The organism is Paracoccus nototheniae (assembly GCF_004335005.1).
GTDB lineage: Bacteria > Pseudomonadota > Alphaproteobacteria > Rhodobacterales > Rhodobacteraceae > Paracoccus > Paracoccus nototheniae.
In genome coordinates this window covers 1-51,806 of sequence record NZ_RQRT01000025.1, presented here as the reverse complement: position 1 = coordinate 51,806, position 51,806 = coordinate 1, and the positions used below count along the sequence as shown (strand labels likewise).

At 66.1% G+C, this 51,806-nt stretch carries 49 protein-coding genes and 3 tRNA genes; 27 read left to right on the top strand and 25 right to left on the bottom strand.

From position 1 onward, the window contains the following. A partial coding sequence (locus EG885_RS11085) for a M1 family aminopeptidase (RefSeq protein ID WP_278248479.1) occupies positions 1-1,071 on the bottom strand: 1,071 nt, incomplete at its 3' end. A gap of 185 nt (positions 1,072-1,256) precedes the next feature. Between EG885_RS11085 and EG885_RS11080 the strand changes: the two genes are divergently transcribed. From EG885_RS11080 to EG885_RS11060, 5 genes are all read left to right on the top strand, one after another. Further along, positions 1,257-1,898 carry a hypothetical protein gene (locus tag EG885_RS11080; protein ID WP_207392261.1) on the top strand — a complete coding sequence of 214 codons (642 nt, stop codon included), beginning with the start codon at positions 1,257-1,259 and terminating at the stop codon, positions 1,896-1,898. 199 nt (positions 1,899-2,097) lie between these two features. After that, positions 2,098-3,672 (top strand): Re/Si-specific NAD(P)(+) transhydrogenase subunit alpha, encoded by a 1,575-nt coding sequence (locus EG885_RS11075; protein ID WP_131574539.1) that lies wholly within the window; start codon positions 2,098-2,100, stop codon positions 3,670-3,672. Positions 3,673-3,684: 12 nt separating this feature from the next. Then, a complete protein-coding gene (locus EG885_RS11070; protein WP_131574538.1) occupies positions 3,685-5,127 on the top strand; it encodes an NAD(P)(+) transhydrogenase (Re/Si-specific) subunit beta in 1,443 nt (480 codons plus the stop codon). Between the two features lie 139 nt (positions 5,128-5,266). Then, positions 5,267-6,568 (top strand): DUF3422 family protein, encoded by a 1,302-nt coding sequence (locus tag EG885_RS11065; RefSeq protein WP_131574537.1) that lies wholly within the window; start codon positions 5,267-5,269, stop codon positions 6,566-6,568. 178 nt (positions 6,569-6,746) lie between these two features. After that, on the top strand, positions 6,747-7,091 hold the full coding sequence (locus EG885_RS11060) for an arsenate reductase family protein (protein ID WP_242679614.1): 345 nt from the start codon (positions 6,747-6,749) through the stop codon (positions 7,089-7,091). A gap of 41 nt (positions 7,092-7,132) precedes the next feature. Here EG885_RS11060 and EG885_RS11055 read toward each other — a convergent pair whose 3' ends face one another. The 3 genes from EG885_RS11055 to EG885_RS11045 all read right to left on the bottom strand — a co-directional run bounded on the left by EG885_RS11055 (position 7,133) and on the right by EG885_RS11045 (position 8,886). After that, positions 7,133-7,561 (bottom strand): protein tyrosine phosphatase family protein, encoded by a 429-nt coding sequence (locus tag EG885_RS11055; protein ID WP_131574536.1) that lies wholly within the window; start codon positions 7,559-7,561, stop codon positions 7,133-7,135. A 78-nt stretch (positions 7,562-7,639) separates the two neighbouring features. Continuing rightward, complete coding sequence (gene gph, locus EG885_RS11050) at positions 7,640-8,329, bottom strand: phosphoglycolate phosphatase (RefSeq protein ID WP_131574535.1); 690 nt, start codon at positions 8,327-8,329, stop codon at positions 7,640-7,642. A gap of 2 nt (positions 8,330-8,331) precedes the next feature. Continuing rightward, positions 8,332-8,886, bottom strand: a complete 555-nt coding sequence (locus tag EG885_RS11045) for a thioredoxin family protein (RefSeq protein ID WP_131574534.1) — start codon at positions 8,884-8,886, stop codon at positions 8,332-8,334. A gap of 268 nt (positions 8,887-9,154) precedes the next feature. On the opposite strand from EG885_RS11045, the gene EG885_RS22710 reads away from it, so the two are divergent. The 3 genes from EG885_RS22710 to grxD all read left to right on the top strand — a co-directional run bounded on the left by EG885_RS22710 (position 9,155) and on the right by grxD (position 10,117). Continuing rightward, positions 9,155-9,322: a hypothetical protein gene (locus EG885_RS22710; RefSeq protein ID WP_165571112.1), complete on the top strand. Its 168-nt coding sequence runs from the start codon at positions 9,155-9,157 to the stop codon at positions 9,320-9,322. Positions 9,323-9,441: 119 nt separating this feature from the next. Continuing rightward, entirely contained in the window at positions 9,442-9,684 is a 243-nt protein-coding gene (locus EG885_RS11040; protein WP_131574533.1) for a BolA/IbaG family iron-sulfur metabolism protein, read from the top strand. A gap of 70 nt (positions 9,685-9,754) precedes the next feature. Further along, positions 9,755-10,117 carry a Grx4 family monothiol glutaredoxin gene (gene grxD, locus EG885_RS11035; RefSeq protein WP_131574544.1) on the top strand — a complete coding sequence of 121 codons (363 nt, stop codon included), beginning with the start codon at positions 9,755-9,757 and terminating at the stop codon, positions 10,115-10,117. An 88-nt stretch (positions 10,118-10,205) separates the two neighbouring features. On the opposite strand, the gene EG885_RS11030 is transcribed toward grxD, so the two are convergent. From EG885_RS11030 to lipA, 4 genes are all read right to left on the bottom strand, one after another. Then, positions 10,206-10,871 (bottom strand): phage holin family protein, encoded by a 666-nt coding sequence (locus tag EG885_RS11030; protein ID WP_131574532.1) that lies wholly within the window; start codon positions 10,869-10,871, stop codon positions 10,206-10,208. Positions 10,872-10,881: 10 nt separating this feature from the next. Next, positions 10,882-11,313, bottom strand: coding sequence for an ElaB/YgaM/YqjD family protein (locus tag EG885_RS11025; protein ID WP_131574531.1), 432 nt, complete (start codon positions 11,311-11,313; stop codon positions 10,882-10,884). 110 nt (positions 11,314-11,423) lie between these two features. Continuing rightward, positions 11,424-11,507 (bottom strand) — tRNA-Leu (locus tag EG885_RS11020). A 121-nt stretch (positions 11,508-11,628) separates the two neighbouring features. Further along, a complete protein-coding gene (lipA, locus tag EG885_RS11015; protein ID WP_131574530.1) occupies positions 11,629-12,585 on the bottom strand; it encodes a lipoyl synthase in 957 nt (318 codons plus the stop codon). A gap of 215 nt (positions 12,586-12,800) precedes the next feature. Between lipA and EG885_RS11010 the strand changes: the two genes are divergently transcribed. After that, positions 12,801-13,349 carry a peroxiredoxin gene (locus EG885_RS11010; protein WP_131574529.1) on the top strand — a complete coding sequence of 183 codons (549 nt, stop codon included), beginning with the start codon at positions 12,801-12,803 and terminating at the stop codon, positions 13,347-13,349. A 48-nt stretch (positions 13,350-13,397) separates the two neighbouring features. Here the strand turns inward: EG885_RS11010 and EG885_RS11005 are convergent, their stop codons facing one another. Continuing rightward, positions 13,398-14,330: a hydrogen peroxide-inducible genes activator gene (locus EG885_RS11005; RefSeq protein ID WP_131574528.1), complete on the bottom strand. Its 933-nt coding sequence runs from the start codon at positions 14,328-14,330 to the stop codon at positions 13,398-13,400. 95 nt (positions 14,331-14,425) lie between these two features. On the opposite strand from EG885_RS11005, the gene EG885_RS11000 reads away from it, so the two are divergent. Continuing rightward, positions 14,426-15,919, top strand: a complete 1,494-nt coding sequence (locus tag EG885_RS11000) for a catalase (protein ID WP_131574527.1) — start codon at positions 14,426-14,428, stop codon at positions 15,917-15,919. Between the two features lie 51 nt (positions 15,920-15,970). On the opposite strand, the gene EG885_RS10995 is transcribed toward EG885_RS11000, so the two are convergent. After that, positions 15,971-17,107, bottom strand: a complete 1,137-nt coding sequence (locus tag EG885_RS10995; RefSeq protein WP_379106905.1) for a DUF6456 domain-containing protein — start codon at positions 17,105-17,107, stop codon at positions 15,971-15,973. Between the two features lie 215 nt (positions 17,108-17,322). Between EG885_RS10995 and EG885_RS10990 the strand changes: the two genes are divergently transcribed. Then, positions 17,323-17,658 carry a DUF6477 family protein gene (locus EG885_RS10990; protein WP_131574526.1) on the top strand — a complete coding sequence of 112 codons (336 nt, stop codon included), beginning with the start codon at positions 17,323-17,325 and terminating at the stop codon, positions 17,656-17,658. A gap of 1 nt (position 17,659) precedes the next feature. Here the strand turns inward: EG885_RS10990 and EG885_RS10985 are convergent, their stop codons facing one another. Further along, the gene (locus tag EG885_RS10985; protein WP_131574525.1) at positions 17,660-19,240 is read right to left on the bottom strand and encodes a helicase HerA-like domain-containing protein; all 1,581 of its coding nucleotides are present in this window, start codon (positions 19,238-19,240) and stop codon (positions 17,660-17,662) included. Positions 19,241-19,719: 479 nt separating this feature from the next. Between EG885_RS10985 and EG885_RS10980 the strand changes: the two genes are divergently transcribed. Next, on the top strand, positions 19,720-20,547 hold the full coding sequence (locus tag EG885_RS10980) for an invasion associated locus B family protein (RefSeq protein ID WP_242679613.1): 828 nt from the start codon (positions 19,720-19,722) through the stop codon (positions 20,545-20,547). Positions 20,548-20,657: 110 nt separating this feature from the next. Here EG885_RS10980 and EG885_RS10975 read toward each other — a convergent pair whose 3' ends face one another. The 4 genes from EG885_RS10975 to EG885_RS10960 all read right to left on the bottom strand — a co-directional run bounded on the left by EG885_RS10975 (position 20,658) and on the right by EG885_RS10960 (position 25,046). Continuing rightward, on the bottom strand, positions 20,658-21,866 hold the full coding sequence (locus tag EG885_RS10975; RefSeq protein ID WP_131574542.1) for a beta-ketoacyl-[acyl-carrier-protein] synthase family protein: 1,209 nt from the start codon (positions 21,864-21,866) through the stop codon (positions 20,658-20,660). Positions 21,867-21,967: 101 nt separating this feature from the next. Continuing rightward, positions 21,968-22,234, bottom strand: coding sequence for an acyl carrier protein (locus EG885_RS10970; protein WP_131574523.1), 267 nt, complete (start codon positions 22,232-22,234; stop codon positions 21,968-21,970). A 12-nt stretch (positions 22,235-22,246) separates the two neighbouring features. Then, complete coding sequence (lpxD, locus tag EG885_RS10965; RefSeq protein ID WP_131574522.1) at positions 22,247-23,347, bottom strand: UDP-3-O-(3-hydroxymyristoyl)glucosamine N-acyltransferase; 1,101 nt, start codon at positions 23,345-23,347, stop codon at positions 22,247-22,249. A 73-nt stretch (positions 23,348-23,420) separates the two neighbouring features. Beyond that, entirely contained in the window at positions 23,421-25,046 is a 1,626-nt protein-coding gene (locus tag EG885_RS10960) for a L,D-transpeptidase family protein (RefSeq protein WP_131574521.1), read from the bottom strand. Positions 25,047-25,348: 302 nt separating this feature from the next. Here EG885_RS10960 and mepK point away from each other — a divergent pair, with 302 nt between their 5' ends. Both mepK and EG885_RS10950 read left to right on the top strand, forming a co-directional pair. After that, positions 25,349-25,912 (top strand): peptidoglycan L,D-endopeptidase MepK, encoded by a 564-nt coding sequence (mepK, locus tag EG885_RS10955; RefSeq protein WP_131574520.1) that lies wholly within the window; start codon positions 25,349-25,351, stop codon positions 25,910-25,912. A 148-nt stretch (positions 25,913-26,060) separates the two neighbouring features. Beyond that, on the top strand, positions 26,061-26,645 hold the full coding sequence (locus tag EG885_RS10950; RefSeq protein ID WP_131574519.1) for a TetR/AcrR family transcriptional regulator: 585 nt from the start codon (positions 26,061-26,063) through the stop codon (positions 26,643-26,645). Here the strand turns inward: EG885_RS10950 and EG885_RS10945 are convergent. Further along, positions 26,642-27,259, bottom strand: a complete 618-nt coding sequence (locus tag EG885_RS10945) for a TetR family transcriptional regulator C-terminal domain-containing protein (RefSeq protein ID WP_131574518.1) — start codon at positions 27,257-27,259, stop codon at positions 26,642-26,644. The genes EG885_RS10950 and EG885_RS10945 overlap by 4 nt on opposite strands. Before the next feature lie 141 nt (positions 27,260-27,400). Between EG885_RS10945 and aptA the strand changes: the two genes are divergently transcribed. From aptA to EG885_RS10910, 7 genes are all read left to right on the top strand, one after another. After that, complete coding sequence (gene aptA / locus EG885_RS10940) at positions 27,401-28,723, top strand: omega-aminotransferase AptA (protein ID WP_131574517.1); 1,323 nt, start codon at positions 27,401-27,403, stop codon at positions 28,721-28,723. A gap of 67 nt (positions 28,724-28,790) precedes the next feature. Beyond that, the gene (locus tag EG885_RS10935; RefSeq protein WP_278248478.1) at positions 28,791-30,056 is read left to right on the top strand and encodes a Zn-dependent hydrolase; all 1,266 of its coding nucleotides are present in this window, start codon (positions 28,791-28,793) and stop codon (positions 30,054-30,056) included. A gap of 104 nt (positions 30,057-30,160) precedes the next feature. Continuing rightward, positions 30,161-31,612 (top strand): dihydropyrimidinase, encoded by a 1,452-nt coding sequence (hydA, locus tag EG885_RS10930; RefSeq protein WP_131574516.1) that lies wholly within the window; start codon positions 30,161-30,163, stop codon positions 31,610-31,612. A 1-nt stretch (position 31,613) separates the two neighbouring features. Continuing rightward, the gene (locus EG885_RS10925) at positions 31,614-32,387 is read left to right on the top strand and encodes an ABC transporter ATP-binding protein (protein ID WP_131574515.1); all 774 of its coding nucleotides are present in this window, start codon (positions 31,614-31,616) and stop codon (positions 32,385-32,387) included. Beyond that, entirely contained in the window at positions 32,380-33,252 is an 873-nt protein-coding gene (locus tag EG885_RS10920; RefSeq protein WP_131574514.1) for an ABC transporter permease, read from the top strand. The genes EG885_RS10925 and EG885_RS10920 overlap by 8 nt, the downstream gene beginning before the upstream one ends. Next, positions 33,249-34,082, top strand: a complete 834-nt coding sequence (locus tag EG885_RS10915) for an ABC transporter permease (protein ID WP_131574513.1) — start codon at positions 33,249-33,251, stop codon at positions 34,080-34,082. The genes EG885_RS10920 and EG885_RS10915 overlap by 4 nt, the downstream gene beginning before the upstream one ends. Before the next feature lie 41 nt (positions 34,083-34,123). Next, on the top strand, positions 34,124-35,119 hold the full coding sequence (locus tag EG885_RS10910; RefSeq protein WP_131574512.1) for an ABC transporter substrate-binding protein: 996 nt from the start codon (positions 34,124-34,126) through the stop codon (positions 35,117-35,119). Positions 35,120-35,184: 65 nt separating this feature from the next. On the opposite strand, the gene EG885_RS10905 is transcribed toward EG885_RS10910, so the two are convergent. The 4 genes from EG885_RS10905 to EG885_RS10890 all read right to left on the bottom strand — a co-directional run bounded on the left by EG885_RS10905 (position 35,185) and on the right by EG885_RS10890 (position 40,305). After that, entirely contained in the window at positions 35,185-38,325 is a 3,141-nt protein-coding gene (locus EG885_RS10905) for an efflux RND transporter permease subunit (RefSeq protein WP_131574511.1), read from the bottom strand. Continuing rightward, positions 38,322-39,479, bottom strand: a complete 1,158-nt coding sequence (locus tag EG885_RS10900; protein ID WP_165571111.1) for an efflux RND transporter periplasmic adaptor subunit — start codon at positions 39,477-39,479, stop codon at positions 38,322-38,324. The genes EG885_RS10905 and EG885_RS10900 overlap by 4 nt, the downstream gene beginning before the upstream one ends. A gap of 123 nt (positions 39,480-39,602) precedes the next feature. Beyond that, positions 39,603-39,677: transfer RNA gene (locus tag EG885_RS10895), tRNA-Val, on the bottom strand. A 61-nt stretch (positions 39,678-39,738) separates the two neighbouring features. Next, the gene (locus EG885_RS10890; RefSeq protein ID WP_131574509.1) at positions 39,739-40,305 is read right to left on the bottom strand and encodes a histidine phosphatase family protein; all 567 of its coding nucleotides are present in this window, start codon (positions 40,303-40,305) and stop codon (positions 39,739-39,741) included. A 281-nt stretch (positions 40,306-40,586) separates the two neighbouring features. Here EG885_RS10890 and EG885_RS10885 point away from each other — a divergent pair, with 281 nt between their 5' ends. Both EG885_RS10885 and EG885_RS10880 read left to right on the top strand, forming a co-directional pair. Next, positions 40,587-41,261: a P-loop NTPase family protein gene (locus EG885_RS10885; RefSeq protein WP_131574508.1), complete on the top strand. Its 675-nt coding sequence runs from the start codon at positions 40,587-40,589 to the stop codon at positions 41,259-41,261. A gap of 93 nt (positions 41,262-41,354) precedes the next feature. Further along, positions 41,355-42,272, top strand: coding sequence for a phosphotransferase (locus tag EG885_RS10880; protein ID WP_207392260.1), 918 nt, complete (start codon positions 41,355-41,357; stop codon positions 42,270-42,272). Between the two features lie 85 nt (positions 42,273-42,357). Here the strand turns inward: EG885_RS10880 and EG885_RS10875 are convergent. The 4 genes from EG885_RS10875 to obgE form a co-directional block, all read right to left on the bottom strand. Continuing rightward, positions 42,358-42,431: transfer RNA gene (locus EG885_RS10875), tRNA-Gly, on the bottom strand. A 42-nt stretch (positions 42,432-42,473) separates the two neighbouring features. Beyond that, the gene (locus EG885_RS10870) at positions 42,474-42,884 is read right to left on the bottom strand and encodes a DUF1489 family protein (RefSeq protein WP_131574506.1); all 411 of its coding nucleotides are present in this window, start codon (positions 42,882-42,884) and stop codon (positions 42,474-42,476) included. 120 nt (positions 42,885-43,004) lie between these two features. After that, positions 43,005-44,159 (bottom strand): glutamate 5-kinase, encoded by a 1,155-nt coding sequence (gene proB / locus EG885_RS10865; protein WP_131574505.1) that lies wholly within the window; start codon positions 44,157-44,159, stop codon positions 43,005-43,007. Next, the gene (obgE, locus tag EG885_RS10860; protein ID WP_131574504.1) at positions 44,147-45,178 is read right to left on the bottom strand and encodes a GTPase ObgE; all 1,032 of its coding nucleotides are present in this window, start codon (positions 45,176-45,178) and stop codon (positions 44,147-44,149) included. The genes proB and obgE overlap by 13 nt, the downstream gene beginning before the upstream one ends. A 110-nt stretch (positions 45,179-45,288) precedes the next feature. Between obgE and EG885_RS10855 the strand changes: the two genes are divergently transcribed. From EG885_RS10855 to eno, 3 genes are all read left to right on the top strand, one after another. Beyond that, a complete protein-coding gene (locus EG885_RS10855) occupies positions 45,289-46,677 on the top strand; it encodes a protein adenylyltransferase SelO (RefSeq protein ID WP_131574503.1) in 1,389 nt (462 codons plus the stop codon). Positions 46,678-46,755: 78 nt separating this feature from the next. Further along, the gene (locus tag EG885_RS10850; protein WP_242679612.1) at positions 46,756-47,436 is read left to right on the top strand and encodes an endonuclease/exonuclease/phosphatase family protein; all 681 of its coding nucleotides are present in this window, start codon (positions 46,756-46,758) and stop codon (positions 47,434-47,436) included. 59 nt (positions 47,437-47,495) lie between these two features. Next, positions 47,496-48,770, top strand: a complete 1,275-nt coding sequence (eno, locus tag EG885_RS10845) for a phosphopyruvate hydratase (protein ID WP_131574501.1) — start codon at positions 47,496-47,498, stop codon at positions 48,768-48,770. A 93-nt stretch (positions 48,771-48,863) separates the two neighbouring features. Here eno and EG885_RS10840 read toward each other — a convergent pair whose 3' ends face one another. Then, on the bottom strand, positions 48,864-50,282 hold the full coding sequence (locus EG885_RS10840) for an aminotransferase-like domain-containing protein (RefSeq protein WP_131574500.1): 1,419 nt from the start codon (positions 50,280-50,282) through the stop codon (positions 48,864-48,866). A gap of 245 nt (positions 50,283-50,527) precedes the next feature. On the opposite strand from EG885_RS10840, the gene EG885_RS10835 reads away from it, so the two are divergent. Beyond that, complete coding sequence (locus EG885_RS10835) at positions 50,528-51,646, top strand: TRAP transporter substrate-binding protein (protein ID WP_131574540.1); 1,119 nt, start codon at positions 50,528-50,530, stop codon at positions 51,644-51,646. Positions 51,647-51,806 lie beyond the last annotated feature (160 nt).

Below are 51,806 nucleotides of genomic sequence, written 5' to 3'. Positions count from 1 at the left end.
ATCCTCGCGGAACTGGCGGGCGCGCAGGGTCTGCACATCCTCGATCCGCTTGACCGCCGCGGATCGCATGTCGGAGGTGAACTGCTGGTCGCGAAAGACGGTCAGCCCTTCCTTGAGGCACAGCTGGAACCAGTCGCGGCAGGTGATCCGGTTGCCGGTCCAGTTGTGGAAATATTCATGCGCGATCACCGCCTCGATCCGTTCATAATCCGTATCGGTGGCGGTTTCGGGCGAGGCCAGCACCAGTTTCGAGTTGAAGATGTTCAACCCCTTGTTTTCCATGGCCCCCATGTTGAAATCATCGACGGCGACGATGTTGAACACGTCCAGATCATATTCGCGGCCATAGACGTCCTCGTCCCACCGCATGGATTTGATCAGGCTTTCCATCGCGAAACCGGCGCGGTCCTGATCGCCGGGCCGGACCCACACATTCAGTGCCACATCGCGGCCCGACCGGGTGGTGAACCGGTCGCTGACCGCGACCAGATCGCCCGCGACCAGCGCGAACAGATAGGCGGGTTTCGGCCAGGGATCGTGCCATTCGGCCACGCCATCCGCATCGCCGACCGGATTGCCGTTCGACAGCCGCACCGGCAAAGCACTGCGCAGGGTCACGCGAAAGGTGGTCATCACGTCCGGACGGTCGGGATAGAAGGTGATGTGGCGAAAACCTTCGGCCTCGCATTGGGTGCAGAACATGCCGCCGGACAGATACAACCCCTCGAACGCGGTGTTGTCGGCGGGATCGATCGCCACCTCGGTTTCCAGCGTGAAGGGCGCGTGGGGCAGGGCGGCGGCGGCGATGATCAGCTGTTCGTCGGTCCGCGTGACATGGACCGGATCGGGGGCCTGCCCATCGATGCGCAGCGCCTGCAGGCGCAGGCCCGCGCCACCGTCCAGCACCAGATCCTGCGGGTCCGACGCGTCGCGCGGCGCAAGGTCCAGCGCCGCCCGCACGATCGTGTCGCGCGGGGCCAGCGTCAGGTCCAGCCGGGTTTCGGTCAGCCCGAACGGCCAGGGCCGGTAATCGGCAAGATGCTGGACGGGCTGGGGATTCGTGGCGGACATGGGCGGCGGCCTCTTGTGAATTATGGGGCCTGGGCGGAACCCTGACCTGCCCATGGTGTTAATCGCCTGAACACCGGCTCGCAAGCTGCGGCGTGTGTCCTTGGCGGTTGACAGCCCATGGGGCACGCGGCACAGGTTCGCGCGACCTGAACCGGTCCACGATACAGTCTGCAATGGAGGCCAGCATGAGCTTTGATCCCAACGATCCGAACCGCCCGAAACCCGGTGTTGATCACAAGGAAACCTATGTCGAGCCGGTCGAGCGCAAGTCGTCCGCCCTGCCGCTGATCATCGGCGTTCTGCTGGCATTGGCGCTGGCCTATTTCGTTCTGCAGCGGTTCATGGCCGATGACACGACGGTTGTCGAAGGCGACACCACCACCGTGACGACGACCGAAGAGGCGCCGACCACCCCCGACACGCCCGCCGTCGTCGCCGAGCCTGACGCGGAACCCGATGCTGCCGCTGCCGAAGCCGAGGCCGCCGCCGACAATGCGGCAGCCGATGCCGAAGCCGCAGCCGACAGCGCCGCCGAAGCTGCCAGCGATGCCGCCGACGCCACCGGATCGGCAGTCGAGGGCGCAAGCGAAGCGGCATCGGACGCGGCTGACGCCGCATCCGATGCAGCCAGCAGCGCCGCCGATGCCGCATCCGACGCCGCCAGCAGCGCCTCTGACGCAGTCGATGACGCGGTCAGCGTCGAAGAGCCCGCAGCCACGACGCCCGCCCCGGCCCCGGTCACCCCGGAACCCGCTCCGGCGACTGACGCGCCCGCGACGGATGCAACCGACGCGCCTGCGACGACGACGCCCGCACCGGCGAACTGATCGTCCCGATCACCTGACCGACCCGGCCCGGATGCACCCGCATCCGGGCCGTTTTCGTTTGCGCGCGAAAGATGTGACGGCTGTGGCGGGCATGCGGCTTTCCTGCGCGAATGCGGCAGGCGAACCTTGTGAAACAATCTTTCGCGATGCTATGTGTCTGGCCATTACGGGGTTAACAAGCCGGGGGGCAGGAATTGCCATGAAGATTGGCGCATTGAAGGAAAGCTTTGCGGGCGAGGCGCGGGTGGCGATCACCCCGGCCTCGGCAGGGCATCTGGGCAAGCTGGGCCACGAGGTGCTGCTGGAAAGCGGCGCGGGCGTCCGGGCGGGCTTTTCGGACGAGGATTACCGCAAGGCCGGCGTCACCATCTGCACCACCGCAGCCGAGCTGGTCGGTGCGGTCGATGTGCTGGCCAAGGTGCGCCAGCCGACACCCGCCGAGATGGGGCAGATGCGCAGCGGGCAGACGCTGATCTCGTTCCTTTATCCGGCGCAGAATCCCGAACTGCTGGCGCAGGCTCAGGGTCAGGGCATCACCGCCATCGCGATGGACATGGTGCCCCGCATCAGCCGCGCGCAAAAGATGGACGCGCTGTCGTCGATGGCCAATATCGCCGGCTATCGTTCGGTGATCGAGGCTGCCAACAACTTTGGCCGGTTCTTCACCGGTCAGGTGACGGCGGCGGGCAAGGTGCCCCCGGCCAAGGTTCTGGTCGTGGGTGCGGGCGTGGCGGGTCTGGCCGCCATCGGCACCTCGGTCAGCCTTGGCGCGCAGGTCTATGCCTTTGACGTGCGCCCCGAAGTGGCCGAGCAGATCGAATCGATGGGCGCAGAATTCGTCTATCTGGAATTCGACGAGCCCACGCAGGACGGTGCCGCGACCGGCGGCTATGCCGCGCCCTCATCCCCCGAATTCCGCGAAAAGCAGCTGGCCCGGTTCCGCGAACTGGCCCCGCAGATGGACATCGTCATCACCACGGCGCTGATCCCCGGGCGCGATGCGCCCAAGCTGTGGACCGCCGATATGGTCGAGATGATGAAGCCCGGCAGCGTCATCGTCGATCTGGCCGCCGAAAAGGGCGGCAATTGCGACCTGACCATTCCGGATGAACGGCATGTCACCGAAAACGGCGTGGTCATCGTCGGTTATACCGATTTCCCCTCGCGCATGGGGGCGCAGGCCAGCGAGCTGTATGGCAACAACATCCGCCATTTCATCGCCGACCTGACCCCCGGCAAGGACGGCGTCATCAACCACAACATGGAGGATGACGTGATCCGGGGCGCGACGGTCGTGCATGATCACGACATCACCTGGCCGCCCCCGCCGCCCAAGATCGCGGCCATCGCGGCGCAAAAGCCCAAGGAAAAAAAGAAGGAGCTGACCCCCGACGAGCGCCGCGCCGCCGAGGCTGCGGCCTTCAAGGCCGACACCGCCAGCCAGATCAAGCTGCTGGTCGGCGGCGGTCTGGTCGTGCTGCTGATCGGCATGGTCGCTCCGGTCAGCTTCATGCAGCATTTCATCGTCTTCGTGCTGTCCTGTTTCGTGGGCTTCCGGATTATCTGGAACGTCGCGCATTCGCTGCATACGCCGTTGATGGCAATCACCAACGCGATCAGTTCGATCATCATTCTGGGCGCGCTGATGCAGATCGGCAGCAGCTCGGGCTGGGTGATGGTGCTGGGCGCGCTGGCGGTGCTGATGGCATCGGTCAATATCTTCGGTGGCTTCATGGTCACCCGGCGCATGCTTGCCATGTTCCAGAAGTCGTAAGGGATCGGGACAATGGAATACGGATTCACCACCGCGGCCTATGTGGTCGCATCGGTCCTGTTCATCCTGTCGCTTGGCGGGCTCTCGGGACAGGAAAGCGCCAAGCGCGCCATCTGGTACGGCATCGCCGGCATGGGGCTGGCGGTTCTGGCTACGCTGTTCGGTCCCGGCGCGGGCAACTGGTTCCTGTCGCTGGTCATGATCGTCATCGGCGGCACCGGCGGCTGGATCGTCGCCAAGCGCGTCCAGATGACCGAGATGCCGCAGCTGGTCGCGGCCATGCATTCGCTGGTCGGTCTGGCGGCGGTCTTTGTCGGCTTCAACGCCCAGATCGAGCTGGCCCGCGTCATGCGCGCCCGTCTGGAAGGGGTCGAGACGGTCTGGACCGGCTTTGCCGCCCTGCTGGCCAGCAAGACCTCTGCCGAAATAGCCATGCTGAAAATCGAGGTTTTCCTTGGCGTCTTCATCGGCGCGGTGACCTTTACCGGATCGGTCGTGGCCTTTGCCAAGCTGTCGGGCCGGGTCGATGGCAAGCCCAAGAAGCTGCCCGGCGGGCATATGCTGAACGCGGGCGCGCTGGCGCTGGCGGTGCTGTTCGGCATTCTCTATTTCACCGGCGTGGGGCCGGGCGTCTTCTGGCTGATCGTGATCACCCTGCTGGCCTTCTTCATCGGCTATCACCTGATCATGGGGATCGGCGGGGCCGACATGCCGGTCGTCGTGTCGATGCTGAACAGCTATTCCGGTTGGGCGGCTGCGGCCATCGGCTTTACGCTTGGCAATGACCTGCTGATCGTGACCGGTGCGCTGGTGGGCAGTTCGGGCGCGATCCTGTCCTATATCATGTGCAAGGCGATGAACCGCAATTTCGTCAGCGTGATCCTGGGCGGTTTCGGCGGTGAGACCGGGCCTGCGGCGGAAATCGAGGGCGAACAGATCGCCATCGATGCCGACGGCGTGGCGTCGGCCCTGAATGAGGCCGACAGCGTCGTCATCGTGCCGGGCTATGGCATGGCCGTGGCGCAGGCCCAAGGTGCCGTCAGCGAGCTGACGCGTAAGCTGCGCGCAGCAGGCAAGACGGTGCGTTTCGCGATCCACCCGGTCGCGGGGCGTCTGCCCGGCCACATGAATGTGCTGCTGGCCGAGGCCAAGGTGCCCTATGACATCGTGCTGGAGATGGACGAGATCAACGAGGATTTCCCCTCGACCGATGTCGTCATCATCATCGGGTCCAATGACATCGTGAACCCGGCGGCGCAGGACGATCCCAACAGCCCCATCGCCGGAATGCCGGTGCTGGAGGTGTGGCGCGCCAAGCAGGTGTTCGTCAGCAAGCGCGGTCAGGGCACCGGTTACAGCGGCATCGAGAACCCGCTGTTCTTCAAGGAGAACACACGGATGTTCTATGGCGATGCGAAAGACAGCATCAACAAGCTGCTGCCGATGATCGACTGACAAGGGCGGCCCCATGCGCCTGTCGCGCCCGCCGGACCCTGTCCGGCGGGCGTTTTCGATAAAGCTGTCCGGGCTGCGGGCTTGCGCCCGGCAGCGCGCCGGGGTCAACTGCGCGAAAGACGTCCAGAGGGGAACAGCCATGGGTCCGGCGACCGAACATCCGCTGCGCTATGCGCTGGTCAACGAACTGCATGCGCGGCCCTCGCCCCGGATGACCGTGCCCTCGACGGCGGCCTTCGTGGCCTTCAAGGAACCGCGCGATGCCGCCAATCGCGACCGGGCGCTGGACATGGATCATCTGTCCCAGCTGGTCGACCGCCATGGTGGCCCGCGCCCCGACCCCGAGGACAGCCATTATCAGGGCAAGCTGGGGCGCCATGACCTGAAATGGGAAAGCCACACCGAATTCGTGACCTATATGGCCACCACGCCGGGCCTGCCGATCCGGCCCTTCGATCCCTCGGCGGGTGCCGTCTTTTCCGAGGAATGGCAGCGCGCCGCACCGGGCAAGCGGGTGGCGGCGGTGATGGTGCAGGTCGATCATCTGCCCGACGATCCCGCCGAGGCGATGGAGCGGATCAGCAGCTGGTTTGCCCGCGACAGCATGGCCGCGATCTGGGTGCTGGACGAGGCCGCGATGGTCGCGGGCGATTTCCGCATCGACGCGGATGGCTGGATGCGCTTTGCCGTTTTCGTGCGCCCCGGCACGTCCGAGGGGCGGACCGGGCGGCTGGTCCACCGGCTGGTCGAGCTGGAGACCTATCGCGCCATGTCGATGCTGGGTCTGGGGCGCGCGCGCGGTCTCAGCCGTCGCCTGAACGAGCTTGAACCGCGCCTGACCGCGATCCTGGAATCGATGGGCGATGACGCCCAGCCCGCCGACGAGGTGCTGCACAGCCTGCTGGGCGTCTCGGCGGAACTCGAGGCGCAGGCGGTTCAGCATTCCTTCCGCTTCGGCGCCACCTCGGCCTATGAGGCGATCGTGCAGGACCGCATCGCCGTGCTGCGCGAGACCCGGTTTCTGGACCGCCAGATGCTGAGCGAATTCATGCGCCGCCGCTATCTGCCCGCGATGCGCACCGCCAAATCCGCCGAACAGCGGCTGGCCACCATGCTGGAACGCACCGCCCGCGCGTCCGAGCTGTTGCGCACCCGCGTCGATGTCGAACGCAGCGCCCAGAACCAGAAGATCATGCACCGCATGGACCGCCGCGCCGACCTGCAGCTGCGCCTGCAGCACACGGTCGAGGGCCTGTCTGTCGTCGCGATCAGCTATTACGCGGTGGGGCTGCTGTCCTATGCGCTGGCACCGGTCGCCGGAATGACGGGGTTGGACAAATCGCTGCTGGTGGCCGGGCTGACACCGGTGGCCGTGCTGATCGTCTGGTGGGCGATGCGGCGGGTGCGCAAAAGCCTGCATGGACCGGGGGACGATCTGTGACCCCGGAATGTGCAGCCTGCCGCATTGTGCCTTGTGACCGGCGGGCGGCAGTGGGATGTGTCGGGGATCATACGTCGAAAGGATGACCCGATGCGCCTGACCCTTGCCTTGCTGGCCACGCTTGCGCTGACTGCCTGCAACGTGCCGATTGTGCCCCTGATCTGAAAAGGTTTCGCCCATGTCCAAAACGCTGACGATGTTCGGCCTGTCCCATTGCTCGACCTGCCAGAAGGCACAGACGGCGCTGCAGGATCAGGGCTGGCAGGTGCAGTTCCGCGATGTCGCCTCGGAGCCGCTGAGCGAAGCCGAGCGCCGTGCTCTGGTCGAGGATTTCGGCGACAAGATCATCAACCGCGCCAGCCTGACATGGCGCGGCATGTCCGAGGATGAGCGCGCCGCTGATCCGGTCGCGATGATGGGCGACAAGCCAAGCGTCATGAAACGTCCGACGATTCGCGCGGGCGATACCAAGACCTTGGGCTGGACTGCGAATGTCAAGCGCGCATTCGACGTGCCGGTCTGATCTGCTGTGGGGCAGGGGGGCATGCCCCCTTGCCCATCCGGTCAGCCCTTGCGGCTGGCCAGCGACGCGATCAGCGGGCGGACGCCCGACAGATCATAGCCGGCCTTGTCGGCGGTCTGCAAAATCTCATCCTCGGGCAGGCGACCTGCCTGATTGAGTGCCCACAGAACCGTGCTGCGATTGCCGGACCGGCAATAGGCGATGACCGGACCCTGACCGACCAGCGCCGCGCCGAAATCGGCGATCAGCTTCGGGGTGATCTGGCCCGGATGAAACGGCAGATAGTGGTATGTCATGCCCGCCTCAGCCGCAGCCCTGGCCATGGCGTCATGATCGATCCCGGCCTCGACCTCGTCATCGGGGCGGTTGTTGACCAGAACCTTGAACCCGGCTTCGGCCAGCGCGGGCACGTCTTCGGGCAGGATCTGCGGGGACACGGCAAGGGTCGGGCTGATCTGGCGCAGATCCATAAGCGGGCCTTTCAAGGAACGGACAGCCCTGACCTGCCGGGTTTCCGGCACATTTGTCAAGCCGGGCCGATCCCGCGCCTAAGGGGCAGACACATCCGAACCCGCGATCGTGGCCGCAACCAGCCCGGGCAACTGGTCGAAATGGTCAAAGACCGCCTGGTGGGGCAGTTCGTCGATGGGCGTCATGCGATAGCCCTTGGAATAGATCAGGAAGGGCACCGGCACGGCAGCCGCGCAATGGGCGTCGAATTCGCTGTCGCCGACATAAAGCGCACGGGGCGCATCGCCCGTCGCACCCAGCTGCGCCAGCGCCAGCCGCAGCGGTGCCGGATCGGGTTTGCGCTGCGGCAGGGAATCGCCGCCGATCACCACCGGCATCAGATGGCTGAGGCCGAAATGATCCAGCACCACCCGGGTCGGCGCCATCGGCTTGTTGGTGCACAGCCCAAGCGGATGGCCCGCATCCGCCAATCGCCCAAGCGCCTCGATCGCGCCGGGAAACAGCCGTGTCAGCGCCGTCGCGTCGTGATAGCGCGCCATGAAGGCCGCGATCAGCGCGGGCCGATGCACAGGCTCGATCGCGCAGGCGGCGATTACGCGGGTCCATAACAGATCGACCCCGCCGCCGATAAAGCTGCGCACCCTGTCCAGCGGCAGCGGCGCGATGTCGTTTTCGCGCAGCACCGCGTTGACGCAGGCATGGATATCGGGCGCGCTGTCGATCAGCGTCCCATCAAGGTCAAAGACAATCGGGCAGGGTCGGTTCATGATCACGCAGCCTTCCATTTGATCGAACATCCCATCGAGGCAACCTGATCGCGCGGACCCGCGCCGGTCCGGGCGATCTGCATCATCGCCTCGAACAGCTCGCGCCGCGCGCCCGGCGGACCGGCAGTGCGCCCCGAGGCATCCAGCCGCCCGCGATATTGCAGCTGGCCGTCGGCGTTGTAGCCGAAGAAATCCGGCGTGCATTCGGCGCCATAGGCCCGCGCCACGGTCTGATCGGCGTCATGCAGATAGGGAAAGCGGAACCCCTTTGCCTTGGCCAGCCGGGCCATGTGCTCCGGGCCGTCCTCTGGGTAGCTATCGGCATCATTGGCCGAGATCGCGACGACCCCGATACCTTGATCCATCAGATCATGTGCGTCCCGCAGGATGCGGTCCATGATCGCGCGGACATAGGGACAATGGTTGCAGATGAACATGATTAGCGTGCCGTTCGGCCCGGCAATCATATCGCGGCCATGCATCCGTCCGGCGCCATCGGGCAGCAAGAAATCATGCCATGACGCTCCGAAATCGCAGACTGGGGGCGAGACGGCCATGACATCCTCCGGTACAATCCCGTCGATCTTGGGATATCGGACAGGCCGGAACAAGCCGCGAAATGGTGGGTCTGCGATCTGGGATAAGCCATTTTGATACATAATACAGATTATTCTGTTTAAATATGCCATCCCTGCGCGACCGGTCCCGCAATGCGGCGCGGCGGCCACGCCCGGACAGCTTTGTACGGTCTGATCCGGAACCTCTGCCGCAGTTCCGCGTCTGTTTCCTATGTGACGATCACGAATGTATCAAAGGAATGACATCATGACCTATGTGAAAACCGGATTTTGCGCCGCCGTTCTGCTGCTGTCGGCTTGCGGCACCACGGTCGGAGAGCGCGCGGCCACCGGCGGTCTGGGCGGCGCGGCTGTCGGTGGACCCGTCGGTGCGGTTGTCGGCGGCACCGTGGGTGCGGTCAGCGCGACCCAATAAGCCATTTTCGCAGCAAATGGACGACGGCGGTGCCCTGCAAGGCGCCGCCGTTTTCCTGTCGGCCTTGCGGGGCCAGACGCCATCCCCTATCTCTCTCTCAGGACAACAAGGATCACGCAATGGCCATGGAAGCGCATGATATCGAAGCCCTCATCCGGGTTTCATTCCCCAATGCCCGGATCACGATCACCGATCTGGCGGGCGACGGCAACCATTATGCGGCCGAGGTCATCGATGAAAGCTTTCGCGGCATGAACCGCGTGCAGCAACAGCGCGCCGTCTATGCCGCCCTGCAAGGAAAGATGGATGGCCCCGCCGGAGAGTTGCATGCCCTTGCCCTGACGACCAAAGCCCCCGCGTGACGCGCCCCCTGCCCGCGCACTGACAAAACGGCCCGCTGCATGCGGGCCTCGGACCAGAAGGAGTGTCATGATGAGTGACGTGAACAACCGCATCCAGACCCTGATCGACGGCAATGACGTCGTGCTGTTCATGAAAGGCACCAAGGCGATGCCGCAATGCGGGTTTTCCAGCCGCGTGGCGGGTGTGCTGAACTATATGGGTGTGCCCTTTCAGGATATCGACGTGCTGTCGGATGCCGATATCCGCCAGGGCATCAAGGATTTTTCGGACTGGCCGACGATCCCCCAGCTTTACGTAAAGGGCGAATTTGTCGGCGGCTGTGACATCATCACCGAGATGACCCTGTCCGGAGAGCTGGACCAGCTGCTGAGCAAGCAGGGTGTCGTCTTCGATCAGGCCGCCGCTGAAAAGATCCGCGAAGCCAACGCCTGACAGGCCCCTGCCCCGACACAGGGGCCGGACGGACCAAAAAAGGGCGCCCTTCCGGGGCGCCCTTTTGTCGTGGTGGATCGGGGTGGTTTCAGATCAGGTCGTCGCGGTCATAGTCATATTCCGCGTCGCGCTGACGGCCTTCCTGCAGTTTTGCAGCCAAGGTCACGCCGACTGCAAAGGCACCGACCAGCTTGGCCACGCTGCCAGCATTGCTGCTGGACGCCTGGCTCAACTGCTCTTTGCCATCGCGCAGACGACGCTCGGCCAAGCGCAGGTTCTCGCTGCTCAGACCAACGGCGCGGGCCGCACCGCGAACATTGCCAAAGACCTTGTTCTCGGTGTCGCCGACCAGTTTGGTGGCGCGCGATGTGGCGCTGTCCATCAACGAATGCGCCTTGGTCTCGGCCAGTTCGACCATCCGCGTGGCCTCGGTCCTAGCACGGGTCACGGCAGCATCGGTTGCCAAAGACACCCGCGCCTCGACCTCGCGCTTGAGGTCATCCGTCGTTGGCATCACATGCTTGCGCCGCGATGACATCCCGATCAGGATCGCCGCGATCAAGGCCAGCACACCGCCGATGGTCAGTGACGCCAAGGCGGCACCCCAGTCAAGCTCGGTCGCCAGAAACGACCACAGGGCGGCCAAAAGAAAACCGGCCCCGATCAGGCCGGCGAGCCCGGCGGCGGCCTTGAGAGCCGCGCGCCGTGCCGTATCGCCGACAGCCAGCTGAATGCGTCGGGCGAAATCGAACATATGTCCGACCTCAGCGACGCGAGATCAGCAGGCCGACCAGGAAGCCGATGCCAGCCGCGATGCCCAAGGCCTGAGCCGGGTTGCGACGCACCATTTCCGACACTTCGTCATAACGCTCTTCGGCGTAATGCGCGACCTCGGTGGCTTTCTGCTGACCGGCTTCGTAAAGGCGCTCGGCCTCGTGACGGGCCTTGTCGGCATATTCGTGGGACGTCTCGCGCGCCTTGTCGACATATTGACGGCCGGTTTCCAGCGCATCGTCAGCCAGCGCGGCACCCTTGTCCTTCAGACGCACGGCGCCCGAATTGTTGGCCAGATCGCGCGCGGTGTCGCGAACGTCGTCGGCCACACGGCGGGCGCCGTCCTGAACGTCACGCTTTGCCTCGTTGGCGGCCGATTGGGCGTCACGCTTGATTTCGTCTGCGGTGGGGTTCTGAGCCATTTTAATGTCCTTTCATCGGTGTCTTATCACCTTCGTCAGACAAACAAATGCCCCGGGAGTTTGTTCCCACGGGGCCAAAAAATCTTAACGAATGTGTTTGTGGAAGGGCGTGGTAGGGGCGGCCGGACTCGAACCGGCACTCATTGCTGAAACGGATTTTGAATCCGTCGCGTCTACCATTCCGCCACGCCCCCAAAGCCTTGGGCGCCCTTCCGGCACGATCCCTGCGGATCGCTTAGGGCCGAGGCGTAATTCCAGCCGCACCGATTTGCAAGAAGGATATGAGGGGCATCGTGCTCCTCAAGCCCCCTGCCCTCAGGCCCGGCCCAGCTTTTCCAGCCGCGCATCGCGCAGCCGCGCGAAATCGTCGCCCGCGTGATAGGACGACCGCGTCAGCGGCGTGGCCGAGACCATCAGGAACCCCTTGCCATAGGCGGCCTTTTCATAGCCCGCGAACTCCTCGGGCGTGACGAAACGGTCGACCCGGTGATGCTTGGGGCTGGGCTGCAGGTACTGGCCGATGGTGATGAAATCGATATCGGCGGCGCGCATGTCATCCATGACCTGCAACACGCCCTGACGATCCTCGCCCAGACCCACCATGATCCCCGACTTGGTGAACATGGTCGGGTCCAGTTCCTTGATCCGCTGCAGGATGCGCAGCGAATGGAAATAGCGCGCGCCGGGACGCACGGTCGGATACAGGCCCGGCACCGTTTCCAGATTGTGATTGAAGACATCGGGCCGCGCCTCGACGACCGTTTCCAGAGCGCCGGGCTTGGATTTCAGGAAGTCGGGGGTCAGAACCTCGATCGTCGATCCGGGCGAGCGGTGGCGGATCGCGCGGATGGTCTGGGCGAAATGATCCGCCCCGCCATCGTCCAGATCGTCGCGGTCGACGCTGGTGATGACCACATGGTTCAGGCCCAGCTTGGCCACCGCATGGGCGACGCGGCCCGGCTCGAACGCGTCCAATGTCGTGGGCTTGCCGGTGGCGACGTTGCAGAAGGTGCAGCCGCGGGTGCAGATCTCGCCCATGATCATCATGGTGGCGTGGCCCTGGCTCCAGCATTCGCCGACATTGGGGCAGCCTGCCTCTTCGCAGACGGTGGACAGGCGGTGTTCGCGCAGCAGATCGCGCGTGGCCTTGTAGCCCGCCGAGGTGGGCGCCTTGACGCGGATCCAGTCCGGCTTTTTGGGCTGGGTCTGGTCGGGACGATGCGCCTTTTCGGGGTGGCGCTGGTCCGGGATCGTGAGGTCGCGCAAGGTCATGGTCCTTTCGGTCGCGGTTGCCACAGAAATAGGGGCTTTTCGCAGGCTTGGCAACGCATCCCCGCAGCGCCCCGCACATGGCTGCCATGTGCGGGGCCATTTGGCGGCCCCGGATGCGGCTGCGGCATTGCCCTTGCCGCAGTGCGGCGTTACCTTTGCGGAAGGGAGGACCAGCCCGCATCGCGCATGGCGATGCCCGACCGACAGGAGCTTTGATGACACCCGGAACCAGATTGCCCGACGTGACCTTTCGCACCCGCGTCCGCGACGACGCCATCGGTGGCGCGAATCCCTATCGCTGGCAGGACGTGACCACCGCCGATTATTTCGCGGGCAAGCGGGTCGTCCTGTTCTCGTTGCCCGGGGCGTTTACGCCGACCTGCTCCACCTATCAGCTGCCGGGATACGAGGCCGCGTTCGGCGACATGCAGAAACTGGGCATCGATGCCATCTATTGCCTGTCGGTCAATGACGGCTTTGTCATGAACCAATGGGCCAAGGCGCAGGCCCTGCAGAACGTCACCGTGATCCCCGACGGTTCGGGCGAATTCACCGACAAGGTCGGCATGCTGGTGCGCAAGGACAATCTGGGCTTTGGCGCGCGCAGCTGGCGCTATGCCGCCGTCATCCATGACGGCGTGGTCGAAGCGTGGTTCGAAGAGCCGGGCCGCTGCGACGATTGCGCCGACGACCCCTATGGCGCCTCGGCACCCGAGGCGGTGATGGGCTGGCTGCAGACCGCACGCGTGTCCGAACCCGCCTGATCCGATGCCACCATGACCGGGGGGCCGCGACGAATCGCGGCCCCTTTGTCATGCGCGCGGATCATCCCCCAACAAGGGCAGCGCCGCCGCAGACAGCACCGCCGCCAGATCGTCGAACCAGCCCTGCGCGGGGGTCGAGGCGCGGCGCATCAGCACCACCTCACGCGCGGGCTGCGGATCGCCAAAGCGGATCGCGGTCAGGCCCGGGGCTGCGGCCAGTTCCTGACGCCGGGCGATCTCGGGCAGAAAGGTCAGTCCCATCCCCTGCGCCGCCAGCCGGCACAGCGTCGCCAGAGACGCCGCGCCCAGATCCAGCCGCGCGCTGCGCCGGTTCAGCCCGCAAACCTCCAGCGCCTGATCGCCCAGACAATGCCCCTCGTCCAGCAGCAGCAACTGACCGGGGTCCAGCGTGCCGGGATCGATCGCATCGGGCGCCACGGCGCGGGCATGCAGATCGGCTACCCGCGCGGCACTGCCCGCCAGCAGGAAATGATCGGTGAACAGGGGCACCGCCTCGACCCGCGCATCCTCGGGGGGGCTGGCCACGACGATGGCGTCCAGACGGCCCTGCGCCAGCTCCTCCAGCAGGCGTTCAGTTTGTGCTTCGCGCAGATGCAGATCTCGGCCGATATCGCGGGCCCGCAGGACCGGCAGCGCCTCGGGCAGCAGATAGGGCGCGACGGTGGGGATCATCCCCAGCATCAGCCGCCCCCCCTGCCCCGGCCTGCGCAAGCCCTGTTCCAGATCCGTCATAGCCTGCAGCACGCGCCCCGCATGGGCCTGCAGCGCCCGGCCCTGCGGGGTCAGCACCACACCGGAACTGGTGCGTTCGACCAAAGGCGCGCCCACCATATCCTCCAGCGCGCGGATCTGCATGGACAGCGCGGGCTGGCTGACATGGATCGCCTCGGCGGCGCGGGTGAAATGCGCGGCGTCGGCCAAAGCCAGAAAATAGCGCAGCTGGCGCAGGGTGATGTTCATAAGGTTACCTGATCGTGTTCAGCAGAATTTCCGATTTCTCTTTATCGCGTGGATCGGTCATCCTTCAATCTGAATTCGCCATAAGGGAGCATCTCATGAGCCAGCACGACCAGACCGGCCGCCCGCGCATGACCACCACAGGCGGGGCGCCCATCGCCTCGAACCAGAACAGCGAAACGGCGGGCGTTCGCGGCCCGCTGCTGATGCAGGATTACCAGTTGCTGGAAAAGCTGGCCCATCAGAACCGCGAGCGCATCCCCGAGCGGGTCGTTCATGCCAAGGGCTGGGGCGCCTTCGGGACGTTCACCGTGACCAACGATATCAGCCAGTACAGCTGCGCCTCGATCTTTACGCAGGTCGGCAAGACGACCGACATGCTGGCGCGGTTCTCGACCGTGGCAGGCGAGGCGGGCGCCGCCGATCACGAACGTGACGTGCGCGGCTTTGCTCTCAAGTTCTATACCGATGAGGGCAACTGGGACATGGTGGGCAACAACACGCCCGTTTTCTTTGTCCGCGATCCGCTGAAATTTCCCGATTTCATCCATACGCAAAAGCGTCATCCGCGCACCAACATGCGCAGCGCGACGGCGATGTGGGATTTCTGGGGCCAGCAGCCCGAATCGCTGCATCAGGTGACGATCCTGATGTCGGACCGGGGCCTGCCGCAGGATCCGACCTTCATGAATGGCTATGGCAGCCACACCTATTCCTTGTGGAATGCGGCCGGGGAACGCTTTTGGGTCAAGTTCCACTTCAAGACCCAGCAGGGGCACCGGTTCTTTACGAATGGCGAGGCTGCCGAGATCATCGGCCACAATCGCGAAGGGTACCAGGAGGCTCTGTTCGGCAAGATCGAGGATGGCAACTTCCCCCGCTGGAAGATGATGGTTCAAGTCATGCCCGAACTGGACGCCGAAAAGACCCCCTATGATCCCTTCGATCTGACAAAGGTCTGGCCGCATTCGGATTTTCCGCTGATCGAGGTCGGGGAATTCGCGCTGAACCGCAATGCCGACAACTATTTCGCACAGATCGAACAGGCGGCCTTCAGCCCGTCGAACAAGGTGCGCGGCATCGGCTATTCGCCCGACAAGATGCTGCAGGCGCGTGTCTTCAGCTATGCCGATGCGCATCGCTATCGGTTGGGGACGCATTACGAACATCTGCCGGTGAATGCCGCCAAATGTCCGGTGCATCACTATCACAAGGACGGCCAGATGAATTTCATGGGCCATCAGTCCGGCAGCGTGGACGCCTATTACGAGCCGAACAGCTTTGGCGGCGCGGTCGAGGATCCGTCCTTCGCCGAGCCTCCGCTGCGCATCTCGGGCGAGGCCGGGCGTCATCCGCACCAGCAGCAGATGGACGATTACACGCAGGTCCGCGCGCTGCATGACACGGTGCTGACCGCCGAGGAACGCGGGCGTCTGTACAAGAACCTGGCCGCCGCGATGGAGGGTGTGTCGGACGAACGCATTCTGGACGTGGCGCTGGCGCATTTCGACGCGATCAGCCCGGCCTATGGTGCGGGCATCCGCGCCGCACGGGCCGAAAAGGCGCGCGAGCATCAGCACGCCGCCGAGTAAGGTCGGCCACGCATCGACGAAAGGGGCGCCCGTCGGGCGCCCCTTTTTCGGTCAGCCGATCAGCGGACGGCCCTTGCCATAGATTTCGGTATAGTGCCGTTCCAGCCGCATCAGCGCCAGACGCAGCACGATCTTGCCCGACCGCGCCGACCAGCCCAAGCGCCGTTCGGTCATCTCGACACCTTCCAGAAAGCAGCAGACCCGCAGCGCGATATCGCCCATGCCCGGTCCCAGATCGCGCAGCGCCAGCGCCACCCGGTCGCGGGCATTTTCCGACCCGCCGCGAAAGCCCGATCCGCCGCGCGACACATCGATCCCGGCGGTCATGAACCCGTCCCAGTTCTGGGTGACGCGCGGCCCCATCTGCGCCAACTCGAAATCCTCGCGCAGCCGTTCGCCCGCCGAGACCATCTCGGGGCTGAGGAACGGGCGCCCGTCCGTGTCCCGCCGCCGCGCCATGGACAGCAGCGGGCTTTCGGCGATGTTCACCCGGGCATGACGGCGCCGCCCGGTCTGGGGATCGTCGATCACCCGGTTTTCATAGATCCGATGCCTGTCGCCATGATCAAAGCCCGCCTGCGCCTCGGCCATTCCCATCGCGGGTTCGGCAACCCGTTCGGCATCGCTGAAATCGGACGGATCGGGCAAGGCATCGCGCTGGCGGGGCGATCGCAGCATGCCGCGCAGGGCCTCGCGTCCCGCAGGCGCAATGACATAGCGATGGACCCGGCCCGCGCCGCGCGTCTGCACGACCCAGCCCTTCAGCGCCATGGTTTCGGCCAGAGCGCGGTCCAGCACCGCCGTGCGGATATCGTCGCGGGTGACGATCGCCTTGTCCATGCCGGGCGCTGACGCCATCGCCGCCCCCGGTTCCGACAGACGGCGCAGCACCCGCAGGGTCTGGCGCGCATCGATCCGATCCTGCCGCGCATTGCGTGCCGCCAGCGCCGCATCGACCAACGGATCGTCGCGCCGTGCCTCGAACCGGCGGATGCGGCGCAGGATGGTCGAGGCGTGGCACCCCGTCTCGCGCGCCAGCGCCCGGATCGGGATGCCCTGTTCGACATGGCGCAGATACAGCTGCGCATCGCCGGTCATCTGGCAGGCCTCGCCCCCGGCGGCGTCCGGTTGCGATCGGTCATCGGCTGGATCGGAACGGAATGCAAAATCGCCCTTGGGTATGGTCATGGCAGGCCCCTTGTCGTCCTCGGGCGGCCCGGGTGGCAGGCAGCCCTGGGTTGGAATGAAGTCCCGTGCTGAACAGGATGTTTCCGCACATAGCCGCAACATTCCCTAACAATTCCTAAAGAAGCCTTGCCCCACCGCGCGCTGCGTCAGGGGTTTTGGCAACAGGGGCTGGCCTTGTGTGATGGTGGCGTCACGCAATGCAAAGGACATGGCCCATGACCGCAGTTTCGAACGTGATCGTCTTTCGTCCCCGCCCGGCGCATCCGGGCCTGCGCCGCCCCGCGACGCTGATCCGCGCCGCCCGCGAAGGCCAGTCGTCATGGAAGCGCAGCCGCGATCTGGCGCGGTTGCTGCGGGTCGATCGCTGCCCGGCCCCCGGCATGGTCCTGCCCCGCCTGCGCGCCGAAGAGGATCTGCAGAACGACCTGCGCATCACGCAGGCGCCCGATTACAATCTGCGCCGGCACGTCACCTTGATGATCGCCATTCTGGCCGAGATGCGCGCCGCCGTCGCCGCCCGTCCGCCTTGCCCGGCGGCCAGCCTCGGCTAGATCAGCGCCGCTTTTTCAGCAGCGATCCCAGAACGCCCCTGACCAGCGCCTGTCCGGTGCGGCTGCCCAGCTGCCGCGCCAGGCTTTTGCCAAAGGTCTGGGCGATGCTGTCGGACCGTCCCCGCGCGGGCGCCGTCGCAGGCTTTGGCGGCTGATAGGGGCGACCGCGCCCCGTGCCCTTGTCGGTGCCGGTGCGCGGCGGCATGTCGAACAGATCGTCATCCTTGCCCTTGGCGCCTGCCTCTGACGCAGCCGCTCCTGCCTCGGCTGTGCGCCGGGCCAGCATCTCATGCGCGGAATCCCGGTCCAGCGCCGTGTCATAGACCGCCCCCATGTCTGAACCCGCAAGGATCGCCCGACGCTGGTCGTCGGCAATCGGTCCCAGCTGGCTGAAGGGCGGACGGATCAGCGTCCGCTGCGCCACCCCCGGCACGCCCTTGGGCTGCAGGAAAGACGTCACCGCCTCGCCGGTGCCGACCTGCTGGATCGCCTCGGCAATGTCGAAATCGGGGTTTTGGCGGTAATTCTGCGCCGCTGCGCGCAGGGCAGTCTGATCCTTGGCGGTGAAGGCGCGCAGGGCATGCTGGACGCGGTTGCCCAACTGGCCCAGCACCGCATCGGGGATATCGGTGGGGCTTTGCGTCACGAACCAGATGCTGACACCTTTTGACCGGATCAGCCGGGCCACCTGTTCGATCTTGTCGATCAGCGCCTTGGGGGCATCGTCGAACAGCAGATGCGCCTCGTCGAAAAAGAACGCCAGAACGGGGCGGTCGGGATCGCCCAGCTCGGGCAATTCCTCGAACAGCTCGGACAACAGCCACAACAGAAAGGTCGCATAGAGGCGCGGCGCGGTCATCAGCCGCGAGGCCGACAGGATGTTGATCATCCCCCGGCCCTGATCGTCCCGCCGGATCAGATGATCCAGCGCCAGCGCCGGTTCGCCGAACAACCGGTCGCCACCCTCGGTTTCCAGCACCAGCAGGGCGCGCTGGATCGCGCCGACGCTGGCCCGGGTGACATTGCCATAGCGCAGCGACAGATCCGCCGCATTCTGGCCGACCCAGATCAGCATCGCCTGAAGATCCGCCAGATCCAGCAGCGGCAGCCCCTCTTGATCCGCGACGCGAAAGGCGATGGTCATCACCCCTTCCTGCACATCGGTCAGCCCCATCAGGCGCGACAGCAGGACCGGCCCCATCTCGGCCGGGGTGGTGCGGACGGGGTGGCCGGTCTCGCCCCAGACATCCCAGAAGGTGACCGGAAAGGCCTGATAGTCCAGATCGACGCCGATCTGGGTCGCGCGGGACTGAAACGCCCCGTGCAGCTTGGCCTGATCGGACCCCGCCTGTGCCAGCCCGGCCAGATCGCCCTTCACATCTGCCAGAAAAACCGGCACTCCGGCCAGCGACAGGCTTTCGGCCAGGGTCTGCAGGGTGACCGTCTTGCCGGTCCCGGTGGCGCCCGCGATCAGCCCGTGCCGGTTGGCCAGCCGCAGCAGCAACGTCTCGGGTGTGGCGTGGCCCGGACCCGCGCCGCCGACAAAGACCGTTCCCGTCGCATCATCCAGAATCGCCGCCATCACCATTCCCCCCGGCAAAAAATCGCGCAACACCCCCGGTCATGCACGCCCTGAAAAGACATTCTTAATCCCTTCGTGGCAAGGTGATCTTGTCCGGCCCCCTTGCCTGGTCCGGACAAACCTCCCTGTTGGACTGCCGCGCCCCCGGGCGCGGCCTTTTTTCGTGATCGGTTCCCTGCCGATGACCCGTTGACGGATCACATCTGCGCGCGTAGGTTCCGGCGGAATAATGACCGGCCAGTCCGGCAGGGAGACTACGCATCGCGTCGGGGGCCGTAGTGTACACTGCGGCCCTTTGCCTATTGCCCGCGTCGTCCCCGCAACCGTCCGGCGACACCCTTTGGCGTTCGGCGGATCGCCGCGCAAGGCGCGGCCCGGGTCAAGCCAAGGTGACAGCCCGTGCGCGACCGGGGGCCTGACAAGGCCCTGCGGCCATGCTAGATCGGCCCCAATGCGTTGAGCAAAAGGTAGAAACATCCATGACCATCAAATCCTCGCACGCTTTGCTGGCGGCCCTTGCGCTGATTGCCGGACCGGCTTTCGCTCAGGATGCGCCCTCCGCGCCCGTCGCGCCAGAGGCACCCGCCGCCACGGCGCCCGCCGCTGATGCGCCCGCAGCCGAGGCTCCGGCCACCGGGGCTCCGGCGACCGCCGCACCCGCAACGGATGCCCCTGCCGCCACCCCGTCGGAACAGGCCGCCGATGCCGCCACCGACATGCCCGCAGCCCCCGGCGCCGCCCCGGCGCGCGACCCCGAGGGACCGGGTTCCTATTACGCCAAATCCGAACATGGCGACTGGACCATCCGCTGCATCCGCGCAGGCGAGGGCAAAGACCCCTGCGAGATGTACAAGCTGCTGACCGATTCCGATGACAATGCGGTTGCCGAACTGACGCTGGTGCCGCTGACCAATGGCAATGTCGCCGCCGGGGCGACGCTGGTCGCGCCGCTGGAAACCGACCTGATCGAGGGTCTGGGCTTTCAGCTGGATGGCGGCGAGATGCGCGGCTATCCCTTCAGCTTCTGCGCGCCGGTGGGCTGCGTGGCCCGTCTTGGCTTTACCCCCGAGGAACTGGCAGGCATGAAGCGCGGCACCAATGCCACGCTGCAGCTGCTGCCCTTCGGCGGCGATCCGGCAGAGCCGGTGCAGCTGGTCGCCTCGTTGCGGGGCTTTACCGCCGCGTTCGACGAACTGACCGCCTATGCCGACGAACCGGCCCCGGCTGCGGATGAGGCCCCCGCCGACGACGCGGCACCCGACGCTGCTGCACCGGATGCGCCCGCCGCCGAGGCACCCGCAGAATAAGCCGCGCATACAGCGCCAAAAAATCGCAACGCCGCGCCCCGATGGGGCGCGGCGTTCTCATGTCGGCTGGTGTTTCAGATCAGGCGACCTGTCAGATCAGAAGGGCGGTGTCAGACCCGGCGCAGGGCGATGACGGCGTTCAGCCCGCCAAAGGCAAAGGCATTGGACAGGACCGCATCGACCCGCGCCTCGCGCGCCTCGTTCGGGACCACGTCCAGCGCGCATTCCGGATCAGGTTCCTGATAGCCGATGGTCGGCGCGATCACCCCGTCGCGCAGCGCCATGATGCAGGCCAACAGCTCGACCGCGCCGGTGCCGCCGATCAGATGCCCGTGCATCGACTTGGTCGAACTGATCATCAGCCGATCGGCATGATGGCCGAAGGCATGGGCCACCGCCGCGCATTCGGTCTTGTCATTGGCCGCCGTACCGGTGCCATGCGCATTGATATAGCCGATATCCTCGCGGTTCAGGCCCGCATCGACCATCGCCCCGGTGATTGCCCGTTCCGCCCCCTGGGCCGAAGGCATAACGATATCCTGCGCGTCAGAGGACATGGCAAAGCCCACCACCTCGGCCAGAATCTCGGCGCCGCGCGCACGGGCATGGTCGTATTCCTCGAAGACGAAGACGCCCGCGCCTTCGCCCTGCACCATGCCGTTCCTGTTGGCGCTGAAGGGGCGGCACGCATCCTTGGACATGACGCGCAACCCTTCCCACGCCTTGACGCCGCCAAAGCACAGCATCGCCTCGGACCCGCCCGACAGCATCACGTCGGACGCGCCCGACCGGACCATCTGAAAGGCCAGCCCCATCGCGTGGTTCGAACTGGCGCAGGCGGTGGCGACGGTAAAGGCCGGGCCGCGCAGCCCGTATTCCATGCTGACATGGCTGGCTGCGGCATTGTTCATCAGCTTGGGGACGACGAAAGGATGAACGCGGTTCTTGCCCTCTTCATAGACGGCGCGGTAATTTTCATCCCAGGTGTTCAGCCCGCCGCCCGCCGTGCCCAGCACGACGCCCGACCGCAGACCAAGCGCGCCTTCGAAATTCAGCCCCGATTGCGCCACAGCCTGCTTGGCGGCCAGCAAAGTGAACTGGGTGAACTTGTCATACAGCAGGATCTGCTGGCGGTTGAAATAGGTCTCGGGCGTCCAGTCATGGACCTGCCCGCCGATCTGGATCGACAGACGCTCGACATCGCGGAATTCCAGCTGGGTGATGCCGCAGCGCCCCTCGCGGAACGCCTGCATCGTCGATCCGACATCATGTCCAAGGGCGTTGATCGTGCCCGCCCCGGTGATGACCACGCGCCGCAGCCCGCCCCGCCCGGACAGATCACGGGTCGGCTGAACGACCGGCGCCGCACGGCCAGCATCGATCAGGGCCGCATCCGGCGAAGTCTGAGTTGGTTCGCCGCTCATCCGGCCTTGTCCGCCACCAGCCGCTCGACCGCGGCGATGATCGTGCCCATGTTCGAGATGTCGAATTCGGATTTCTCGGGCTCGTTGGCGTTGAACGGGACCGAGATGTCGAATTCCTCCTCGATCGCAAAGATCGATTCGACAAGCCCGAGGCTGTCGATGCCCAGATCCTGCGGGGTCGCCTCGTCGGTCACCTGATCGGGGTCAAGCATGGCCTGTTCCGCGATGATCGCGCGGATGCGCTGTCTGATATGGTCTGTCATGTCGCCTCCTGTTCAGCCCTTTTCCAACAGGCGTGTCACGCTATCCTGAAGTTTCGACAACTGTTCTGCGAAACGCGGCAGACGGCGCACAGCTTTCTGGATTTCCAACTGCGTTTCCATCTTGACCGCCGGATTGCCCAGAATGACCCGGCCCGCCGGAACCCGCGTGAAGATCTTGGTCGATCCGCCCGCGATCACGTCATCGCCGATGGTGATATTGTCGTTCACGCCGACCTGACCGGCCAGCACCACCCGGTCGCCGATCTGCGACGATCCCGCGATGCCCACCTGACTGCACAACAGGCAGTCGCGCCCGACGACGACGTTATGCGCCACCTGCACAAGGTTGTCGATCTTGGTGCCGTCGCCGATGCGGGTGGCGCGGATCGTGCCCCGGTCAATGGTGGTGTTGGCGCCGATCTCGACATCATCGCCCAGTTCCACGGCGCCAAGCGAATGGATGCGGGTCCAGTGCTGGGCCTTGACGCCGGACCGGGTGCCAAGCGTGCGGCGGATCTCTTCGATCCCCGATTCTTCGGGGGTGACAAAGGAAAACCCGTCTCCGCCGATCACCGCGCCGGGCTGCACGATCAGCCGGTCGCCCGCGATCACGTCATGGCCGATGCGCACGCCGGCATGGATCAGCGCCTGCGACCCGATCCGGGCATTGCGCCCGATGCTGACATGAGGGCCGATCCGGGCGTCTTCGCCGATACTCGCACCCGCGCCGATGACTACGAAGGGGCCGATGGCCGCCCCCGCGCCGATCACGGCGCTGTCGTCGATGACGGCGCTTGGATGAATGCCGGGCGCGATGTCGGGGCCCTGGTCAAAGGCGCGCGTCAGCCCGGCCATGACCAGACGCGGACGAGGGGCAAAGATCGCGGCTTTCAGATCATAGGCCTCGGGCGTCATCCCCTCGGCCAGAATGGCGATGCAGCCGGGCTGCAGGCCTTCCGCATATTTGGGTGACATGGCCAGCGCCAGCGTGCCGCCTTGGGGTCCGACCGGGGTCACGGATGAGGGCTCGGCCGCGCCGGTGACCCGGATCGTCCCGTCGCCCCAGAGGCGTGCGTCCAGAGCAACCGCCAGTTCCGCCATCGTCACAGCCATGAGGCCCCCTTTCATCCGAGGGACTTAGCCTGTTTGCCCCACCGCTTCCAGTGCCTAGCTCCGCCTTGGCGCCTCACATCGCCGAGGGGCCGAACCCCTCGGCCTCCAGCGCCTGCCACAGGCGCGCATCGCGGCCATAGATGTCGTCGAACAGCCGTACCTGCCCATCCGCCCCCGGCCATGCGGTGAAATAGACCAGATGCACCGGAACCGCCGGTTTCAGGGTCAGCCAGGTCTCTCGTCCGCTGTCCAGCGCGCGGCGGAACAAGGCGGCGGGGTCGGCGGTCTGTTCCGACAACAGCGCATGCGCCAGATCGACCGGATCGCCGATCCGGATACAGCCGTTCGAATCGGCGCGCACCCGGTTGGCGAACAGATGCTTGGACGGCGTGTCGTGCAGATAGATGTTCCACCGGTTGGGAAAGATGAATTTCACGATTCCCAACGCATTGTCGTCGCTTGGCTTCTGGCGCAGGCGAAAGGGGAAATTCGCCGCCGTGTACCGCGCGAAATCGATCCCGTCGCGTGCCAGCACCCGCCCCGATCCGTCCACCACATCCAGATGCGACACCGCATGGCGGTTCGCCTGCAGCTTGGGCAGGTAATCCCGCACGGTGATCGACCGGGGCACGTTCCAGCTGGGATTGACCACGACATTCGCCATCATCTCGGAAAATTCCGGGGTGCGCATCTCGGGCGTGTCCTTGCCCATGACGCTGCGGGTGCGGAAGGCCTCGGCCCCATCCTGAATGATGGTGGTCGAGAATTCGGGGATGTTCACCCAGACATGGCGGCGGCCCAGATCATCCCCGGCCATCCAGCGCAGCCGCTCCATCGCGACCAGAATGGCGCGGGTGCGGCGGTCGTCTGCCGTCCCGCCATCGCCGTTCAGCGCCGCGATCGTGCGCGGACCCGCGATGCCGTCATCGGGCAGCCCGGCGGCCTGCTGATACCGCGCGACCGCCTGCGTCAGGATCGGGTCATAGGCGGCGGCGTCGCCCGCCGCCGCTTCAAAGCCGATCGCCGCCAGCCGCGCGCGCAGCGCAGCCAGGGCCGGATCGCGCATGCCGGGACGCCACAGACCGTCGGGAATGCGCGGCAGATCCGCGGGCACGGCCAGATCGGCCCGCCCGTTCAGCGCCGCCTGCAGCGCCAGATAGGCCGGGTGATCGGGCGCGGCCCCGGCCAGAACCGTCGCGGGATCCTCCGATGCCTGAAACTGCGCCAGAAGACCCGGCACGGCATTTCGCGACGGCTGACGCTTGATCTCGGGATCGACGCGGGACGGGCTCAGCACGCCCCCGGTGAGATCGCGCAGCATCCGCGCCGCCATGCGCGCATGGGCCAGTTCCGCCTGCAGCGTCAGGGCCGGAGCAGTGGCGACCGGCAAGGGATAGCGCGCGACGGGAATGCCATGTCGGGGCATTCCGGCGACCGCGCCATGCAGGGCTGCGCGCCGGGCCGCGCCCTGGGGGCCCAGAAACACCGGCTGCAGCCCGTTGTCGCCATAGAATGCCGCCAGATCGGCGTCACCTGCCACCGCCATGGCCAGTGCCATCTGGTCGGGCGTGAACTGCAGACGTGGCGAAACCGCCACGGCGAGGGAACCGGCGGGTTCCTGCGCATGAACCGGGCCGGCTAGCTGCCCGAATGCCGCCACCATCAGCACCAGAACGCCTGAAAGCCGCCGAACCGCCATGTTGCACCCCTGATACCCGTTCGTCATTCTTCCATAATCCCCGCGCCCCTGCCACCGGACAGCGTGTTGTTCCACAACCAGAAAACCACAAGTTGCACAAACAGCACAGCAAGGTCACCAATCCGCAACAACCGAAGCGTTCGGCGAAAACTTGCCGAAACAGATGTTATCCTTGGTGATAACCGTCGAATCTGTTTCATGGAACACCGGGTTTTGACATAAAGTTAACAAGTCGGGGATAAACCACGATGAGCCGCGACCCGTCGCAGGCTGAAAAAACGAAGCAGGACAGGCGATCTGACATGACAATGGACCTTATCTCCCGTCGCGGCATTCTTGGTGTGTTCGCGGCAACCACTGTTGCGGCGACCCCGGTTATGGCCAATGCCTTCGGTTTTCTGCGCGGGAATGCGGGCGACATGCGCCGGGTGCGGATGTATAACGGTCGGACCGGCGAAAGCATCGATACCGTCTATTGGGTCGATGGCAAGTACATCCGCGAGGCGCTGAACGAAATCAATGTCTTCATGCGCGACTGGCGCACCGGCGAGGTGATCGGCATCGATCCGCGCACCATCGACGTGGCCGCCGCCTCGTCGCGCCTGATGCAGACGAACGAGCCTTACATGATGCTGTCGGGCTATCGCTCGCCGCGCACCAATGCGATGTTGCGCCGCCAGTCGGGCGGGGTCGCGCAGAATTCGCTGCACCTGACCGGCAAGGCCGCCGATCTGCGGCTGAAATCCCGCTCGGTCGGGCAGATGTATCAGGCTGCGGTGGCTTGCCGCGCAGGTGGGGTCGGACGTTACAGCCGGTCGAACTTTGTCCACATGGATTGCGGTCCGGTCCGCAGCTGGGGCAGCTGATCCCCGCCAGACGGGCTGACGATACTGCGCAAACGCTCTCTGCCGATGGCAGACGGCGTTTTCCGCATGTGCGCGGCGATGTTTCGGGCTTGCATCCGGGCCGCGCGCTTGACACCCTTTGCCGAAGATAAGCCAAGAACGGACCCGCATGAGCCCTTTCGAAACGCGACGCTACAAGACCGCCAAACGGATTCAGGCCGCTGCGGTCGATCTGGCCGTCCGCGATGGCCTGACCAACGTCACGACCGAGGCGATCGCGCGTCACGCGGGCATCAGCACCCGGACATTCTTCAACTATTATCCGTATAAAGAGGCTGCCCTGATGGGGCCGCCCCCCGATTACCCCCATGATGCGTCCGAGGCGTTCGTGGCGGGCACGGGGCGGCTGATCGATGATCTGGGCAAGCTGATCGAAAGCCATCTGGCACGCTATCTGACCGAGCGCGAGATGATCGGCCATCTGCTGACCCTGTCCGAGGGCGACGCCAAGCTGGAGGCTTTGCGCAACAGCGCCATGCTGACCCGCCGCGCCCATATGCGCAGCCTGCTGCACCGCCGCCTGCCCAGCACGGATGACCGCGTGATCGAGATTCTGGCCGCCGCCATCATCGCCGCGACCCATGCGGCGACCAAGGACTGGGCCCTTGGCATCCGTCTGGATTTCATCGCCGCCGCGCATGAAAATCTGGCCTTGATCATGACCGCCGCCGAGATGCTGGACCCGCCCGCCTAGGGCGTCAGCAGCTTGCGATAAAGGTTGTCCAGAAACACCCCGCCCTCGTCGATGGGATCGCGTCCCGGGCCAAGAACGGCCCGGACCTGAGCCTCGAAATCGGCATAGTGCTGGGTCATCGACCAGATCGAAAAGATCAGATGGCGCGGATCGACCGGGGCCAGCCGCCCCTGATCCATCCAGCCCTGCAGAACCCCGGCAGCGCGGTCCACGATCTCTCTCAGCCCGCCGCCCAGGATCTCGGTCAGGTGCGGTGCGCCTTGCAGGATCTCATGCGCGAACAGCCGGCTTTCGCGGGGATAATCCTGCGACATCATCAGTTTGGCGCGCATATATCGAAGAACCTCTGACAGCGGGTCGCCATCCGGGTCGATCTGTTGCATGGGCGCCAGCCACATCTCCAGCAGGGTGGTCAGCAGCGCCTTGTGAATTTCGTCCTTGGATCCGAAATAATACAGCACATTGGGCTTGGACAGACCCGCCGACCGGGCGATCTGGTCGATGGTCGCGCCGCGCAGGCCATTGGCCGAAAACGCCTCCAGCGCGCCGTGCAGGATCAGGTCGCGGTTTTTCTGCTGGATCCGCGACATCTGAGGTTCGCTGGTCTCTGTCATCACGTCCCCGCTTCTGGCATGATCTGATTTTGGGCAGTTTGGTCTGAAATGTCACCAACCCATTCAGGATGCTTGACTGCCCCCTGCCCCGTGCTAGCTTGATCCTGACCGTTTGGTCAATATTCCGTGAGGACGACCCCCATGCCGCTCGACCGCAAGCCCGCCCCGAATGACCTGCGCGCCTTCTGGATGCCGTTCACCGCGAACCGGCAATTCAAATCTGCGCCGCGCATGTTGGTGGCCTCCAAGGACATGCACTATACGACCTCGGACGGTCGTCAGGTGCTGGATGGGACGGCGGGGCTGTGGTGTTGCAATGCGGGCCATTGCCGCCCCCGCATCACCGAGGCGGTGCAGGCGCAGGTCGGCGAACTGGATTATGCCCCGGCCTTTCAGATGGGCCATCCGCTGGCGTTCGAGCTGGCCAACCGGCTGGTCGATATCGCGCCGGACGGGATGGAGCATGTGTTCTATTGCAACTCGGGCTCCGAGGCGGTCGATACCGCGCTGAAGATCGCGCTGGCCTATCACCGGGCCCGGGGCGATGCGGCGCGGACCCGGCTGATCGGGCGGGAACGCGGCTATCACGGGGTGGGCTTCGGCGGCATCTCGGTCGGCGGGATCGTCAACAACCGCCGCCATTTCGGTACCCTGCTGGCGGGTGTTGATCACATGCCCCACACGCATCTGCCCGAAAACGTCTTCACCAAGGGCCAGCCCGAACATGGCGCCAACCTGGCCGACGAGCTGGAGCGGATCGTCGCCCTGCATGGCGCGGAAACCATCGCCGCCGTGATCGTCGAGCCGATGGCCGGATCGACCGGCGTGCTGATGCCGCCCAAGGGCTATCTGGAAAAGCTGCGCGCGATTACGAAAAAGCACGGCATCCTGCTGATCTTCGACGAGGTGATCACGGGCTTTGGTCGCCTTGGCAGCCCCTTTGCCGCCCAGCATTTCGGCGTGGTGCCCGACATGATCACCTGCGCCAAGGGCCTGACCAACGGGGTGATCCCGATGGGTGCGGTGCTGGCATCGGCGCAGATCCACGACGCTTTCATGCAGGGGCCGGAACACATCATCGAGCTGTTCCACGGATACACCTATTCCGGCAACCCGATCAGCTGCGCCGCCGCCATCGCCACGCTGGACACCTATGCCGAGGAAGGGCTGCTGACCCGCGCCGCCGGGCTGGAGACCTATTGGCAAGAGGCGATCCACAGCCTGCGCGACCACCCCAATGTGGTCGATATCCGCAATATGGGCCTGATCGGCGCGGTCGAGCTGTCGCCTATCGACGGCCAGCCCGGCAAGCGCGGCTTTGACATGTTCGTCAAGGCCTTTGAAGCCGGCATCCTGATCCGCGTGACCGGCGACATCATCGCCATGTCGCCGCCGCTGATCATCAGCGAGGCGCAGATCGACGAATTGATCGGCACCCTTGGCGATGTGCTGAAGACCGCCTGACAGGGCGGCAGACCCATCAAGCCGACCCTTGCGTCAGACAAGGGCGGCCCGACAGGAAGGACAAGACATGAGCGACTTGGGCGCCGGGATGACGGTTGCGAACATGACGGTCGATGGCGACCGGCTGTGGGACAGCCTGATGCAGATGGCCGCGATCGGGCCGGGCGTGGCGGGCGGCAACAACCGTCAGACGCTGACCGATGCCGATGCCGAGGGCCGCACCCTGTTCCAGCGCTGGTCCGAAGAGGCGGGCATGACCATGGGTCTGGACCGCATGGGCAGCATGTTCATGCGCCATGAGGGGACCGAGCCGGATCTGGACCCGGTCTATATCGGCAGCCATCTGGATACCCAGCCCACGGGCGGCAAATATGACGGCGTGCTGGGCGTTCTGGCGGGGCTGGAGGTCATCCGCTCGATCAGGGACTTGGGGCTGCGCACGCGCCGCCCCATCGTGGTGACCAACTGGACCAATGAGGAAGGCGCACGCTTTGCGCCTGCCATGCTGGCCTCGGGCGTGTTTGCGGGCGTGCTGACCGAGGATTACGCCAACAGCCGCAAGGATGCCGAGGGCAAGAGCTTTGGCGAGGAGTTGGACCGCATCGGCTGGCGCGGCACCGAAGCGCCGGGCGATCGCAAAATCCATGCCATGTTCGAACTGCATATCGAGCAGGGCCCGATCCTCGAGGCCGAGGGGCGCCAGATCGGTGTGGTGACCCATGGGCAGGGTTTGTGGTGGTTGCAGGTGACCCTGACCGGCAAGGACGCCCATACCGGCAGCACGCCCATGGCCATGCGGGTCGATGCCGGGCGCGGCATGGCGCAGATGATCGAGGCGGTGCACCGCATCGCGATGGATCACCAGCCCGCCGCCGTGGGCGCCGTCGGTCAGGCCGGTTTCTGGCCCAACAGCCGCAACGTGATCCCCGGACGGGCGGTCTTCTGCGTCGATTTCCGGTCACCGGATCTGGGCAAGCTGACCTCGATGCGGTCGAGGTTCGAGGTGGAAGCCACTGAAATTGCGAGCGGATTGGGGCTGGAGATCGAAATCGAGCCGGTCGGGCATTTCGATCCGGTGACCTTCGATGCGGATTTGGCCGACAGCATCCGGGCCGCGTCAGAGCGGTTGGGTTACAGCCATATGGATATCGTCTCGGGCGCCGGTCACGATGCCTGCTGGATCGCCAAGGTCGCGCCGACGGTGATGATCATGTGCCCCTGCAAGGACGGGCTGAGCCATAACGAGGCCGAGGAGATCACCCCGGACTGGGCGCGGGCCGGAACCGATGTGCTGCTGCATGCGGTGCTGGATGCCGCCGAAGTGGTTGGCTGAGGCGGGTACGGCCGAGGTTATCTGCTGATGCGGACGATAGCCGGGGGGCTTCGCGCCCCCCGGACCCCCCGCGGGATATTTGAGTGAAGAAGAAAGGGAGCGCGATGAGCACGGTCATCAGGGGCGGCACCGTCGTGACGGCGGATCTGAGCTATCAGGCGGATGTGCTGATCGAGGGGGGCCGGATCGCGGCCATCGGCCCGGGGTTGGTGGGCGATGAGGTGCTGGATGCGACCGGTTGCCTGATCATGCCGGGCGGGATCGATCCGCATACCCATTTGGAAATGCCCTTCATGGGCACCTATTCGGCGGATGATTTCGAATCCGGTACGCGGGCGGCGCTGGCGGGCGGCACGACGATGGTGGTGGATTTCGCCCTGCCCTCGCCCGGTCAGGGGCTGCTGGATGCGTTGCAGATGTGGGACAACAAGTCGGGCCGGGCGCATTGCGATTACAGCTATCACATGGCGGTGACCTGGTGGGGGCCGCAGGTCTTTGACGAGATGGCGGCGGTGGTCGATCGCGGGATCACCAGCTTCAAGCATTTCATGGCCTATAAGGGCGCCTTGATGGTGAATGACGACGAGCTGTTCGCGTCATTCCGTCGGGTGGGCGATCTGGGCGGCATTGCGATGGTCCATGCCGAGAATGGCGATGTGGTGGCGGAGCTGTCGGCACGGCTGCTGGCCGAGGGCAATACCGGGCCCGAGGCGCATGCGTATTCCCGCCCTCCGGCGGTCGAGGGAGAGGCCACGAACCGCGCCATCATGGTGGCCGATATGGCGGGCGTGCCCCTGTACGTGGTCCATGTCAGCTGCGAGGACAGCCATGAGGCGATCCGGCGCGCGCGGGCGCGTGGCGCACGGGTCTGGGGCGAGCCGCTGATCCAGCATCTGACGCTGGATGAGAGCGAGTATTTCAACGCCGATTGGGATCATGCCGCGCGGCGGGTCATGTCGCCGCCCTTCCGCAACAAGGCCCATCAGGACAGCCTGTGGGCCGGTCTGCAATCGGGCAGCCTGTCGGTGGTGGCGACCGATCACTGCGCCTTTACCACCGCGCAGAAGCGCACGGGTCTGGGCGATTTCACCAAGATCCCCAATGGGACCGGGGGGCTGGAGGACCGGATGCCGATGCTGTGGACCCATGGCGTCGGGACGGGTCGGCTGACGCCCAACGAGTTCGTGGCCGCGACCTCGACCAATGTGGCCAAGATTTTGGGGATGTATCCCCGGAAGGGTGCGGTGCTTGTCGGATCGGATGCCGATCTGGTGGTCTGGGATCCGGCTGCGGAAAAGACCATCACGGTGGGCGCCCAGCAATCGGCCATCGATTACAACGTCTTCGAAGGCAAGACAGTCAAGGGCCTGCCCCGGTTCACGCTGACGCGGGGTGTGGTGGCGGTGACCGAAGGGGTGGTGGACAGCCGCGAGGGGCATGGCGAATTCGTCGCCCGCAAGCCGCAGGGAAGCGTGAGCCGCGCCCTGTCGGCCTGGAAAGAGCTGAGCGCGCCGCGTCCCGTCCAGCGGTTCGGCATTCCGGCAAGCGGCGTCTGAGATGGCGGTGATCGAGGCCCGGGGCGTCTGCCTGACCTTCCAGACCGCGGACGGTCCGGTTCATGCCCTGAAGGATGTCGATCTGTCGATCGCGCCCGGCGAATTCGTCAGTTTTATCGGCCCCTCGGGCTGCGGCAAGACCACCTTCCTGCGGTCCATCGCGGCGTTGGAGACGCCCACCCAAGGCGTATTGCGGGTCAACGGCATGGACCCGGATGCGGCACGCCGCGCGCGGGCTTACGGCTATGTCTTTCAGGCGCCGGGTCTGTATCCGTGGCGGACGATTGCGGGCAATATCGCCCTGCCGCTGGAGATCATGGGGTTTTCGCGGGCCGAGCGGTCGGAACGCATTGCCCGCGTCATGGATCTGGTCGAGCTGACCGGCTTTGGCGGCAAATATCCCTGGCAATTGTCAGGCGGCATGCAGCAGCGTGCCAGCATCGCCAGGGCCCTGGCCTTCGACGCCGATATTCTGCTGATGGACGAACCCTTTGGCGCGCTGGACGAGATCGTGCGCGATCGCCTGAACGAGGCGCTGCTGGCGCTGTGGCGCAAGACCGGCAAGACCATCGGCTTTGTCACCCATTCGATCCCCGAGGCAGTCTATCTGTCCACCAAGATCGTCGTCATGTCGCCGCGTCCGGGGCGGATCACGCGGGTGATCGACAGCCCCCTGCCGCTGGATCGCCCGCTGGAGATCCGCGAGACGCCGGAATTCATCGCGCTGGCCCATGAGGTCCGCGAGGGCCTGCGCGAGGGGCATGGTGATGCGTAGATCCGGCGTGCTGATCCCGGTGCTGACGGTGCTGCTGGTCATCGTGGCGCTGTGGTATCTGGCCGCGATCCGCATGAATGCCACATGGGAACGCGATCAGGCGGCCCGTGCGGGAACGCAGGTGACGCTGTCGCAGCTGATCCCGCTGACCCTGACGCAGGACCGCCCCGTGCTGCCCGCGCCCCATCAGGTGGCGCTTGGGCTGTGGGAGGGGGTGACGGGGCAGGCCGTGACCTCGCGCCGGTCGCTGGTCTGGCATGCCTGGGTGACGCTGTCGGCGACGCTGGCGGGCTTTGCCATCGGCACCGGGGCGGGCATTCTGCTGGCCGTGGGCATCACCCACAGCCGCAGCATGGATCAGTCGGTCATGCCTTGGGCGGTGGCCAGCCAGACGGTGCCGATCCTGGCGATTGCGCCGATGGTCATCGTGGTGCTGGCCAGCGCCGGTGTCACCGGGCTGCTGCCCAAGGCGATCATCGCCGCCTGGCTGTCGTTCTTTCCGGTGCTGGTCGGCATGGTCAAGGGGCTACGCACCCCCGATGCGATGCAGCTGGACTTGATGCGATCCTGGAGCGCGGGGCGACCTCAGGTCTTTGCAAGGCTTCGCCTGCCCTCGTCCCTGCCCTATCTGTTTGCCAGCCTCAAGGTTGCCATCGCGGCCGCACTGGTGGGCACGATCGTGGCCGAGCTGCCTTCGGGGGCGACGGCGGGACTGGGCGCGCGGCTGCTGTCGGGCAGCTATTACGGGCAAACGGTGCAGATCTGGTCGGCGCTGTTCATGGCGGCGATCCTGGCGGGACTGCTGGTCGCGCTGATTGCGCTGATCGAACGCCGGGTGCTGGCCCGCATGGGGCTTTCGGCATGAGCGCGCTGCCCATCATCGCGGTCTGGCTGGGGGCCTGGGCCGTCAATATCTGGCTGTCGCGGTTCGACAGACCGGTCACCCGCGCGCTGGTGGCGGTGATCTTTGGCGCCACGATCATCGCCCTGTGGGAAATGATCGTGCGGACCTATGCCATTCCCACGGTGATCCTGCCGGCGCCCAGCCAGATCGCGGCCAGTGTCGCGGCCAATACCGGCATCCTGTGGACCGATTTCGTCCAGACGATCCTGAAAGGCGCGCTGACCGGCTGGCTGATCGGCGCGCTTGCGGCCACGCTGACCGCCATCGCCATCGACCGCAGCCCGTTTCTGCAACGCGGGCTGCTGCCCATCGGGAATTTCGTGGCAGCCTTGCCCATCGTCGGGATCGCGCCGATTCTGGTGATGTGGTTCGGCTTCGACTGGCAATCCAAGGCCGCCGTGGTCGTGGTCATGGTGTTCTTTCCGATTCTCGTGAACATGGTGGCGGGGCTGCGGGCCACGGACGCCATGCAGCGCGATCTGATGGCCAGCTGGGCCGCGCCCTATGGCGCCGCCCTGTGGCGGCTGCGCCTGCCTGCCGCGATGCCGTTCCTGTTCAACGGGCTCAAGATCACCACCACGCTGGCGCTGATCGGCGCCATCGTTGCCGAGTTCTTCGGCAGCCCCACGCGCGGCATGGGGTTCCGCATCTCGACCGCCGTGGGGCGGCTGGACCTGCCGCTGGTCTGGGCCGAGATTGTCGTGGCGGCACTGGCGGGAACGCTGTTCTATGGACTTGTCGCGCTGATCGAAAAGAAGGTGACGTTCTGGCACCCATCGCAGCGCAGCTAACCGGGGCCGATAAGGGCCCCTTCAACAGGAGAGACAGGGAAATGACACGATTGATGACCGGGGCTGCGGCCCTTGCGCTGATGACCGGGGCGATCGGAGGGGCCGCTCAGGCGGGCGATCTGACCTTGCAGCTGAAATGGGTGACGCAGGCGCAATTCGCCGGTTATTACGTCGCGCTGGATCAGGGCTTTTACGAGGAAGAGGGCGTCAACCTGACCATCCTGCCCGGCGGTCCGGACATCGCGCCGACGCAGGTGCTGGCCGGGGGCGGCGCCGACGTGATCGTCGAATGGATGCCCGCCGCGCTGGCAGCGCGTGAAAAGGGGCTGCCGCTGGTCAATATCGCCCAGCCCTTCAAGGCGTCGGGCATGATGCTGACCTGTCTGGCGGAAACCGGCATCACCGATCCGGCAACCGATTTCGCGGGCAAGACGCTTGGTGTCTGGTTTGCGGGCAATGAATATCCGTTCCTGTCCTGGATGAACACACTTGGCCTGTCGACCGAGGGGGGGACCGATGGCGTGACGGTGCTGAAACAGGGCTTCAACGTCGATCCGCTGCTGCAAAAGCAGGCCGCCTGCATCAGCACCATGACCTATAACGAATACTGGCAGGTGATCGATGCGGGCCTGACCGAGGATGATCTGATCACCTTCAAATACGAAGATCAGGGCGTGGCCACGCTGGAAGACGGGCTTTATGTGCTGGAAGGCACGCTGGAAGACCCCGAAAAGGTCACCGATCTGGTCGGTTTCGTCCGCGCCAGCATGCGCGGCTGGCAATATGCGGCCGAGAACCCCGAAGAGGCTGCCGAAATCGTGCTGGAGAATGACGAGACCGGCGCCCAGACCATCGAACATCAGACCCGCATGATGACCGAAATCGCCAAGCTGCTGGAGGGATCGGACGGCACGCTGGACGAGGCCGATTACCAGCGCACCGTCGACATCCTGCTGGCGGGCGGCTCGGACCCGGTGATCGAGGCGGCGCCCGAGGGCGCCTGGGTCCACACGATCACGGATCGCGCCTTCGACTGACCGGCATGGCATGATATGGCAAGGGCCGCCCCACCGGGGCGGCCCTTTGTCATTGGCGCAAGGTCTTATTCAGCGGGCTGGGGGTCGGGACGGGCGGTGCCCCTGCCCCCGCGCTCGGCCCGACGCTCGGCGCGGCGGACGCGGCGGCGCCCGTCCCAGGCCAGCAGCGTCGGCGTCATCAGCAGTGTCACGGCGGTCGCCACCACCAGCCCACCCACGATGCCGGTGGACAGCTGCACCCAGAACTGACCCGAGGGCGCACCGAAGAACAGATCGCGCCCGACGAAATCGATGGTCATGCCCATCACCATCGGCACCAGCCCGATCACCGTCGTGCCTGCGGTCAGCAGCACTGGCCGCAACCGTTCGCCGGCGGCGCGGCGGGCGGCATCATCGGGAGAAAGGCCCGCCCCCAGATGTTCGTTATAGGCGTCGATCAGCACGATGTTGTTGTTCACCACGACCCCCGCCAGAGCCATGATGCCGATGCCGCTCATGACGATGGAAAAGGCCTCTTGCCGGATCATCAGGCCCAGAAACACCCCGGTGATCGAAAAGATGATCGCGGTCAGGACCAGAAAGGCCTGATAAAAGCTGTTCATCTGGATCAGCAGGATCGTGAACATCAAAAAGATCGCCGCGACAAAGGCGCCCATCAGGAAGGTCATCGCCTCTTCCTGATCCTCGATCTCGCCACCGAAGGCGATCTCGGCCCCCTCGGGCAGATCGGCATCGGCCAGCGTCGCGCCGATCCGGTCCAGTTCGGCCTGCAACGTGGCGCCGGGTGCCAGATCGGCGGTCAGGGTCTGCGTCTCGCGCGCGCCCACGCGGGTGATCGCGGCGGGCGCCGGGGCGGGCACGATCTGCACCACATTGGCGATGGGCACCTGGGCGCCGGTCGGCCCGGCCACGCGCAAGGCGGCCAGATTTTCGAAATTGCGCTGATCGGGGGGATAGCGCAGGGCGATATCGACCTCGTCATCGGCGAAATCGGGCAGATAGGTGCCCAGATTGACGCCGGTGGTCAGCAGCTGCACGGCAGTGCCGATCGTGTCCATATCGACGCCATAGCGCGCCGATTCCTCGCGATCGACAATCAGCCGGATCTCGGGGTTGGGGCGGGGCGTGTCATTGGCGATGTCGACGAAGCTGCCCTGTTCCTCCATCAGCCGCTGCACGATGCCCGCAGCCTCGGTCAGGGCGGCGCGGGTGGTGGCCGAAACCTCGATCTGCACCGGGCGCGAGGCGGCAGGACCCGAGGCCGCAGCCTCGATCTGGATGCCCAGACCGGGCACCTCGGTCGCCGCCGCGCGCATCCGGTCGATCACCACATCCGAGCCGTCGCGCCCGCGCCAATCGGTGAATTCCACCTGGATCTGCCCGATCACATCGCTGGACAGGCTAGAGCGGACCCGCTCCTCGACCGAGCCGATGGTGCGCGAATAGACCCGCTCGACGCCCTCGAAGCCCAGCAGGCGCTGTTCGACCAGCCGCACCAGCCGGTCGCTTTCCATCACCGACAGATTGCCATTCGCGGTGATCTGGACCTGCGCGCGTTCGGCATCGGTTTCGGGAAAGAACTCGACCCCCCGGCCCAGCAGGCTGTAGGCGTACAGCACCACCAGCACGCCCAGGATCGACAGGCCAAGCGTGGTGCCGGGCCGCGCGATGGTCCAGCCGGAAAAGCGTTCGAAGGCGGTGGGCGGATCATCGGGATGAACCTCGGGCGGCAGATCCTGCCCGCCGCCCAGCACGCTGCCCATGACCGGCACGAACAGCAGCGCCATCAGCAGCGACATCAGCAGCGTCGCGATCATCGTGGCGGGCAGATAGAACATGAACTGCCCCGCCAGACCGGGCCAGAACAGCAGCGGAAAGAACACCGCCAGCGTGGTCGCGGTGGACGAGGTGATGGGCCAGGCCATCCGCTGCGCGGCCATGCGAAAGGCGCTTTTCTTGGAATGGCCCTGCGCGATCAGCCGCTCGCCCAGTTCGACCACGACGATGGCGCCGTCGACCAGCATGCCCACCACAAGGATCAGCGCGAACAGCACGATCACGTTCATGGTGAAACCAAGCGCCCAGATGATCAGGATGCCGCCCAGAAACGACCCCGGAATGGCCACCGCGACCAGCAGGGATGCCCGGACCCCCAGAAACAGCACCGTGACCAGCATCACCAGCACCACGGCGGCGATGACGTTGTTCTGCAGATCGGACAGCAGATCGCGCATTTCCTGCGATTGGTCGTTCATGAAGACGACATTGACCTGAGCCGGCCAGTCGGCGCGGGTCTGATCCACAATGGCGCGGACGGCTCCGACGGTGTCGATGATATTGGCGCCCGCCGATTTGCGCACGTCGATGGCCAGGGCGGGGCGCCCGTCGATGCGGGCGAAACTGGTCGGATCCTTGAAGGTCTGACGCACCTCGGCCAGATCCTGCACGCGCAGCACCGTCGCCCCATCGACCAGCACCGGGATCGACATGATCTGATCCAGCTGCACCACCGTGCCGGGGATGGACACGCCAAGCCGCCCCGCCCCGGTGTCGAAAGACCCCGCCGCGATCAGCTGGTTGTTGGCGCGCACCGCCTGCGACAACTGCCCGGGTGAGATGCCATAGGTCTCCATCGCCAGCGGATCGATCAGGATCTCCAGCTGATCCTCGCGTTCGCCGGTCAGGTCGGCCTGCAGCACGCCGCTGACCGTCTCGATCCGGTCGCTGAGCGCGCGGCCAAGACGGATCAGCTCGCGTTCCGGGACCGCGCCGGACAGGGCCACGGTCAGGATCGGGAATGTCGCCATGTCGATTTCGCGCACGAAGGGGCCGTCGGCCTCGGGCGGGATGTCGGGATCGGCATCGTCCACCGCGTCCTTGACCGATTGCAGGGCCTGATCCTGATCAAAGCCCGGACGAAATTCCAGCGTGACCGAGGCAAAGCCCTCGCTGGCCACGGTTTCCATCCGGCGCAGCCCGTCCAGTGCATTGACCTGCCGCTCGATCGGCTCGGCCAGCAGCTTGGCGGCATCCTCGGCGCTGACGCCCTCATAGGTGACGTTGACGATGAAGATCGGGATATCGACCTCGGGCATCGATTCCTTGGGGATCGTCACATAGGCGATCGCACCCGAGGCGATCAGCGCGACCATCACCAGAATGACGGTGCGGGCGCGTGAAAACCCGGCGGCGATCAGGCCGTTCATGGCGTCGTGCCCAGCAGCAGGGCGGCGCCTTCGGGGGCTGCGGGGTCGGCGACCTCGTCGGGAACGGCGCCGCCCAGAACCGCGCGATAGGGTTCGGGCGTCTCGGTGATGCGGGCCTGCTGGCCGTCGATCAGGGCCCCTTGCGAGATGGTGACCACGCGCGCGTCTTCGGAAAGCCCGGTGACCCAGATCGCCTCGGCCCGGGCCTGCACGATCTCGACAGGCTGAAAGCGCAGCGTGCTGCCATCGTCATCCACCGTGAACAGCCCGATCCGCCCGGCATCATCCAGCCGGATCAGCGCGGGCGACACGCGATGCGCCTGAATCTCGTCCAGGGGCAGCGCGATCTGGGCGCTGAGGCCGGCAGGAATGGCATTGTCGGGATTGGGGATCTCGACCTCGACGCGGAAGGTGCGGGTCTCGGCCGTGGCGACGGGGGCGATGAAGCGGACCGTACCCTCGGCCCTGGTGCCGCCCTGAAAGGTGACATCGGCCTGCTGGCCAAGCCGGATCGCGGTGATTTCGGTCTGGCGAACCTCGACCTCGGCGATCAGCGGGTCGTTGCGCACGATCTCCAGCACCTCGCCCCCGGCTTCGACATAGCTGCCCAGATCGGCCATCACATTGCTGACCGTGCCGGTGATGGGCGCGGTCAGACGGGTGTTCTGCAATTCCAGTTCGGCGGCGCGCAGCCCGGCGCGGGCCGATTCCAGCTGGGCAAAGCGCGACTGCAATTCGGCCTCGGAGGTGACGCCGCGTTCGCGCAGCTGGCGCGCGGCCTCGTAATCGCGGGTGGCCGAGGCCACCGCCGCCTCGGCCTGTGCGACGCCTGCCTGCCGGTCGTCTGCCGACAGCAGCGCCAGCTGGTCGCCCGCCTGCGTGACATGACCCTGACGCACGACCTCTTCGACGATGCCCGCCGTGCGGGCGCGCAGGATCGAGGTCTGGTCGGGCACGACATTGCCGAACAGCACGCTTTGCGGACGGATCACCTCGGCCCGGCTGGTGCTGGCGGCGACATTGGGGATCGGCACCTCGATCGGGGCGGCCTCTTCGGGGGGCTGGCGGTTCAGCATGCCGCCGCCGATCCAGAAGGCCAGAAAGCCCAGAATCGCCAGAAACACGAAGGTCGAAGACGTAAGATAGCGCGCCATGGTCATCCAGATGCCGGGTTGCGTCTACTCCGGACAGCGCCCGGGCATGGTTCCTAGATGATCGCTGCATCAGCGCAGGTCAACCGCGACGGTTGCGTCATGACGTCCGGATCGGTGCGGGAATGGTGGCCCGTGACAGATTCGAACTGCCGACCGGCCCGGTGTAAACGGGACGCTCTACCACTGAGCTAACGGGCCTTCCGCACGCCGCCGCATCAAACCGATCCCGGGCCTGCTTGGCAAGAGCGAAACGGCGCGGTCAGTCGCGATCCTTGGGATGGCGCAGACTGTGGCAGACGCCGCCCCGGACGACATGCACGGCGCCCTGCCGCATCTCGCCCTCGGCCAGCTGGTCCGGCGGCAGGTCCAGCGCGACAAGGCGCAGCATCCGCAGCGTGATCCCATGGCTGACGATCAGCGCCGGACCCTGCAGCGCATCCAGAAAGCGGCGACAGCGCAGGGCCAGTGCCGCCAGCCCCTCGCCCCCCGGACAATGATCGTACCATGCCAGCGGCGGCCCGGCGAACAGCGCCGGGGCCTGTCGCTGCAGATCGTCCAGCCGCCGCCCGGCCCATGTGCCGATGCCGATCTCGGCCAGCAACGGATCGGTCCGGAACGCCCCGGCCCCAAACACCAGCCGTGCGGTCTGGCGCGCACGCCCCTGCGGGCTGGACAGCCGCTGGCCCGCAATGCCCGCCACCAGTTCAGCCTGCCATCGGGCCTGCTGGCGCCCCCGCGCCGTCAGCGGCGCATGCAACGCGCCCTGTAGCCGGCCTTCTGCATTCCAGACCGTCTCGCCATGGCGCATCAGATACAGGGGTGTCATCGGGGATCACGGGTTTGCACGAAACCCACCGGTCCCCGCGCAACCACCGCGCCCGCTTTGCCATCTGCCATCGTCGTCATGTCATCCGGTCGTGGAGATTCGGGCCTGGCCAGGATGCTGGACCGTCCGGTGGCGCGCGGCAAGCCCCCGGTGCCGCGCCCGGGCCGCTGCCACTCAACCAAAGGAGAATTGCGTCATCGAAACGTCACAGATATCCGTGGCGGTACTGAACCAGGCGGTTTTTTCGTGGCGCCGTCGAGCGACGGTCGGGATGGTTGCCAGTGACGGTGGTCAAACGCGTGATGGTTGTGGGCGGGTCCGGCGCAGGGAAAACCTGGCTGGCGTTGCAGTTGGCGCGGCGCTTCGGGTTGCCCGTCCACCATGTCGATCAGCTCAGCTGGCAGCCCGGTTTCATCCATCGCACCGCCGAGGAACTGGACGGTCTGACCCGCGACATCCACGCCCGCGACGCATGGGTGCTGGAGGGTGGCCATTACGAGACCGCGCGCGAACGGGCCAGCCGCGCCCAGTTGCTGATCTGGGTCGATCCGGGCCGGACGACGCAGATGGCGCGGGTCGCGTGGCGATCGCTGCGCCATCACGGCAAGGTCCGGCCCGGCATGGGCGAGGGCTGCTGCGAATGGTTCGGCACCCGCACGATCGAGGCGATGACCTATGCCTCGACCTCCCGCGATTTTCACCGCGACCGCGCGCAAGAGGTGACCGCCGCCGCCCCCGCAAGCCTTGGCGTGCTGCATTTGCGCAGCGCGCTGCACACATACCGCTTTTTGTGGCACTGCCGGGCGCTTGGCGCGGGACCGGGCTTTGCGATCGACCACCTGCCCTTGCATCCCCCGCTGTGGCGGCGCGGGGCGGCGCTGATGACGATGCTGATCCCGGCCCTGTCGCTGGTCTGCGGTGCAGAGGTCGGCATCCACCCCCGGACCGGACTGTGACCCTGACGTGACGGACGGGTTGCATCCCGATGACACAACCGTGATGGTTTCGCGACAGCCCGCAACCGCGCCATGAAAGGTTCAGCCATCGACATGACAGCCGCCCTGCCCCCGGACCTTCGGACCCACCCGGCCCTGCAGGGTGCGATCGTCACGGCAACGGCCCGCAGCGGTTCGCGTCAGCAGGTGCTGGAGATCCGTCAGGACGGCCAGCCCGTGATCCTCAAGCGCTATCTGGGCCCCTCGGCCCCGGCCCGGTTCGCGGCAGCCATCGCCCGGCTGACCGAGGCCGATGCCCGGATGGGTGGGGACAATCTTGCCGTCCGCATCCTGAGGCAGCTGCCCGACTGCCATACGCTGATCCTCAGCCGCGCCGCAGGCAGGCCGCTGCAGGACGCGCTGCACCTGTCCGACGATGCCCGCCAGGCGATCCTTGTCCGCCGGGCGGGTGAATGGCTGGCCTGTCTGGTCGGCGCCGCGCAAGCCCGGCCTTTCCTGGCGTGGAAGGTCTTTGTCCGGCTCAGCGAGCGTGCCGCCGCCTACGCCGCCGATGAGGCCATCGACCCCGAACTGGTCCGACGACACATGGAGCGGATGCACCAGCTGGCCCGCCAGATCCATCTGCAGCCGGTCGGCCATGGCATGGCCCATGGCGATTTCCACCCCGAGAACCTGTTCATCGACGAGCCGGGCGACCGGCTGATCCTGACCGGTTTCGATCTGGAGATGGCTGCGCCGATCCCCGTCATCCGCGATCTGGCCAAAATGCTGGTTTGGCTGCAGGGCGCCGCCCTGCCCCAGCAGCCCGGCCCCTGCGTCAGCGGCATCCATCAGCCGCTGTTCGACAGCCTCTGCGCCGGATATGCGGCCCTCGGCCCTGCCGACCGGCTGGCGCTGCATTTTCATATCGGCGAACAGATGCTGGAATTCTATCTGCAGCGCGGCGCCCGCCTGCCAGAGATCCGGCACAGGATGGCCCCGGCGCTTGATCATTGGGGTTCCGAACCCTGATATGATCATGAGACAAACCCAACCGCCATCGGACGGCCTGCGGCCAAAACAGCCCGGCGCCAGCGATGTCTTGACGGAAGGGGATTGGAGCGGGTGAAGGGAATCGAACCCTCGTCGTAAGCTTGGGAAGCTTCTGCTCTACCATTGAGCTACACCCGCGACGCCTGACCGCCTACCCCAGGGCGCAAGGCAGGTCAAGCCTCAGCGCAGGCCCATTTCGGCCAAGGCCGCTGCGATGGCGGGGGGCAGCGGTTCCTCGGTCGCGCGGCTGGCGGGCAGGTCGGGAGGCGCGTCGGCGGGGTTCAGATAGCGCCAGCCCTGAAAGGGTCTGCGCGGCACCGCCGCCACCCGCACCAGATCGCGGTCCAGCACCAGACCGCAGCGCAGGATGCCGTCCGCCCCCTCGACCCGGTCCAGCGCCAGAATCCGCTGCCGCGCCAGAATCGCCCCCTTGAACACCCAATAGATCGAGCCGCCCTGCAACAGCTCGTCCCCGCGCTTGGGCCACATCCGCGTGACATGCATCGCCGGGCCGTCACCGAAACGACGCTGCCACAGGGCCAGATCCTCGGGCCCCTCGGCGCCCACGCACAGCTTCATCAGATTCAGCATGCCAGACCTCCTGCCCCGATCACACCAAGCCCAACGCGGCAGACCGCCCCTGCGGCTTCTTCTTCAAAAAAATATCCCCGCCGGAGGCTTCCCAAACCACCACCAGACCCAAGGTCCCGATCACAAGACCATGTCATCACGATGCACCAGTGCCGCGCGCCCGGAATATCCCAGAATCGCCTCGATCTCGGCCGAGTGATGACCGGCGATCAGCCGCGCCTCGGCGGCTGTATAGCGGATCAGCCCGGTCGCCATGCGCTGCCCGCCCGGTCCGGTGATGGCCACGGGATCGCCGCGTCCGAAACTGCCCTCGATCCCGGTCACGCCCGCAGGCAGCAGCGACTTGCCACGCCCCAGGGCAAGCGCCGCACCGGCATCGACGATCACCGTGCCCTTGGGCTTCATCGCCGCGATCCAGCGTTTGCGGGCCAGCTGCGGATCGGCCTCGGGCAGAAACCAGCTGGTCCGCGCGCCTGCCGCCACCGCCGATAACGGGCGCAGGACCGAGCCTTCGGCAATGGCCATCGCACAGCCGCCCGCGACGGCGGTCCGCGCGGCCATCAGCTTGGTCTTCATCCCGCCCTTGGACAGACCCGAGACCGGATCGCCGCCCATCGCCTCGATCTGGGGCGTGATCGCCGCGATCAGCGGCAGATGCAGTGCGGTCGGGTCGGTCTTGGGGTTGGCCGTGTACAGCCCGTCCACATCCGACAGCAGCAGCAGCTGATCGGCGCCGCAGGTCACGGCGATCTGGGCGGCCAGACGGTCATTGTCGCCAAAGCGGATCTCGTCCGTGGCGACCGTGTCGTTTTCGTTCACGATGGGCACCACGCCCAGACCCAGCAGGGTCTGCATTGTCGCGCGGCTGTTCAGATAGCGGCGCCTGTCGGCGCTGTCTTCCAGCGTCAGCAGCACCTGCGCGGTGACGACGCCATGGGGGGCCAAAGCCTCCTCATAGGCGCGGGCCAGCCGGATCTGGCCGACGGCGGCGGCGGCCTGCGCCTGTTCCAGCGGCAGCGCGCCGCCCGGCAGGCCCAGCACGCGGCGCCCAAGCGCGATCGAGCCCGAGCTGACCAGCACCACATCACAGCCCCGCGCCCGCCATGCGGCCACGTCATCGCACAGGCCCCGCAGCCAGTCGCCGCGCAACCCATCAGGACCGACCAGCAGGGCCGAGCCGATCTTGACGACCAGGCGACGGGCCTCGTCCAACCGGGGCGCCTCGTCCAGCCGGGGGGCGGATGCCGCGACCGCGTCGGGGATCAGGGCTGCCATGCCGCGTCGGCCTGTTCGGGGGGCGGGGTGCGGGACGGCTCGATCTGGGTCCACAGCGCGCGCAGCACCTCGGTCACGCCGGTCCGGGCAACGCCGGACATCAACAGGACCGGGTGGCCCAGCTCGGCCTCCAGCGCGGCGCGGCGTTCGGCCAGAACCTCGTCATCCAACGCGTCGATCTTGTTCAGCGCAGTCACGCGGGGCTTTTCCATCAGGATCGGGGAATAGGCCGCAAGCTCGGTCAGGATGGTGCGCGCGTCCTCGGCCAGCGTCTCGGATGTGCCATCGACCAGATGCAGCAGCACGTTCGACCGCTCGACATGGCCCAGAAACTGATCGCCCAGACCCCGGCCCTCGCTGGCGCCCTCGATCAGGCCGGGAATGTCGGCCATGACGAATTCGCGCCCGTCCACGCCCACGACGCCCAGATTGGGATGCAGCGTGGTGAAGGGATAATCGGCGATCTTGGGCCGCGCATTCGACACGGCGGCCAGAAAGGTCGATTTCCCGGCATTGGGCAGACCCACCAGCCCGGCATCGGCGATCAGCTTCAGCCGCAGCCAGATGGTGCGTTCGACCCCTTCCAGCCCCGGATTGGCGGTGCGCGGGCTGCGATTGGTCGAGGATTTGAAATGCAGGTTGCCCCAACCGCCATTGCCGCCCTTGGCCAGCAGCACGCGCTGGCCGACCTCGGTCAGATCGGCGATGACGGTTTCCTCGTCCTCGTCCAGAATTTCGGTGCCCACGGGAATGCGCAACTCGACATCGTCGGCAGATTTGCCGGTCATCTGGCTGCCCATGCCGTGCTGGCCGGATTTGGCAAAGAAATGCTGCTGATAGCGGAAATCGATCAGGGTGTTCAGCCCCTCGACCGCCACGGCCCAGACATCGCCGCCGCGTCCGCCATCGCCGCCATCGGGGCCGCCATATTCGATGAACTTCTCGCGCCGGAAGGACACGCAGCCCGCGCCGCCGCCGCCCGAGCGGATATAGACTTTGGCGAGGTCGAGAAATTTCATGAACAGGCTCCTTTTGCCGCCCGGCGATACGCCCTTGCGGGGCGTCGCGCAAGGGTTGCGGGCTGGCAAAGCCGCCATGCGCCCCTATGTAAGAAGGGAAGGAGACCCAGATGATCCGTTTCGACAACAGCTATGCCCGGATGCCCGAGGGGTTTTTCGCCCGCGTGGACCCGACCCCGGTAACGGCCCCGCGCCTTCTGGCGCTGAACGGGCCGCTGGCGGACAGGCTGGGGCTGGACCGGGACGCGCTGACGGTGGGCATGCTGTCGGGCAATGACGTGCCGGCGGGCGCGGCGCCCTTGGCACAGGCCTATGCGGGCCATCAGTTCGGCGGTTTCGTCCCGCAACTGGGTGACGGACGCGCCGTCCTGCTGGGAGAGGTCACCGCCCCCGACGGCGCCCGGTTCGACATTCAGCTGAAGGGCGCAGGCCCGACGCCATTTTCTCGGCGTGGCGACGGGCGGGCCTGGATGGGGCCGGTGCTGCGCGAATATCTGGTGTCGGAATTCATGGCCGCGATGGGGGTTCCCACCACCCGCGCCCTGGCGGCAGTGGCGACAGGAGAGGATGTCTGGCGCGAACAGGGCGGTCTGCCCGGCGCGGTCCTGACCCGCGTGGCCGCCAGCCATATCCGCGTCGGCACATTCCAGTATTTCGCCGTCCGCGACCGCAAGGATGCGCTGGCCGCGCTGACCGATCATGTGATCGCGCGCCATTATCCGCAGGCCAGCGGGCCGCTGGACCTGCTGGACCGGGTGGTCGCAGCCCAGGCCGACACCATCGCGCAATGGATGGCGCTTGGGTTCATTCATGGGGTGATGAACACCGACAACATGGCCATTTCCGGCGAGACGATCGACTATGGCCCCTGCGCCTTCATGGATGTCTATCATCCCGACACGGTGTTCTCCTCGATCGACCGGCAGGGGCGCTATGCCTGGGCCAATCAGCCCAATATCGCGGTGTGGAACCTTGCCCAGTTCGCCACCTGCCTGATTCCGCTGATGGGGGATGAGGAACCGGCGGTCGAGGCCGCGACCACATCCGTGCACCGCTTTGCACCGCTGTATCAGGCCGCATGGCTGCGCCGTTTCGGCGCCAAGCTGGGGATCGAGGGCGCCCCCCATCAGGCGCTGATCGAACGCCTGCTGGGCCTGATGGCCGTGCAGCGCGCCGATTTCACCCGCGTCTTTGCGGGCCTGTCCGACGGCACCGCGCGGGATGAATTCACCGACCGCGACGGCTTTGACGCTTGGGCACGCGACTGGCAGGCCTTGTCGCCCGATCTTGCGGTGATGGCACGGGCCAATCCCCGCCGCATCCCCCGCAACCACCGGGTCGAGGCCGCCATCGCCTCGGCCGTGGCGGGCGACATGGGGCCGTTCGACCGGCTGTTCGAGGCGGTCACCCATCCCCGCGATCTGCATGAGGATTGGGCAGATCTGGCCCATGCCCCGACCGGATCCGAGGCTGTCCGCCAGACCTTTTGCGGCACCTGAGGGGGTTCGGGCACCCGGCCCCTTGCAGGCGCCGCGATCCCCGCCAAGATGCCCCGACATGACAGCCCGGACGGACGCATGCTGAAACTTGCCAGTTACAATCTGCACAAATGCCGGGGCATCACCGGCCCGCATGCGCCCTTGCGCAATCTGGCGGTGATCCGGGCGCTGGACCCCGACATCATCGCCCTGCAAGAGGTCGATTTCCGCTATGGCGCCCGCCCCGAGGCCTTGCCACGCAAGCTGATCCAGTCCGAGACCGGACTGGTGCCCGCCGCCATCACCGGCACCACCGACAGCAGTCTGGGCTGGCATGGCCAGACCATCCTGATGCGCCCGCATCTAGCCGAACAGGCGGTGCTGCGCCGCCTGCCCTTGCCGGGGCTGGAACCGCGCGGCGCGGTCGCGCTGCGCCTGCCGGGCTTGACGGTGATCGGCGTGCATCTGGGGCTGGCGCGATCCTCGCGCCGGGCGCAGCTGACCCGGATCACCGCGCAGGCCTCTCGTATTGCCGAAGATCACATTGTTCTGATGGGCGATTTCAACGAATGGCGTGACGACCGCGGGCTGGAATCGCTGGCCGGGTTCCGGGTGATCGCGCCGGGCCCATCCTATCCCGCGCCCCTGCCCCGGCTGCGGCTGGACCGCATGGCCATGTCGCGCAATCTGGATCTGCTGGACAGCGGCGTCTTCAACGAGGCGGGCGCGCGCGAGGCCTCCGACCATCTGCCGATCTGGGCGATGATCAAGCTGCCGTGATGATTGCGGCTGAGGGACGGGGGCGCTAAGAAGGCGCCAAGCATCAACGGAGGGTCTTCATGACTGCCATCATCGACATTTTCGCCCGTGAAATTCTGGACAGCCGCGGCAATCCGACCGTCGAGGTCGATGTGACGCTGGAAGACGGCTCGATGGGCCGCGCGGCGGTCCCCTCGGGCGCCTCGACGGGCGCACATGAGGCGGTCGAAAAGCGCGACGGCGACAAGGCCCGCTATATGGGCAAGGGCGTGCTGGAGGCCGTGGCCGCCGTGAACGGCGAGATCGCCGAAAATCTGGTGGGCGAGGACGTGACCGAACAGCGCGCAATCGACGCGATGATGTGCGAACTGGACGGCACCCCCAACAAGGCCCGCCTTGGCGCCAACGCGATTCTGGGCGTGTCGCTGGCCGCCGCCAAGGCTGCGGCCGAGGCGACCGGCCAACCCCTTTATCGCTATGTCGGGGGCACGGCGGCGCGCATCCTGCCGGTGCCGATGATGAACATCATCAATGGCGGCGAACATGCCGACAATCCGATCGACATTCAGGAATTCATGATCATGCCGGTCAGTGCGGAGAACATCCGCGAGGCCGTGCGCATGGGGTCGGAAATCTTCCACACCCTGAAAAAGGAGCTGTCGGCGGCGGGTCTGTCGACCGGCATCGGCGATGAGGGCGGCTTTGCACCCAACCTGTCCTCCACCCGCGACGCGCTGGATTTCATCCTCAAGGCCATCGAAAAGGCCGGTTATCGTCCCGGCGACGACGTCATGCTGGCGCTGGATTGCGCGGCCACCGAATATTTCCGCGGCGGCAAGTACGAGATGAAGGGCGAGGGCAAATCCCTGACCCCCGGCGAGAATGTCGATTATCTGGCCGCGCTCTGCGACAGCTATCCGATCCTGTCGATCGAGGACGGCTGTTCCGAGGATGACTGGGAGGGCTGGAAGCTGCTGACCGACCGTCTTGGTGACCGCATCCAGCTGGTCGGCGACGATCTGTTCGTCACCAACCCGCGCCGTCTGGCCGAAGGCATCGAAAAAGGCTGCGCCAACAGCCTGCTGGTCAAGGTCAACCAGATCGGCACCCTGTCCGAAACGCTGGACGCGGTGCGCATGGCCGACCGCGCGGGGTTCACATCGGTGATGTCGCACCGCTCGGGCGAGACCGAGGATGCGACCATCGCCGATCTGGCTGTCGCCACGAATTGCGGTCAGATCAAGACCGGCTCGCTGGCCCGGTCGGACCGGTTGGCGAAATACAACCAGCTGATCCGGATCGAGGAAATGCTGGGCGCCACGGCGGAATTCGCCGGTCGCAGCATCCTGCGCTGACCTTTTGACGCGCGACCGGCAGCCCCGGTCGCGCGTCTTCTTGCAACCACCCCGGGTGGCTGCCACCGCCTCTGGCAGACCGCGCCAGAGGCCTTAATCCGGCCCCACCCCCGGCCCCGCGCGCGCCATCTGGCCAAGCGCGTTAAGCGCCAGTGCCAGCCGTTCGGGCGGCATCCGGCAGTTCAGGCCGATGCGCACGCCCTGCCCCGGCGCTGCCGCCCCCGGCACCGCGAAATCCGATGCAGGCCGCACGATCGCCCCCGCCGCCGCCGCCCGCGCGACGAAATCGGTCGCATTCCAGGGCCTGCGCAAAGGCAGCCAGACCATCGGCACGCCGGGTTGCCAGACCACATCCAGACCCGCCAGACAGTCCAGCGCCAGCGCCAGCCGGTCGCCCACCTCGGCATGGACCAGATCGGCGATGCGGGCCGCATCGCCCGACCGCATCAGCCGCGTGACCAGCCCGGTGATCGGCAGCGACAGGCCCATATGGCTGTGCTGGGCGGCGACGCGACCCGCCTGACCCATCCCTTCGGGGCAGATCAGGATGCCGAAACGCAAGCCTGCGGCGACGATCTTGGACAGGCTGGTCACATGCCAGACCCGCTCGGGCGCCAGCGCCCTCAGGCTGGGCGGGGCGTCGGGCCGGGGGATGGGGGCATAGCATTCATCCTCGATCACCTGCAGGTCGTGGCGACGCGCGACCTCGACGATGGCGGCGCGGCGCGCAGGCCCCATGCCCGCCAGCGTCGGGTTCTGGGCCGAGGGCGTCAGGCAGACCAGCCGCGCGCCACTGGCCCGCGCCACCCGGTCCAGATCGGCAGGGATCATCCCCTGATTGTCCAGCGCGACCGGCAGGCTTTGGGCGCGCATCAGCCGCGCGGCATGGGTGATGCCGGGATAAGTCAGCGCCTCGGTCATCACCTGCGCGGGCCGGTCGGCCAGACACAGCGCAATGACCAGCGTGATCGCATGCTGCCCGCCATGCGTCAGCACCAGATCATCGACCGAGCGGGGCCCAAGCGGGCGATCCGCCATCCAGTCCAGCGCCGCCGCCCGGCAATCCTGATCGCGGCTCATCGGCATGTAATCCAGCAGATCGGCATCCAGCCCCCCGGCCAGCGCCGCCAGATGGGCGGTGATGATGCGCACCTGACCGCAATCGGGCAGCTGCGCGATGCGCAGATCGACCGGCCCCTGCTGGGATGCCGGATGGTCCAGACTTTCATACAGCAGCGGCTGCGGCACGGGCCGGGGCGGGCGCGGCGCGGCGATGAAGCTGCCCCGTCCGACATGGCTTTCGACCACGCCCTCGGCGGCGGCGGCCTGATAGGCGCGGGCGACGGTGCCGGTGGTGACCTTCAGCCGCCATGCCAGATCGCGCATCGGCGGCAGCCGCGTGCCGGGCGCCAACACGCCCGAACGCGCCGCCTCGCGCAGCGCATTGGCCAATGCCCGGAACTTGGGACCGGGTTGACCGGACAGGTCGGGCTGCCATTCCTCGATCCGCATCGTAACCTCCTCTGCCGCGCGCGTGCCCTCCCTGTTAATGCGCGGATTTGCCGCGCACAATCGCCGGGATGCGGGCTTTGGCCCTGCGGCGGGGGTGGGACCGAAAATAACCGCCCCGCAGGGAACGCCAACCCTCGACAGGGGAAAAACCGGGGCTAAACTGCAGGCCAGCAGGGTGGGATGACAAGGGCCGAGGGGGCCCTCCCGCCCGAAGCGGAGGAGAGAGAATGAAAGATTCCAAAAGCCTGGACCGCCGGTCCTTTCTGACCCGCGCTTCGGTCGGAGGCGCTGCGGCAGCGGCGGGCAGCATGCTGGCCGCCCCGGCCATCGCGCAAGAGGCGCCGCAGATCAACTGGCGTCTGGCCTCGTCCTTCCCCAAATCGCTGGACACGATCTATGGCGGGGCCGAGGAAATCTCGACCCGCCTGTCCGAGGCGACCGACGGGCGTTTCCAAATCCAGGTCTTTTCGGCAGGAGAGATCGTTCCGGGCTTGGATGCGATCAACGCCACCACCGACGGCACCGTCGAATGTTCGCATTCGGTCGGCTATTACAACTGGGGCAAGGATCCGGCATTCGCCTGCGGCGCCGACCTGCCCTTTACCTTCTCGGCGCGGTCCAAGGCGGCCTTCAACTATCACGGCGGCGGGATCCAGAATTACAACACCTTCCTGGAACAGTACAATCTGGTCAGCTATCCGGGCGGCAATACCGGCACCCAGATGGGCGGATGGTATCGCAAGGAAATCAATGCATTGTCCGACCTTCAGGGGTTGAAGATGCGGATTTCCGGTCTGGCCGGCCGGGTCGTGGAAAAGATGGGCGTGGTGCCGCAGCAGATCGCGGGTGGCGACATCTATCCCTCGCTGGAACGCGGCACGATCGATGCGGCGGAATGGGTCGGCCCCTATGACGACAGCAAGCTGGGCTTCCAGAAGGTCGCGCCCTATTACTACTATCCCGGTTTCTGGGAAGGTGGCCCGACGGTCAGCTTCTTCGTGAACAAGGGCCAGTGGGATGCCCTGCCCGAGACTTACAAATCGCTGTTCCGCACCGCCGCGCAGGCAACGGACCAGAACATGCTGGCCAAATACGATTACCTGAACCCGACCGCGCTCAAGGAACTGGTCGGGTCGGGCGCGCAGCTGCGGTCCTTCAGCGAAGAGATTCTGGTCGCCGCCTATGCCGCCGCCAACGAGGTCTATGCCGAAGTCTCGGCCGAGAACGAGTCGTTCAAGACCCAGTACGAGGCGATGCTGCAGTTCCGCGACGACTGGTATCTGTATCAGCAGACGGCGGAATACACGTTCGACACGTTCATGATGATCCAGCAGCGCAATGGCGGCCTGACCCAGGGCGGCTGATCGCAGTCCTTCTGACATGAAAGCCGCCGCGCGGATCCCGCGCGGCGGCTTTTTCATGACCGGTCCAAAGCGATGAAAAAGGCCGGGGTAAGACCCGGCCTTTTCAGCGTGTCAGTTGCCCGAAAGGCCGGGGGGCGGGCCGCCAAAGCCCAGACCCATC

Bases quoted from the DNA above. Each gene is read 5' to 3' on its own strand.
- EG885_RS10850 (WP_242679612.1), top strand. From the start codon at position 46,756: ATGCTGAAACTTGCCAGTTACAATCTGCACAAATGCCGGGGCATCACC.
- EG885_RS11065 (WP_131574537.1), top strand. From the start codon at position 5,267: ATGGGTCCGGCGACCGAACATCCGCTGCGCTATGCGCTGGTCAACGAA.
- EG885_RS11005 (WP_131574528.1), bottom strand. From the start codon at position 14,330: ATGAACATCACCCTGCGCCAGCTGCGCTATTTTCTGGCTTTGGCCGAC.
- hydA (WP_131574516.1), top strand. From the start codon at position 30,161: ATGAGCACGGTCATCAGGGGCGGCACCGTCGTGACGGCGGATCTGAGC.
- EG885_RS11060 (WP_242679614.1), top strand. From the start codon at position 6,747: ATGTCCAAAACGCTGACGATGTTCGGCCTGTCCCATTGCTCGACCTGC.
- EG885_RS11055 (WP_131574536.1), bottom strand. From the start codon at position 7,561: ATGGATCTGCGCCAGATCAGCCCGACCCTTGCCGTGTCCCCGCAGATC.
- EG885_RS10890 (WP_131574509.1), bottom strand. From the start codon at position 40,305: ATGACACCCCTGTATCTGATGCGCCATGGCGAGACGGTCTGGAATGCA.
- EG885_RS10900 (WP_165571111.1), bottom strand. From the start codon at position 39,479: ATGGCGCGCTATCTTACGTCTTCGACCTTCGTGTTTCTGGCGATTCTG.
- aptA (WP_131574517.1), top strand. From the start codon at position 27,401: ATGCCGCTCGACCGCAAGCCCGCCCCGAATGACCTGCGCGCCTTCTGG.
- EG885_RS11000 (WP_131574527.1), top strand. From the start codon at position 14,426: ATGAGCCAGCACGACCAGACCGGCCGCCCGCGCATGACCACCACAGGC.
- EG885_RS22710 (WP_165571112.1), top strand. From the start codon at position 9,155: ATGACCTATGTGAAAACCGGATTTTGCGCCGCCGTTCTGCTGCTGTCG.
- EG885_RS11080 (WP_207392261.1), top strand. From the start codon at position 1,257: ATGAGCTTTGATCCCAACGATCCGAACCGCCCGAAACCCGGTGTTGAT.
- EG885_RS11045 (WP_131574534.1), bottom strand. From the start codon at position 8,886: ATGGCCGTCTCGCCCCCAGTCTGCGATTTCGGAGCGTCATGGCATGAT.
- EG885_RS10870 (WP_131574506.1), bottom strand. From the start codon at position 42,884: ATGCTGAATCTGATGAAGCTGTGCGTGGGCGCCGAGGGGCCCGAGGAT.
- EG885_RS10880 (WP_207392260.1), top strand. From the start codon at position 41,355: ATGACAGCCGCCCTGCCCCCGGACCTTCGGACCCACCCGGCCCTGCAG.
- EG885_RS10840 (WP_131574500.1), bottom strand. From the start codon at position 50,282: ATGCGGATCGAGGAATGGCAGCCCGACCTGTCCGGTCAACCCGGTCCC.
- mepK (WP_131574520.1), top strand. From the start codon at position 25,349: ATGACAATGGACCTTATCTCCCGTCGCGGCATTCTTGGTGTGTTCGCG.
- EG885_RS11025 (WP_131574531.1), bottom strand. From the start codon at position 11,313: ATGGCTCAGAACCCCACCGCAGACGAAATCAAGCGTGACGCCCAATCG.
- EG885_RS11070 (WP_131574538.1), top strand. From the start codon at position 3,685: ATGGAATACGGATTCACCACCGCGGCCTATGTGGTCGCATCGGTCCTG.
- eno (WP_131574501.1), top strand. From the start codon at position 47,496: ATGACTGCCATCATCGACATTTTCGCCCGTGAAATTCTGGACAGCCGC.
- EG885_RS10995 (WP_379106905.1), bottom strand. From the start codon at position 17,107: ATGACCATACCCAAGGGCGATTTTGCATTCCGTTCCGATCCAGCCGAT.
- gph (WP_131574535.1), bottom strand. From the start codon at position 8,329: ATGAACCGACCCTGCCCGATTGTCTTTGACCTTGATGGGACGCTGATC.
- EG885_RS10945 (WP_131574518.1), bottom strand. From the start codon at position 27,259: ATGACAGAGACCAGCGAACCTCAGATGTCGCGGATCCAGCAGAAAAAC.
- EG885_RS11010 (WP_131574529.1), top strand. From the start codon at position 12,801: ATGACACCCGGAACCAGATTGCCCGACGTGACCTTTCGCACCCGCGTC.
- EG885_RS10970 (WP_131574523.1), bottom strand. From the start codon at position 22,234: ATGACAGACCATATCAGACAGCGCATCCGCGCGATCATCGCGGAACAG.
- grxD (WP_131574544.1), top strand. From the start codon at position 9,755: ATGAGTGACGTGAACAACCGCATCCAGACCCTGATCGACGGCAATGAC.
- EG885_RS11075 (WP_131574539.1), top strand. From the start codon at position 2,098: ATGAAGATTGGCGCATTGAAGGAAAGCTTTGCGGGCGAGGCGCGGGTG.
- EG885_RS10920 (WP_131574514.1), top strand. From the start codon at position 32,380: ATGCGTAGATCCGGCGTGCTGATCCCGGTGCTGACGGTGCTGCTGGTC.
- EG885_RS10855 (WP_131574503.1), top strand. From the start codon at position 45,289: ATGATCCGTTTCGACAACAGCTATGCCCGGATGCCCGAGGGGTTTTTC.
- lipA (WP_131574530.1), bottom strand. From the start codon at position 12,585: ATGACCTTGCGCGACCTCACGATCCCGGACCAGCGCCACCCCGAAAAG.
- EG885_RS11040 (WP_131574533.1), top strand. From the start codon at position 9,442: ATGGCCATGGAAGCGCATGATATCGAAGCCCTCATCCGGGTTTCATTC.
- EG885_RS10905 (WP_131574511.1), bottom strand. From the start codon at position 38,325: ATGAACGGCCTGATCGCCGCCGGGTTTTCACGCGCCCGCACCGTCATT.
- proB (WP_131574505.1), bottom strand. From the start codon at position 44,159: ATGGCAGCCCTGATCCCCGACGCGGTCGCGGCATCCGCCCCCCGGCTG.
- EG885_RS10910 (WP_131574512.1), top strand. From the start codon at position 34,124: ATGACACGATTGATGACCGGGGCTGCGGCCCTTGCGCTGATGACCGGG.
- EG885_RS10935 (WP_278248478.1), top strand. From the start codon at position 28,791: ATGAGCGACTTGGGCGCCGGGATGACGGTTGCGAACATGACGGTCGAT.
- EG885_RS10960 (WP_131574521.1), bottom strand. From the start codon at position 25,046: ATGGCGGTTCGGCGGCTTTCAGGCGTTCTGGTGCTGATGGTGGCGGCA.
- obgE (WP_131574504.1), bottom strand. From the start codon at position 45,178: ATGAAATTTCTCGACCTCGCCAAAGTCTATATCCGCTCGGGCGGCGGC.
- EG885_RS10925 (WP_131574515.1), top strand. From the start codon at position 31,614: ATGGCGGTGATCGAGGCCCGGGGCGTCTGCCTGACCTTCCAGACCGCG.
- EG885_RS10985 (WP_131574525.1), bottom strand. From the start codon at position 19,240: ATGGCGGCGATTCTGGATGATGCGACGGGAACGGTCTTTGTCGGCGGC.
- lpxD (WP_131574522.1), bottom strand. From the start codon at position 23,347: ATGGCTGTGACGATGGCGGAACTGGCGGTTGCTCTGGACGCACGCCTC.
- EG885_RS10980 (WP_242679613.1), top strand. From the start codon at position 19,720: ATGACCATCAAATCCTCGCACGCTTTGCTGGCGGCCCTTGCGCTGATT.
- EG885_RS10990 (WP_131574526.1), top strand. From the start codon at position 17,323: ATGACCGCAGTTTCGAACGTGATCGTCTTTCGTCCCCGCCCGGCGCAT.
- EG885_RS11030 (WP_131574532.1), bottom strand. From the start codon at position 10,871: ATGTTCGATTTCGCCCGACGCATTCAGCTGGCTGTCGGCGATACGGCA.
- EG885_RS10915 (WP_131574513.1), top strand. From the start codon at position 33,249: ATGAGCGCGCTGCCCATCATCGCGGTCTGGCTGGGGGCCTGGGCCGTC.
- EG885_RS10950 (WP_131574519.1), top strand. From the start codon at position 26,061: ATGAGCCCTTTCGAAACGCGACGCTACAAGACCGCCAAACGGATTCAG.